Origin of the sequence: Bacillus sp. CECT 9360, from assembly GCF_918741275.1 — a bacterium.
Lineage (GTDB): Bacteria > Bacillota > Bacilli > Bacillales > DSM-1321 > Peribacillus.
Window position 1 is genome coordinate 173,014 of the sequence record NZ_CAKKNA010000009.1, and the last position, 42,810, is coordinate 215,823.

At 44.2% G+C, this 42,810-nt stretch carries 39 protein-coding genes, 1 other RNA gene and 1 other annotated feature (1 of these 41 only partly in view); of the genes, 33 read left to right on the plus strand and 7 right to left on the minus strand.

Features of this window, described 5'->3' with window-relative positions; genetic code table 11:
* The 3 genes from obgE to pheA all read left to right on the plus strand — a co-directional run.
* Positions 1 to 612 carry the end of a GTPase ObgE gene (gene obgE, locus LQ216_RS12960; protein WP_230129889.1) on the plus strand. It extends 681 nt beyond the left edge of the window, so only the last 612 of its 1,293 coding nucleotides appear in the window; its start codon lies off the left edge, out of view; the stop codon is at positions 610 to 612.
* A gap of 52 nt (positions 613 to 664) precedes the next feature.
* Entirely contained in the window at positions 665 to 1,114 is a 450-nt protein-coding gene (locus tag LQ216_RS12965) for an ACT domain-containing protein (protein WP_290369269.1), read from the plus strand.
* Between the two features lie 214 nt (positions 1,115 to 1,328).
* Positions 1,329 to 2,216, plus strand: coding sequence for a prephenate dehydratase (pheA, locus tag LQ216_RS12970; protein ID WP_230129891.1), 888 nt, complete (start codon positions 1,329 to 1,331; stop codon positions 2,214 to 2,216).
* Between the two features lie 110 nt (positions 2,217 to 2,326).
* Here pheA and LQ216_RS12975 read toward each other — a convergent pair whose 3' ends face one another.
* Positions 2,327 to 2,857: a transcription repressor NadR gene (locus LQ216_RS12975; RefSeq protein ID WP_230129892.1), complete on the minus strand. Its 531-nt coding sequence runs from the start codon at positions 2,855 to 2,857 to the stop codon at positions 2,327 to 2,329.
* Between the two features lie 75 nt (positions 2,858 to 2,932).
* A complete protein-coding gene (locus tag LQ216_RS12980) occupies positions 2,933 to 4,042 on the minus strand; it encodes an IscS subfamily cysteine desulfurase (RefSeq protein WP_230129893.1) in 1,110 nt (369 codons plus the stop codon).
* A gap of 92 nt (positions 4,043 to 4,134) precedes the next feature.
* Here LQ216_RS12980 and nadB point away from each other — a divergent pair, with 92 nt between their 5' ends.
* From nadB to LQ216_RS13010, 6 genes are all read left to right on the plus strand, one after another.
* The gene (gene nadB / locus LQ216_RS12985; protein WP_230129894.1) at positions 4,135 to 5,727 is read left to right on the plus strand and encodes an L-aspartate oxidase; all 1,593 of its coding nucleotides are present in this window, start codon (positions 4,135 to 4,137) and stop codon (positions 5,725 to 5,727) included.
* Positions 5,696 to 6,565: a carboxylating nicotinate-nucleotide diphosphorylase gene (gene nadC / locus LQ216_RS12990; RefSeq protein WP_230129895.1), complete on the plus strand. Its 870-nt coding sequence runs from the start codon at positions 5,696 to 5,698 to the stop codon at positions 6,563 to 6,565. Before nadB ends, nadC begins: the two co-directional genes overlap by 32 nt.
* Positions 6,562 to 7,659 carry a quinolinate synthase NadA gene (gene nadA / locus LQ216_RS12995; protein ID WP_230129896.1) on the plus strand — a complete coding sequence of 366 codons (1,098 nt, stop codon included), beginning with the start codon at positions 6,562 to 6,564 and terminating at the stop codon, positions 7,657 to 7,659. The genes nadC and nadA overlap by 4 nt, the downstream gene beginning before the upstream one ends.
* 255 nt (positions 7,660 to 7,914) lie before the next feature.
* Positions 7,915 to 9,633, plus strand: coding sequence for a SafA/ExsA family spore coat assembly protein (gene safA / locus LQ216_RS13000; RefSeq protein ID WP_230129898.1), 1,719 nt, complete (start codon positions 7,915 to 7,917; stop codon positions 9,631 to 9,633).
* 99 nt (positions 9,634 to 9,732) lie between these two features.
* On the plus strand, positions 9,733 to 10,590 hold the full coding sequence (locus LQ216_RS13005) for a phosphotransferase (RefSeq protein ID WP_230129900.1): 858 nt from the start codon (positions 9,733 to 9,735) through the stop codon (positions 10,588 to 10,590).
* A 108-nt stretch (positions 10,591 to 10,698) separates the two neighbouring features.
* Positions 10,699 to 11,373, plus strand: coding sequence for a YhcN/YlaJ family sporulation lipoprotein (locus LQ216_RS13010; protein WP_230129901.1), 675 nt, complete (start codon positions 10,699 to 10,701; stop codon positions 11,371 to 11,373).
* A 73-nt stretch (positions 11,374 to 11,446) separates the two neighbouring features.
* Here LQ216_RS13010 and LQ216_RS13015 read toward each other — a convergent pair whose 3' ends face one another.
* Complete coding sequence (locus LQ216_RS13015) at positions 11,447 to 12,163, minus strand: hypothetical protein (RefSeq protein WP_230129902.1); 717 nt, start codon at positions 12,161 to 12,163, stop codon at positions 11,447 to 11,449.
* A 155-nt stretch (positions 12,164 to 12,318) separates the two neighbouring features.
* Between LQ216_RS13015 and LQ216_RS13020 the strand changes: the two genes are divergently transcribed.
* Positions 12,319 to 12,837 carry an intercompartmental signaling factor BofC gene (locus LQ216_RS13020; protein ID WP_230129903.1) on the plus strand — a complete coding sequence of 173 codons (519 nt, stop codon included), beginning with the start codon at positions 12,319 to 12,321 and terminating at the stop codon, positions 12,835 to 12,837.
* 33 nt (positions 12,838 to 12,870) lie between these two features.
* Here the strand turns inward: LQ216_RS13020 and LQ216_RS13025 are convergent, their stop codons facing one another.
* Positions 12,871 to 13,836, minus strand: coding sequence for a nuclease-related domain-containing protein (locus LQ216_RS13025; protein WP_230129904.1), 966 nt, complete (start codon positions 13,834 to 13,836; stop codon positions 12,871 to 12,873).
* Between the two features lie 708 nt (positions 13,837 to 14,544).
* Here LQ216_RS13025 and ruvA point away from each other — a divergent pair.
* From ruvA to yajC, 6 genes are all read left to right on the plus strand, one after another.
* Positions 14,545 to 15,144 (plus strand): Holliday junction branch migration protein RuvA, encoded by a 600-nt coding sequence (gene ruvA / locus LQ216_RS13030; protein ID WP_230129905.1) that lies wholly within the window; start codon positions 14,545 to 14,547, stop codon positions 15,142 to 15,144.
* 12 nt (positions 15,145 to 15,156) lie between these two features.
* Positions 15,157 to 16,158, plus strand: a complete 1,002-nt coding sequence (ruvB, locus tag LQ216_RS13035; RefSeq protein ID WP_230129907.1) for a Holliday junction branch migration DNA helicase RuvB — start codon at positions 15,157 to 15,159, stop codon at positions 16,156 to 16,158.
* Positions 16,155 to 16,361, plus strand: a complete 207-nt coding sequence (locus LQ216_RS13040; protein ID WP_230129908.1) for a DUF2905 domain-containing protein — start codon at positions 16,155 to 16,157, stop codon at positions 16,359 to 16,361. Before ruvB ends, LQ216_RS13040 begins: the two co-directional genes overlap by 4 nt.
* A gap of 42 nt (positions 16,362 to 16,403) precedes the next feature.
* On the plus strand, positions 16,404 to 17,432 hold the full coding sequence (gene queA / locus LQ216_RS13045) for a tRNA preQ1(34) S-adenosylmethionine ribosyltransferase-isomerase QueA (protein WP_230129909.1): 1,029 nt from the start codon (positions 16,404 to 16,406) through the stop codon (positions 17,430 to 17,432).
* Positions 17,433 to 17,773: 341 nt separating this feature from the next.
* Complete coding sequence (tgt, locus tag LQ216_RS13050; RefSeq protein ID WP_230129911.1) at positions 17,774 to 18,913, plus strand: tRNA guanosine(34) transglycosylase Tgt; 1,140 nt, start codon at positions 17,774 to 17,776, stop codon at positions 18,911 to 18,913.
* Between the two features lie 27 nt (positions 18,914 to 18,940).
* Positions 18,941 to 19,222, plus strand: a complete 282-nt coding sequence (yajC, locus tag LQ216_RS13055) for a preprotein translocase subunit YajC (RefSeq protein ID WP_230129913.1) — start codon at positions 18,941 to 18,943, stop codon at positions 19,220 to 19,222.
* 47 nt (positions 19,223 to 19,269) lie between these two features.
* Here the strand turns inward: yajC and LQ216_RS13060 are convergent, their stop codons facing one another.
* Positions 19,270 to 19,662: a TIGR04086 family membrane protein gene (locus LQ216_RS13060; protein ID WP_230129915.1), complete on the minus strand. Its 393-nt coding sequence runs from the start codon at positions 19,660 to 19,662 to the stop codon at positions 19,270 to 19,272.
* Between the two features lie 146 nt (positions 19,663 to 19,808).
* Here LQ216_RS13060 and LQ216_RS13065 point away from each other — a divergent pair, with 146 nt between their 5' ends.
* Positions 19,809 to 20,453 carry a DUF421 domain-containing protein gene (locus LQ216_RS13065; protein WP_230129916.1) on the plus strand — a complete coding sequence of 215 codons (645 nt, stop codon included), beginning with the start codon at positions 19,809 to 19,811 and terminating at the stop codon, positions 20,451 to 20,453.
* A gap of 20 nt (positions 20,454 to 20,473) precedes the next feature.
* Here LQ216_RS13065 and spoVB read toward each other — a convergent pair whose 3' ends face one another.
* Positions 20,474 to 22,018 carry a stage V sporulation protein B gene (spoVB, locus tag LQ216_RS13070; protein ID WP_230129917.1) on the minus strand — a complete coding sequence of 515 codons (1,545 nt, stop codon included), beginning with the start codon at positions 22,016 to 22,018 and terminating at the stop codon, positions 20,474 to 20,476.
* A 116-nt stretch (positions 22,019 to 22,134) separates the two neighbouring features.
* Between spoVB and LQ216_RS13075 the strand changes: the two genes are divergently transcribed.
* From LQ216_RS13075 to dtd, 9 genes are all read left to right on the plus strand, one after another.
* Positions 22,135 to 22,437: a post-transcriptional regulator gene (locus LQ216_RS13075; protein WP_230129919.1), complete on the plus strand. Its 303-nt coding sequence runs from the start codon at positions 22,135 to 22,137 to the stop codon at positions 22,435 to 22,437.
* Positions 22,438 to 22,563: 126 nt separating this feature from the next.
* A complete protein-coding gene (secDF, locus tag LQ216_RS13080) occupies positions 22,564 to 24,822 on the plus strand; it encodes a protein translocase subunit SecDF (RefSeq protein ID WP_230129920.1) in 2,259 nt (752 codons plus the stop codon).
* Between the two features lie 146 nt (positions 24,823 to 24,968).
* The gene (locus LQ216_RS13085; RefSeq protein ID WP_230129921.1) at positions 24,969 to 25,310 is read left to right on the plus strand and encodes a hypothetical protein; all 342 of its coding nucleotides are present in this window, start codon (positions 24,969 to 24,971) and stop codon (positions 25,308 to 25,310) included.
* 789 nt (positions 25,311 to 26,099) lie between these two features.
* On the plus strand, positions 26,100 to 26,402 hold the full coding sequence (locus tag LQ216_RS13090; protein WP_230129922.1) for a lipopolysaccharide assembly protein LapA domain-containing protein: 303 nt from the start codon (positions 26,100 to 26,102) through the stop codon (positions 26,400 to 26,402).
* Between the two features lie 52 nt (positions 26,403 to 26,454).
* On the plus strand, positions 26,455 to 28,803 hold the full coding sequence (gene recJ / locus LQ216_RS13095) for a single-stranded-DNA-specific exonuclease RecJ (RefSeq protein ID WP_230129923.1): 2,349 nt from the start codon (positions 26,455 to 26,457) through the stop codon (positions 28,801 to 28,803).
* Complete coding sequence (locus LQ216_RS13100; protein WP_230129926.1) at positions 28,794 to 29,306, plus strand: adenine phosphoribosyltransferase; 513 nt, start codon at positions 28,794 to 28,796, stop codon at positions 29,304 to 29,306. The genes recJ and LQ216_RS13100 overlap by 10 nt, the downstream gene beginning before the upstream one ends.
* Before the next feature lie 224 nt (positions 29,307 to 29,530).
* Positions 29,531 to 30,493 carry an aspartate carbamoyltransferase gene (gene pyrB, locus LQ216_RS13105; protein ID WP_230129927.1) on the plus strand — a complete coding sequence of 321 codons (963 nt, stop codon included), beginning with the start codon at positions 29,531 to 29,533 and terminating at the stop codon, positions 30,491 to 30,493.
* Positions 30,494 to 30,721: 228 nt separating this feature from the next.
* Complete coding sequence (locus LQ216_RS13110) at positions 30,722 to 32,917, plus strand: bifunctional (p)ppGpp synthetase/guanosine-3',5'-bis(diphosphate) 3'-pyrophosphohydrolase (protein WP_230129928.1); 2,196 nt, start codon at positions 30,722 to 30,724, stop codon at positions 32,915 to 32,917.
* Between the two features lie 12 nt (positions 32,918 to 32,929).
* A complete protein-coding gene (dtd, locus tag LQ216_RS13115; RefSeq protein ID WP_230129929.1) occupies positions 32,930 to 33,379 on the plus strand; it encodes a D-aminoacyl-tRNA deacylase in 450 nt (149 codons plus the stop codon).
* Between the two features lie 1,396 nt (positions 33,380 to 34,775).
* Here dtd and LQ216_RS13120 read toward each other — a convergent pair.
* Positions 34,776 to 36,116, minus strand: a complete 1,341-nt coding sequence (locus LQ216_RS13120) for an N-acetylmuramoyl-L-alanine amidase (protein ID WP_230129930.1) — start codon at positions 36,114 to 36,116, stop codon at positions 34,776 to 34,778.
* A 171-nt stretch (positions 36,117 to 36,287) separates the two neighbouring features.
* Between LQ216_RS13120 and LQ216_RS13125 the strand changes: the two genes are divergently transcribed.
* The 7 genes from LQ216_RS13125 (at position 36,288) to LQ216_RS13155 (ending at position 42,569) form a co-directional block, all read left to right on the plus strand.
* Positions 36,288 to 36,464 (plus strand): hypothetical protein, encoded by a 177-nt coding sequence (locus LQ216_RS13125; protein ID WP_230129931.1) that lies wholly within the window; start codon positions 36,288 to 36,290, stop codon positions 36,462 to 36,464.
* Positions 36,465 to 36,546: 82 nt separating this feature from the next.
* Positions 36,547 to 36,787, plus strand: a binding site (T-box leader).
* 196 nt (positions 36,788 to 36,983) lie between these two features.
* On the plus strand, positions 36,984 to 38,255 hold the full coding sequence (gene hisS / locus LQ216_RS13130; RefSeq protein ID WP_230129932.1) for a histidine--tRNA ligase: 1,272 nt from the start codon (positions 36,984 to 36,986) through the stop codon (positions 38,253 to 38,255).
* A gap of 13 nt (positions 38,256 to 38,268) precedes the next feature.
* The gene (gene aspS, locus LQ216_RS13135) at positions 38,269 to 40,044 is read left to right on the plus strand and encodes an aspartate--tRNA ligase (RefSeq protein ID WP_230129933.1); all 1,776 of its coding nucleotides are present in this window, start codon (positions 38,269 to 38,271) and stop codon (positions 40,042 to 40,044) included.
* Positions 40,045 to 40,096: 52 nt separating this feature from the next.
* Positions 40,097 to 40,282: non-coding RNA, 6S RNA (ssrS, locus tag LQ216_RS13140), on the plus strand.
* Between the two features lie 341 nt (positions 40,283 to 40,623).
* Positions 40,624 to 41,466 (plus strand): manganese catalase family protein, encoded by an 843-nt coding sequence (locus LQ216_RS13145; RefSeq protein ID WP_230129934.1) that lies wholly within the window; start codon positions 40,624 to 40,626, stop codon positions 41,464 to 41,466.
* A 212-nt stretch (positions 41,467 to 41,678) separates the two neighbouring features.
* Positions 41,679 to 41,837 carry a hypothetical protein gene (locus LQ216_RS13150; RefSeq protein WP_160118427.1) on the plus strand — a complete coding sequence of 53 codons (159 nt, stop codon included), beginning with the start codon at positions 41,679 to 41,681 and terminating at the stop codon, positions 41,835 to 41,837.
* Between the two features lie 123 nt (positions 41,838 to 41,960).
* Positions 41,961 to 42,569: a hypothetical protein gene (locus LQ216_RS13155; protein WP_230129935.1), complete on the plus strand. Its 609-nt coding sequence runs from the start codon at positions 41,961 to 41,963 to the stop codon at positions 42,567 to 42,569.
* Positions 42,570 to 42,810 lie beyond the last annotated feature (241 nt).

Sequence of the window (42,810 nt, forward strand, 5' to 3'; positions counted from 1 at the left end):
CATCAATTTTTACGCCATATTGAAAGAACGCGCGTCATTGTCCATGTGATTGATATGTCAAGCCTGGAAGGGCGTGACCCGTATGAGGATTACCAAACCATTAATAAAGAGCTTAAGGAATACAATTTACGATTAATGGAGCGTCCTCAGATTATTGTCGCCAATAAAATGGACATGCCTGGCGCGGAAGAAAACTTACAAACATTTAAAGAAAAACTGACCGGCGATTATCCTGTATTTTCTATTTCTGCGGTTACGAGAGAGGGAATTCGCGACCTGTTATACGCGATTGCTGATAAGCTGGAAAATACATCTGAATTTCTGCTCGAGCATCAGGAGGAAGCAGAAACAGGCATACATCGGGTTCTCTATAAGCATGAATCGTCCAAGGACCAGTTCACGATTACCCGCGATCCTGATGGAGCCTTTGTCGTCTCCGGATACAAGGTGGAAAGATTGTTCAAAATGACTGATTTCACCCGTGAAGAATCAATACGCCGTTTCGCGAGACAGCTCCGGTCGTTTGGAGTGGATGAAGTGCTCAGAGAAAGAGGCGCAAAAGATGGAGACACGGTCAGACTGCTTGAATATGAATTCGAATTTGTAGATTGATGAATTGATTTTTGACTGCTGAATACTACCGCCGGAAAGAGGTGCATGGATAGTGAACAAAACCGATAAGAAATTTTATTTAGTTCGAGAAGATGTCCTCCCTGAAGCAATGAAAAAAACGCTGGACGCAAAAGAGCTGATTGAACGGGGAAAGGCAGAATCGGTTTGGGAAGCTGTCCAGAGGGTGGATTTAAGCAGGAGCGCTTTTTATAAATACAGAGATACCGTTTTTCCTTTTCACACGGTAGTCAAGGAAAAGCTGATCACATTATTCTTTTATCTCGAAGACCGTTCCGGTACATTATCCCAGCTTTTAAGCACTGTCGCTTCATCAGGTTGCAATGTCCTGACGATTCACCAGACCATTCCTCTGCAGGGAAGAGCCAACGTGACATTGTCGCTGAATACAAGCGGCATTACAATGGAGATAGAGGAACTGCTTTCCGGGTTAAGAAAAATGGAATTTGTCGAAAAAGTAGAGGTGCTGGGCTCGGGAGCCTAGCAGTTGTTGCCGTACAGAGATTGTACGGTTTTTTTGGCAGAAAGGAAAGTATAGACTTTCCTTTCTGCATAAGTGCAACTACGTCTAATCTCCGCCTTACGGCTCGTCAATTGACGAGTTTTCTTTATATGAATAATGTGTGCCTGACTATTGTAATAAATCAAAAAATAGCATAAGATAGACAGTAAATTTTCATAAAAAGAGGGAGTATAGAATGTCATATAGTATCGCTTTTCTAGGACCGAAAGCAACGTTCACGGATTTGGCGGTTTCACGGCTCTTTCCGGATGATGTAAAAATAGCAATGTCGACCATCCCTGAATGCCTTGACGCGGTCAATGAAGGGCAAACTGATCTGGCCCTTGTGCCGATCGAAAATGCATTGGAAGGCTCTGTGAATATTACCCTGGATTACCTGGTCCATGAAGTCAACCTTCCGATCAGAGGAGAAATCATCACGCCGATCCAGCAGCATTTCATGGTGCATCCGGATAATGATGTTCCATCCTTTGTACCGGAAACCATTTATTCACATTCCCACGCCATCGCCCAATGCCATAAATTTTTACATAAAGAACTTAAAGGGATTGCCTGTGAAAATACAACGTCCACAGCGGCAGCCGCAAAATTGGTCAAAGAAAACCCGGAGAAAAAAATGGCGGCAATTGCCAATGAATTGGCTGCCGAGGAGTACGGCTTGAACATCATAAAGCACAATATTCATGACTTCAACCACAATCATACGAAGTTTGTCGTGCTCTCCAAATCCGAAGTACAGTATAAGAAAATGTTCGCCGCTCCTCGCGGATACAAGACGACGTTGATGATCATGCTTCCGGCGGATCATTCTGGACAACTGCATCAGGTGCTGTCCGCTTTTGCGTGGAGAAAGCTTAATTTATCAAAAATTGAGTCGCGTCCGATGAAAACGGGATTGGGCCATTACTTTTTTATCATTGACCTGGATATGAAAATGGATGATGTCCTGGTGCCGGGTGCAATTTCTGAACTGGAAGCGCTCGGATGTACGGTTTCCCTGCTCGGCAGCTACCCAAGCTTTATGGTCGAAAAATCGACTAGTATACATTCAAAAACGGTTTAAAAAAAGCAGAAGCTCTTTCTTTGGAGCTTCTGCTTTTTGTTATGAACTAGTTTTTAAGTTTCTGTTTGGACGGCAAAAGTCGCTTAAATATGAATATGGTCGCCAATATGCTACTGCACAAGCAAACCAGCATTACTTAAAGCTTCCTCAGCTTCATCCAATAAGTCTTCGGAAGGGGCAATCAATGTATGGAGATGGATCCCGTCGGTAAGTTCTGATAAAAAAGCGGCATTCGTTGTTACGATTTTGTCCAGGAATTGCTTGACTTCTTTTCGGCTGCTTACTCTGATGGAAGCAGTCAGGTCGCCATATACCGGATGTTCGATGGTCACATCCTTGACTGTGATGCCTAAGTCAACGAGTAAATTCAATTCTTCTTCAGCCCGTTTGGGACCGTGAAGGCAGGCAACGATTCGCTCAGAGTTTTGCTGCGTTGAAGAAGTGTGGAAGTACATATACCCCTGGGCCGTGGCGACAATGGGCTCATGCTTTGCTTTTAGCAGTGTGATATCGCCGACAATCACCTGGCGGCTTACATTGGCAATCCGGGCCAGTTCTGCTCCGGTAACTGGCTTTCCGCTTGTTTTCAAAATATGTAAAAGCTGTGCCCTTCTATCATCACCGAGTAATTTTTTCTTCATGGTTGTGTGCATCTCCTTATTACGCTGAACGTACACCCATTTTACCACAAGTTTCAGCAACGTTCATGAGCAGAGTCATCTAGTGACGTGAGCCAGAGCCTGTGTAAGTCCGATAATATCGGCTCCTGAAGTAGTTTTACCAAGTGAAATACGGATCAAGCCCCGGCTCTGGTCATCGCTCTTTCCAATTGCCTTCATCGTTCGGGATGGAGATTGCTTACCAACCGTGCAGGCACTTCCAGTTGAAACCGCATATCCGGCACGATTTAATTCGAGCATGAGAAATTGTCCTTGAAATCCGGGGACAATCATGCTGATAATATGGGGCAACTGAGCTGATTTTGACTGAATCAGCTCAAAAGAAACCTCCATTCTCTGTAGTTCCAGTATGAATAAGGATCTTAAAGCCTTCATCTTCTCCCATTGGGCTTCTTTGTTTTGATGCATTTTTTTACAAGCGGTAACAAATGAAGCGATTGCGGGCACATTAACTGTGCCCGCACGGAAGCCATTTTCATGAGAGGTTCCAGGGACTGGCGGCTTTAAACGATGGACATTCGGAAAGATCACGGCGCCCACACCTTTTGGTCCATACACCTTGTGGCTGGAAATCGAAAGGCTGTCGACCTCGACTAAATCAAGCTTTCCGAATGACTGAACGCAATCAGCATGCAGGAATATCTCTCTATCCGCAATTAATTCCTTGATTTCAGACAGCGGCTGAATACAACCGATTTCTGAATTTGCTTGGGTGACAACAATCATGCAGGTTGAAGGCTTAATGGCGTTTTTCAAATTTGTTAAATCAATGATCCCATCGGCTTGATGGTTTAGATAAGTAATTTCATATCCATCGTGCTCAAGCTTCAATAAATAATTGACAATCGAAGAATGCTCCGTTTTCGAGGCGATGATATGGTTTTTCTTTTTGTCGCTTGATGAAAGAAGTGTCTCGAGTGCCAAAATATTGCTTTCCGTACCGCCGCTTGTAAAAATAACCCCCTCTTTTTCCACATCCAAAAGTGCAGCCAGCGTCTGCCGCGAATGCTCGAGCAGTTGTTTTGCCGCAGACCCGGTATCATGAAGGCTGTTTGAATTGCCAAAAAATCTTTTGGAAGCTTCGATGAATACTTCCAACGCTTCCTCATCCATCGGTGTAGTAGCTGCATAATCAAAATAAATCATTGTCCCACGTCCTAACTAAAAAACTCTTGTAAATAGTTTAATAGTATGTAAACATAAGTGTCAAGACACCTGTTAAAACAGGAGGGCGGAAAATGAATTTTTCAGAAGTAATTGTGGTTGGAAGCGGGATCGCCGCACTCCAGACTGCATTAGAAGCAGCCAAAGGTAAAAATGTGATGATTTTCACAAAGTCTGGATTGAGAACTAGCAATTCCTATTTGGCACAAGGCGGGATTGCGGTGGCAATGTCCCCAAGCGACAGCATAATCAAACATGAACAGGACACACTGCTTGCCGGCAGGAATTATAACAATGCGGAAGCCGTCATGAAATTAGTGCAAGAAGCGCCTTCTGCCATGAACTCATTAATGATAGCCGGTATGGAATTCGACCGGGATCAGTTTGGGAATGTGTCTCTTGGAATGGAAGGAGCACACAGTGAAAGAAGGATATTACACAGTCATGGCGACGCGACGGGGAAATTTTTGATTGAACATTATCTTTTCCAAATCCAGCATTCTCCGGTAAAGGTGATGGAAGGATTCGAGGTTACCGGGCTTATCATGAGTGAAAACAATTCCTGCATCGGTGTTAAAACGGTGAGTCCGGAAGGCCGGATTGAATCTTATTTGGCAGAGCATGTCGTTCTCTCGACTGGGGGCTGCGGCGCACTGTACCGTTTTACCTCGAATTCTCCTGCGGCCACAGGGGAAGGCCTAGCGATGGCACTGAAAGCAGGAGCGAGAATCAAAGATATGGAATTCATCCAGTTTCACCCGACCTTGCTTTACACACATGGAAAAACAAATGGACTCGTCTCGGAAGCGGTTCGGGGCGAAGGGGCAAAGCTGGTCACGGAAACAGGCAACAAAATCATGGACGGCATACATCCGTTAAAGGATCTTGCGCCGCGGCATATCGTTGCACAGACAATCTTTTCTTATCTTCGACGAGGCGAAATGGTCTATCTTGATATTTCCATGATTCCAAATTTCCCGGCTCGCTTCCCTTCAGTTGCCTCTTTATGTGAAGAAAATGGGATTGATATCAACGGAAAGATACCGATTGCCCCAGGTAATCACTTTTTGATGGGCGGCATTGAAACGGATGACGTTGGCAGAACCTCTGTTCAAGGACTGTATGCTGTCGGCGAGGCCGCTTGTACGGGTGTCCATGGGGCAAACAGGCTCGCGAGCAATTCCTTGCTCGAAGGGATTGTGTTTGGTCAAAGCACTGGTCGATTCATTGCCAGGCAGCCGGTCAGGGAACTGCCAAAACATTCAATAGAAGTAACTGGACAAAAGTATGTTCATCAGTTGCCTTCCTTAACCAAGCTTAGTGATAAGTTAATGGAATATGCGGGCATTGTCAGAAACGAGACTGGTCTTCGAACGCTGCTCAATTGGCTCGAAAGCTTCGATTTGCTAGGCCTGTTGAAACAAGACGTCAGCTCTTTCCCTATCGAGCAGCGGCTTGTTGTTAATGGGATGTTGGTGGCATGGATGATTGCAGAATCGGCCCTATGCCGAACGGAAAGCCGTGGCGGTCATTTTCGGAGTGACTTCCCGATGGAAAATGACAAAAGCTGGCTCCATCAATCCATTGTCATCGATAAAAATGTGATGAAAAACCGATTGAAAGGACGGGCATTCGATGAACAAGTTAAAGCTAAGGCAACTACTTGAACAGTTTTTCATGGAAGATATCGGCGACCGGGACGTAACAAGCGACCTGTTATTTACAGAACAAGAGCAGGGAACGCTGACCTTCATCGCAAAGGAGGACGGAATTTTTTCTGGACGGGACGTGGTTCAGACCGGATTTGCCCTATTGGATGAGAAAGCAAACGTCCAACTAATGGTACAAGATGGAGATTCCTTTTTTAGCGGTGACGAGCTAGCCTTGATCACTGGAAATATGGCTGCGCTTCTCAAAGCGGAAAGGGTTGTCCTCAATTTGGTTCAAAGAATGAGCGCGATAGCCACTCAAGCTGGGAAAGCCGTGAGAATTCTTGAAGGAACGAAAACAAAGCCGTGTGACACAAGAAAAACGACACCGGGGCTAAGAATGCTCGAAAAATATGCCGTCCGATGCGGCGGGGCTTTCAACCACCGATACGGCCTCTACGACACGGTGATGATAAAAGACAATCATATTTCATTTGCGGGCTCCATAGCGAAAGCGGTCCAACTGGCAAAATCAAAGATCGGCCACACGGTCAAGATTGAAGTGGAGACAGAATCCGCAGAGCAAGTGATAGAGGCAACCGAGGCGGGAATCGATATCATCATGTTTGACAATCAGACACCCGAACAGATTAAGCAACTCATTTCACTCGTGCCGCCACACATTATCACTGAAGCATCAGGCGGAATCAATCTTGAGAATCTGCACGTATACCGTGATTGCGGTGTCGACTATATTTCGCTTGGCAGCCTTACCCACAGCGTAAGAGCGCTGGATATTAGTGCAAAAGTAAAATTGAATATACTTCAGAAACTTAAGGAGGGAGATTTTTTATGAGTATATTGGAAATGGCGGTTGGGATGCTTCCTGATAAATATAAAAGCATGAACACGGAGGAGATGGAAAACAGGGTCAGCGAAATTAAGCACAAACTCGGTTCCTCCTTGTTTATTCCAGGGCATCATTATCAGCGCGAAGAAGTTATCCAATTTGCAGATGTAACGGGGGATTCACTGCAGCTCGCCCAGCTTTCGGCCAGTAATCGTGATGCCAGGCATATTGTGTTTTGCGGGGTCCATTTTATGGCCGAGACGGCGGATATCCTCACCTCAGAAAATCAAATCGTTGTGCTGCCTGATATGCGCGCCGGTTGTTCGATGGCAGATATGGCGGACATCCATCAGACCGAAAGAGCATGGGAGAAGCTACAGCATATATTTGGTGACACGATCCTGCCTCTAACATATGTCAACTCGACAGCAAGCATCAAGGCTTTTGTCGGCAGAAATGGAGGAGCAACCGTGACATCCTCCAACGCTAAGAAAATGCTACAATGGGCATTTACCCAAAAAGAACGGATCCTTTTCTTGCCTGACCAGCACCTTGGCCGCAATACGGCTTTTGATATAGGGATTGCTCTCGACAAAATGGCTGTCTGGGATCCGCACCGGGATGAACTGCTTTATGACGGGGATGAACAAGAAATAAAAGTACTGCTCTGGAAAGGGCACTGTTCTGTTCATGAAAACTTCACCGTTGCCAACATTGAAGCAGTAAGAGCAGAGCATCCAAAAATGAAGGTTCTCGTTCATCCGGAATGCAGAAGAGAAGTCGTTGAGCTATCCGACTATAACGGATCCACATCCTACATCATCAAGATGCTCGAAAAAGCAGAACCGGGCAGCGAGTGGGCGATCGGAACGGAAAGCAATCTTGTAAAACGATTAATGATGACCCATCCCGATAAAAAGATTATCTCACTTAATCCCAATATGTGTCCGTGCCTGACCATGAACCGAATTGATTTACCACATTTATTATGGTCACTGGAGTCAATTGAAAAAGGCAATATCGTGGGTCCGATTAAGGTCGAAAAGGAAATTGCCAATGATGCCGCTCGCGCCTTGGAGAGAATGCTGCAAAGGGCATAATTAATAAAATCAATACGGAGGGCCTAACCAGGTCCTTTTTTTGGCAGAAGGGAAAATATAAACTTTCCTTTCTGCATATGGCAACTACGTCTAATCTCCGCCTTACGGCTCGTCAATCGACGAGTTTTCTTTATGGAGATAATCATCAGGAATCATAAATAATTTCTTTTGCGCATAAGTTTTGATGAAAATGATAGCAATTTGCCCAGGGCTTCATAGTATGTAAGGACATATGCATAGGAGGGATTTAGCAACGTGAAAATTCATATTGTCCAAAAAGGGGATACACTTTGGAAGCTCTCGAAGAAGTACGGCGTCAGTTTCGAAGAGCTGAAGAAAGCAAATACCCAGCTTAGCAACCCGGATATGATAATGCCGGGCATGAAAATTAAAGTGCCAGGTTCTTCAGGCAGTGTAAAAAAAGAAACAGTGAAACCGAGTGTGAAAGAAGCTCCGACACAGTATACACAACCGGTAAAAGAGCAGCCGATGGTAGCACAACCGCCTATACCTCAGCCGTTTGTACAACAACCAATTGTAAAAGAACAGCCAAAACCCCAGCCTTATATACAACAACCGATGGTAAAAGAACAGCCAAAACCCCAGCCTTATATACAACAACCGATGGTAAAAGAACAGCCAAAACCTCAACCTTTTATACAACCGAAAGAAGAACCATTTCCAAAGCAAATCGTTAAAGAACAGCCCGTCATGCCTGAAATTGACATGGAAATAGATATCAATAATTATTATATGGTCAACATGGTAAAGCCACCAGTACCCAAAATGGTGGAACCGAAAGTTATGAAAGAGGAAAGTCCAGAAGTGGAATATGCTCCTGCACCTGATTGCGTCCCAGTCACACCGATCATGCCGGGAACGGGATTTTGCCTTCCTTATCAACCGTGGGCCATTCCGCAAATGCAGCAGTCCTTCCCACAAGTTCAGGAGTGGGAAAGCTGTTCCGATACATCAGAAATGCAATACATGCAACAACAAGGCTACGGCACAGGCTTCAACCCGTATCGCCAGGAAAGAATGGCAAATCATCAGTATGACTCCTCATCTTTTGATCAGGCGGGGTACGGGCAATTATATGGAAACAGTCCTGCAATGGGCGGGTCATATGCTCCCGAGGTCCCTTCTTATGAATCGTCCATGGAATCACCGGCAAACCTTATGAGTACGTATAATCAGCACCATCAGTATCCGAAGTTTCAACCACAATATCAGCAACCGGAATATCAGCAATACCCAGAGATTCAACCACAATATCAGCAGTACCCGGAATCTAAGGAGTACCCAAAGTTTCAACCACAATACCAACAGCCGGAGTATGAGCAGTACCCGGAATCTAAGGAATACCCAAAGTTTCAACCACAATATCAACAGCCGGAATCTGAGCAGTATCCGAAGTTTCAACCACAATACCAACAGCCGGAGTATGAGCAGTACCCGGAGGTTCAGCCACAATATCAGCAGTACCCGGAATCTAAGGAGTACCCAAAGTTTCAACCACAATACCAACAGCTGGAATCTGAGCAGTATCCGAAGTTTCAACCACAATACCAGCAGCCGGAATATCAGCAGTACCCAGAGGTTCAACCACAATACCAGCAGCCGGAATATGAGCAGTACCCAGGGGTTCAGCTACAATATCAGCAGTACCCGGAGAGTCAGCAGTACCCAGAGGTTCAGCTACAATATCAGCAGTATCAACAGATGCAACCACTATACTCTTATCCACAGCAGGTTCCGCTGCCAGGCATGCCGGGAAGCAAGGACTGCGGCTGTGGCGGAGGTTCACGATCTGACATACACCAACTTTACCAATATCAACAACCAATGCCGATGAGATTTCCGCAGCCTGAACCGGAACATAATCAAGGGAGCGAGTTCCACTCTGTAATTGATCCATACAAACCGGATGTTTTCAAAATGCCGGAATTCGCTGATGAAAGCAGCGGATTATAAAACATGGGAGACAGTGATTTTATCAACTGTCTCTTCTCTTATTTAGAAAATCACGGGCTTAAAGCAAAAGACATCAAAAAAATTCGGGGTACTGTTTATTTGCTTAAATTAAAAAATCGTAAGCTTCTTATACTGAAAGGATTTGCCGACCGGGAAACCCTACATCGGCAACAGAGATTGACATCCCTTTTAAATCGGAATGGATTTACGCACACCTATAAATTTTTTTCGCAAATCCCGCCGTTTTCATATAATAATCGATTGTTTTCGCTCATCGAGTACATCCAGCCACACGAGGATACGTTTCATTTTTTTCATGATGGAAACCGGAAGGAAGGACTCAGGCTTCTCTCACAGTTTCATCATGCTTCCAAAAAGATTCTCGCTGAGCTTTCAGGTAAAGTGCCGACATTTAATCAAATCCAGAGATGGGAAGAAAGGCAGGAAAAATTCAAAAGCATTCTGCCGGTCGTCAGTTTTTATGTATCAGACTTCATTTTAACTGAATATCATGCATGGGCGTCATGGTCTTTGAATGGCATGAAACTTTTTGAGGATTCACTGCTTCACGAAGAAACCACGATTATTCACGGAGATGTCGCGCATCATAATTTCCTGCGGAGATCTGATGGTACGCTTTGCTTAATTGATTTTGATTTAATGGCTATAGGGCCCGCGGCTATTGACTATCTGCAATTTGCAAACAGAATATTGCCATCCTTGAATTATGATGCTGACGCTTTATGGAGTTATCCCGAGTTAAAGCAATACCAAACAAACCCTGCCTTTTTATATGCGCTCACTTATCCGACTGATATTTTCAGAGAATGGAACAGACTTGTTAAAGAGAACGATATTGAAAAACATGCCGTCTGGAAGTTGACGGTTCAAGATTTCAATGCCCGGATGGCTTTTAATAGGAAAATCGCCCGAACAATTGGGATGCCATTATTTTAGATTATTGGCCTGATTTTACAGGTTAAACCTCCCCCTTGGTTAGTATGCTAATACATGAGCAGGTTCTGTACAATCTGCTTATCCAATTCAGCAAAGGGGGTTTTGTTGTTGAGGAAGTTTTTTATGGTACTGCCGTTCTGCGTGATATTGTGTGGCTGCGGGTTTGATGATAATGAAGCGGTGAGGCCTGCAGGGTATTATTCCACTGACGAGGATGATTTAGTGAGGCGGATCAATTATCAGGCACCAATCACGCATATGTATCAAGACATGAATGCGGTAGAAAGAAGGCAGGAAGCGACTGAGCGGCAGGGAGGCAATCCAACGATCCCGCTGTCCACTTATGGGGACGGGTATTTTTACCACGATAGTAGCTTCAGTACAAGGGATACCAACTATCATGGACATATAAGTAAACCGCAAACTCCGCGTTCATCCTACTACACGGCATATGATGGACGGCTGGTTGATCAAATAAGGGCAAGAGCCAACCGGGTAAATAACGTTAACGACTCCCGGGCAGTCATCTACAAAGGAGATATTCTCGTTACGGCTTTACTTGAAGATATCAGTGACCCTCAAGCTGTAAGGAATGCCATAGAGAAGAGCGTCCGTCCCCTTGTCGGGAAACATAAACTACATGTAACCACCGATCAAGGGGTCTATTATCGATCCATCGCACTCGATAATAGAATGAGGAAAGGCGATCGCAGGGACATGTTTGACCAGGATGCGGCGGATATGTTCGAAAACATCGAGATTCATGAAAATCATTTGCAGTAATGTAAGCAGAGCTCAGGCTTTGCTTTTTTTATGGATATTTTAAAAGCCCCTCCATTAGGAGAGGCTGGCTTGCTTATTCTGCAGGAGTTCCAGGAGGATTCGCTTGTTTGTTTTTTCTTCTCACGAAAAGAAACACGAATATAATGACAAGTAAAGCACCTATCGCCAGTAAGGCAATATTCACGTAGTTTATTTTCTTGAATTCAAAATCAACATCGTTCTTGACATTTGGCGTGAAATTCCAGACTAGTTCTTTCCCTTCATTTTTAACCTCAGTCGCATTATTCTCCCCTGCTTCTACAGGCAATTCTAAATTGAATGTCAGTTCCATTTGGCTAATCATGGACTCAACCATCTGCTGATCGAATTCTTCACTTTCAGCATCGTCCGTCATGCCGGTGAAATCAAAAACACCATCGACTTTATATGTATCTGTAAAGAAGCCCTTCGTTTCCTTCACTTTGAAGTCGAATAATTGCTGTTCATCACTGGGGCTTTTCATATCCTCAAAGGACTCGAAATGCTTTTTGAGCGTTAACCCGATATATTTTTCACTGTTATAATCGGTTGCTTTAAAGCCTTCCTTTTCGGCCTCCTGTTTAGTGTCTTCGAGATCATTTGTGATATCGGTTCCACCAAAAGTAGCGATTTGCTTGTCGATTCCATATACCAATGTTAAATCACTGCTGCCATCAGAATTTATCTTTAAAGAAGTATCAACCTTTACGCAACCAGTAAGGATCAGTACAAAGGTTAACAAACAAATAAGAACGCCGAGATGTTTTTTCATAATCACCATACCCTTTATTTAATATCTACTTTTCATTTATCGGAAATGTTCACAAAAAGTTAATAGCTCGGGATATTGATAAAATAAACGGTTAAAATTCCAAAAGCCGTCTAAACTATAAATAGAATTACACTTCTTACAGAGAGGTGATGGAAATGAAAGGCTGGATCGTGTTTCTAACAGTATTGATGAGTGTTGGTTTAACCGTTTCGGGTGAGGTGGAGGCGGCCCATCCTGAAAAGGAAAGGCAAATAACCGAACCGCTTGAGCGGAAGGTGGTTCTGCAGAGGATCTATGTTGATGGTGAGATGAGCGAAGAAATATATTTCGAGAAGATATTGGCGATGGAGGACTTCTGGGCCAACTACCAGGACTGGCAGCTCATCGACCAAAATGAGGAACGAATCATCTTTCAAAGAAAAGAAAATGACATATCTCCATTGCTGAAGGCCAATGGCTTTTTCGGCGTGTCAGAGGATGGCACCCTGTCCATCTTTAACGGCAAACCGCGAGATTCACAAATCATCCAATCCTTTTTTCAAATAGATGTGAAAAAGCTGGAATCGTATAAACAACAGGAACTGCGCAAAGGCATACCGATCTTGAGCAAGAGTCGGTATGAACAAATGATAGAGGCCTATAAGCCGTATTCATTTCCTAAGATTGAAAAGTAGCAAGCGGGACACTTTAGCGGTGGTCCCGCTTTGTTATGGGGGTGACTGAAGATAGCGTTTGTTTTTAGGTGCTCCTTCTGAAGGTAAATTCATGGATTTGAGAATTCTTTTAGCAATATGCCGGGAGGGGATATGGAGAAAATCTCGAGATTCAGTATTTTTAATATAAGGCTTAATAAGGTGGAAATAATCGTTAAGAGCTTGAATGTGGGCATGTTTAGATGGAGAGTTGCATGAGGGACAAAGCCAGAATCCTATTTTTCTGATCATTGGAAGATGGGAACATATCGGACAAATAGTTCCGGTAAGCAAGTGTTCGCGAGGAATAGTATAGGTTTCGAGAACGTTGGGGTTGTGTGGCGAATGTTCGCGTATTAATAGACGGCTTATTTTTTTGAGCTCTTTTTGAGATATAGCTTCTTTACTATATTTGTTTTCTAATTCTTTTATTTTATTTTCCAAATCTGCTGAGTGGCATATTTTTTCATATTCCCGGGAGTACCCTGATTTTAGCTTGATGACGGTGGATGGATTGCTTATGATAACCAGATATTCTACAGGAAGAGGTGTGAATTTTTCAACCTCCATCCAAGATACTAGTTCCCGCTGCTGCCGCTTTACTTGTAAAATGGGATCGGGGAATCCCTCCTCTTTGTCGTTGATGGTTCTTATAAGTTGATTAAAAGTACGGTCAAAATATAAAGCACCCGAAATATTTTTTATCTCAATGATTAAGGCAAAATATTTCGAAATAATGAGGCTGTCCATTTGAAAGTTATAGGTTCCGTTGTTTAAACATAGGTCGTGAAAGATGAGATACTCTTTTTCGGGAAGAGAATTGAAATGAATATCTACTGACTCCTCGCCATTGAAACCTGCTTGCCTTTTGGCGAGATCTCTTTCAATTTTAGGCCGCTTTGGATAAGTGGCAGGAAGCCGCCTCAGCAATGCCTCCAATTTTACTATTGTTAATGGAAGTTCTCGATTTTTGGCAATCATTATGATTACTCCTTTCTGTTTTTTGATAAAATTCTTTATTTACTTGAATAATCCTGCTTGGGAGATGAAGATTTTTTAATCGATAACTAGCATCTTGTTTTTGTGAGCGATTATTGGGATGCATGAGCGGTTATTGAGATTTATGAGCGGTGATCCGAATTTACGAGCGGTAATCCGAATTTACGAGCGGTGATCCGAATTTACGAGCGGTGATCCGAATTTACGAGCGGTAATCCGAATTTACGAGCGTTGATCCAAATTTACGAGCGGTAATCCGAATTTACGAGCGGTGATCCGAATTTACGAGCGGTGATCCGGATTTACGAGCGCTGATCCGAATTTACGGGCGCTGATCCGAATTTACGGGCGCTGATCCGGATTTGCGAGCGGTGATCCGAATTTACGAGCGGTAATCCAAATTTACGAGCGCTAATCCGGATTTACGAGCGCTAATCCAGATTTACGAGCGGTGATCCAAATTTACGAGCGCTAATCCGAATTTACGAGCGCTGATCCGAATTTACGAGCGGTAATCCGAATTTACGAGCGGTGATCCAGATTTACGAGCGCAAAACCCAATTTACGAGTGCTACCCAATTTGACACGAATCCGAACTTTGTAACGGCATAATCTGGTTCATGTTTTTTTCTCCTTCCGCCGTTTATATGATAAAATGAATGGTAAAGCAAAATTGGGGAGCGAAGAGATTTGTATGATTATATAAAAGGGGTCATTGAGTATGTCGGGCCTGAATACATAGTAGTAGACAATGGGGGAATCGGGTATCAGGTGATGACGCCGAATCCTTTTATTTTTTCTGCTAAAATAAGCGAACAGGTTCAGATATTTCTGTATCATCATGTTCGGGAAGATATTTTTGCATTATATGGTTTTGAGACAAGGGAAGAAAAAGCGCTGTTCACGAAGCTGTTGAATGTGACGGGTATCGGTCCTAAAGGGGCGCTTGCGATACTTGCTTCCGGCCAGGTTGATCAGGTTGTAAAAGCCATTGAAAGTGAAGATGAAACATTCCTTGTCAAATTTCCGGGTGTCGGGAAAAAGACGGCCCGTCAAATGATTCTGGACTTGAAAGGGAAGTTAGAGAACATTGTTCCGGACTATTTCCCTAACCTTTTTAACGATGGCAAAAGCAGCGCGAGAACAGATGAGCTTGATGAAGCGGCCCAGGCGTTGAAGGCGCTTGGATATTCTGATAAAGAAGTCCAAAAGGTTGCCAAAGTGCTTCAGCAAGAAGAACTGACGACTGAGCAATATATTAAAAAAGCGTTACAATTGATGTTAAAGTAAGGGGTGGCGGATGTGGAGGAGAGAATATTAAATCAGGAAGCTGACCTGACCGAACTGTCCTTTGAGCAAAGCCTAAGACCGCAAAACTTAAAACAATACATTGGCCAGGATAAGGTAAAGGATAATCTCCAGGTTTTCATTGAAGCTGCGAGGATGCGCGAGGAGACTCTCGATCATGTGTTGTTGTACGGGCCTCCCGGGCTTGGGAAAACGACATTGGCAGTGATCATCGCGAATGAGATGGGCGTGAATGTAAGGACAACCTCGGGACCTGCCATTGAACGTCCTGGAGACCTCGCTGCAATATTAAGTGCGTTGGAGCCGGGAGATGTGCTGTTCATTGATGAAATTCACAGGCTGCCTCGCACTGTTGAAGAAGTGCTGTATCCTGCGATGGAAGATTTTTGCTTGGACATTGTGATTGGCAAGGGTCCGTCCGCGCGTTCGGTCCGGATCGATTTGCCCCCATTTACGCTTGTCGGGGCAACGACCAGGGCAGGCTCTTTGTCTGCACCGCTCAGAGATCGCTTTGGCGTCTTGAGCCGTCTTGAATACTATACAGTTGAGCAGCTGCAGCAAATTGCTGTGCGTACTGCTGAAATCATGGAAACAGAAATGGACAGCCAAGCGGCCTCGGAGCTTGCGAGAAGATCGAGAGGGACACCAAGGATTGCCAACCGCCTGCTGCGTAGGGTGCGGGATTTCGCCCAGGTACGGGGAGACGGCACGATTACGACCGAGCTTGCGGACTATGCACTTGAATTAATGCAGGTCGACCGTTTAGGACTTGATCATATTGACCATAAATTACTTAAAGGCATTATGGAAAAGTACCGCGGCGGCCCGGTCGGATTAGAGACGATCGCGGCAACAATTGGCGAGGAAGCCCATACAATTGAAGATGTGTATGAGCCTTATCTGCTGCAAATCGGCTTTTTGCAACGCACGCCGAGGGGGAGAATGGTGACCGATTTGGTGTACCGTCACTTTAATTTGGAGGTGCCTGGCAAATGACAGGTCTGCCGAAGTTATTGATGATAATCGGGGTGGTTATTTTCATCATTGGATTTGCGATGAAATTTATTAACCTTGGCAAGCTTCCAGGTGATATTTTTATTAAAAAAGGAAACACGACGTTTTATTTTCCGATCGTTACTTCGATTTTAATCAGTATTGTTTTATCGGCTGTGCTTTATTTAATCAGCCGATTTCGTTAAAAAAGTGATGTACTCCATCCCTGACAAAAGGAAGTGGATAAATTGAAGGTGGAGTTGTTTGATTTTGATTTGCCTGAGGAATTGATTGCCCAGGTACCATTGGAGAACAGGGAACAAAGCAGGCTGATGGTGCTGGATAAGGAAACAGGTGGGATTCGGCACGAAGTCTTTAAAGATATTACGAAATATTTCCAGCCCGGCGATTGCCTTGTTTTGAACGATACACGTGTGTTGCCAGCGCGGCTTTACGGCAGCAAAGAGGATACCGGGGCGAATGTAGAAGTTCTGTTATTGAAGCAGGAAGACGGAGATGCATGGGAAACGCTAGTTAAACCGGCAAAGAGAGTAAAAGTGGGTACGAAAATTGTTTTCGGTGATGGACAACTGACGGCTACTTGTACAGGTGTACTTGAGCATGGCGGGCGGATTTTGGATTTCATGTTTGAAGGCATCTTTTACGAGATTCTAGAAGAGCTTGGTAGTATGCCGCTTCCGCCTTACATAAAAGAGCAGCTTGATGACAAGGACCGCTACCAGACTGTTTATGCGAAAGAGCGGGGTTCAGCTGCTGCGCCGACAGCGGGCCTGCATTTTACAGAGCAGCTGTTGCAGGAAATCAGGGATATGGGCGTGCACATCGCTTTCATCACGCTGCATGTCGGCTTGGGCACCTTCCGTCCTGTAAGTGCAGACGATGTGGATGAACATGAAATGCATGCGGAATTCTATCAAATGACCGAGGGAACGGCCCGGTTGCTGAATGAGGTCAAAGCAAACGGCGGCCGGATTATCACTGTCGGCACGACGTCAACTCGTACACTTGAAACGATCGCTTCCAAACATGATGGTCTTTTTAAGGAAGAAAGCGGCTGGACAAGCATTTTTATTTTTCCCGGCTATCAGTTCAAAGGCATTGATGCCATGATTACAAACTTTCATTTGCCAAAATCAACATTGATTATGTTGATAAGTGCGTTAGCAGGACGAGAGCACGTGCTCCAGGCCTATGAAACCGCAGTGAAAGAAAAATACCGCTTTTTCAGCTTTGGCGATGCCATGCTGATTAAGTAACCCCGTGACATATTCCTGATTGAGGGGTGTCATCGAATTAGGATATATCACTGAAATTGGGGATATATGATCGAAACTTTGAGATATATGCCCGGAATCTGAGATATATGACCGAAATTTGAGGTATATGCCCAGAATCTGAGATATATGCTCGAAATGTAAGATATATGCCCGAAATGGGATATATCATCGAAAATCAGGATATATCACCGAAATTGGGGATATCACCGAAATTGAGGATATATCATCGAAAATCGAAGGATATCACCGGAATTCAGGATAAATCACCGAAAATAGAAGTATATCACCGAAATTGCGCTGCTTGAAAGGAGCTATCTTAGTTGACCGCAATACGTTATGAACATATAAAAACTTGTAAGCAGACCGGGGCAAGACTGGGTATCGTGCATACACCTCATGGATCGTTTGAAACGCCGGCGTTTATGCCGGTGGGGACGCTTGCGACGGTTAAAACGATGTCCCCGGAAGAGTTAAAGACGATAGGAGCGGGGATTATCCTTAGTAATACCTACCATCTTTGGCTCCGCCCTGGACATGAAATCATCAGGGAGGCGGGCGGTCTCCATAAATTCATGAACTGGGATCGAGCGATTTTGACTGATTCCGGCGGGTTCCAGGTTTTCTCTTTAAGTGAATTCCGTAAGATTGAAGAAGAAGGGGTTCATTTCAGAAACCATCTGAATGGGGACAAGCTGTTTTTATCACCGGAAAAAGCAATGGACATCCAAAATGCGCTTGGTTCGGACATTATGATGGCATTTGATGAATGTCCGCCTTTCCCGGCAACATTTGAATATATGAAAAAGTCAGTCGAACGGACATCTCGATGGGCGGAAAGATGTTTAACCGCGCACAGCCGTCCAGAAGACCAGGGACTTTTCGGCATCATCCAGGGTGGAGAATATGAAGAGCTACGAAAACAAAGTGCGAAGGATCTGGTATCCCTTGATTTTCCTGGCTATGCGGTCGGCGGATTATCGGTCGGCGAGCCTAAGGATGTCATGAACAGGGTGCTTGAATTCACGACACCGCTGCTACCGTCTGACAAACCGCGTTATCTCATGGGAGTGGGTTCTCCGGATTCATTGATTGACGGAGCCATCCGCGGAATCGATATGTTTGACTGTGTGCTTCCGACGAGGATTGCCCGTAATGGGACGCTGATGACTTCAAATGGCCGTTTAGTGGTGAAAAATGCTAAATATGCGAGGGATTTTGGTCCATTGGATGAAAATTGTGATTGCTATGTTTGTAAAAATTACAGCCGTGCGTACATCCGTCACTTGGTCCGCAGTGATGAAACGTTCGGAATCAGACTTACGACTTACCATAACCTGCATTTTCTGTTAAACTTAATGGAGCAAGTCAGACAAGCGATTCGTGAAGACCGTCTTGGAGACTTCAGGGAAGAATTTTTTGAACAGTACGGCTTTAATAAGCCGGACGCGAAGAACTTCTAATTGACTATTAAGAAAGGAGTGATATAGATGGGAAATTTAACTAGTATCTTACCATTAATACTGATGTTCGTGCTGTTCTATTTTTTATTGATCCGTCCTCAACAAAAGCGTCAAAAAGCGGTTTCAACGATGCAAACTGGATTGAAGAAGGGTGATAAGATCGTAACGATCGGCGGCCTTCACGGAATCATTGATTCTCTTGATGATTCAAAAATCGTGGTCAAATGCGGTGATGGCAGCAGGCTTACATATGATAGGTCAGCAATCCGTGAAGTAACGGAAAGCGCACCGGAACTGTCAGAGCAATAGTACGAGGAAAAACGGTATTCCACTTGGAATACCGTTTTTTTTCATGGTTATGCATTCCGGGAACTAGAACTTAGGTTCACACCCAGAATGCCACCCATCATCGCCGTGAGCACATAACAGCCTTGGTAAATCCATTGCTTTAGCGAAAACAATGAATCATGCCCGAGATATTGAAATAATAAGACGATCAGCATGAAGATAAGCCCTGTCCCGCCGCCCAGCATCCAGCCCTGCTTTTTTCCTTTTCCACCGGAAATGAAGCCTCCGATAAAAAGCGAAAGGAAGGTCACAGCCATAATGACATATGTGAGCGAGGATTCATTTATGCTGGTAAACCGGAGCAAGAGGGAAAAGATAAAGCTTCCCACAATCGCTATAATAAAAATCGCACATACTCCGTATAAAATCGCCATACCTAAATTTTTTGTTTCGATGGTCATTCTCTCCCTCCACAGTCTTTGTACAAGCATATTCCACCACTTTTTCTTTTAGACCAATGTTTTTCAAAATGGAAATTAAAAACAGACTAATTACCGGTTTGAAGGTCAAGATAAAAATATCTGCACTAAGGTGGGGGGGCCTCTCAATGAATGATATATATGTAATTTTGCTAAGGTCCATCTTTTTTTATTTTTTGCTTTTAATGCTATTTCGGCTAATGGGAAAAAGGGAAATTGGGGAGTTAAGTATTGTTGATTTAATTGTGTTTATCATAATAGGCGATATAGCCGTATTGGCGATTGAGGATCCGAACAAACCGCTTATTTATTCACTTGTTCCTATTTTTGTTATTGTATTGATTCAAATAATTCTTTCCGTGCTTGCACTTAAAAGCCAAAAATTAAGGGAAGTGATCGAGGGAAAACCAACCATTGTTATCAATAAAGGGAAAATTGATGAAAGAGTCATGAAAAAGCAGCGATATAATTTCGATGATTTGCTTTCACAGCTGCGGGAAAAAAACATCCTCAATATCGATGAAGTAGAATATGCGATATTGGAGCCTACCGGGCAGCTCTCGGTCATTGAGAGACGGGATGTACGGAACGGTGAAGACAATGTTCCGTTTCCACTGATAATCGACGGGGTCGTGCAGGAAGAAAGCTTGTCACGGATCGGCAAAAACAGCTCTTGGCTCAAGACGCAACTCAAAAACGATGGATATGAAGATATGAGCAGGATATCCATATGTACTTATGATGACGGTGTTTTTTTTGTTGATGTAAAATAACCGGGCATACTTGAGCCCGGTTATCGAAAGGACAGACTAGACAGGATTCGTTTGATCTCGGTTTTCTTTATGACGCCTGTTAAGACTGAAATTACAACAAAAACGATACTGATGACCGCCAAGGAAAGCAGAAGCCGGCTTATAGAAGCTAGTCCCGAAAATAGAGAGTGAAAAGCATAATGCCCGGCCCAGCCGGATATAACCCCGATAATGACAGGGGAAGCGTAGGATCTGATTTTCAATGAAATCGGGATGGCTTTTAAAATCGTTGAAAAGTGGAGGAACGTTACAAGTATCGTGCCTGCTGCGATCCCGATGGCTGCTCCCATGATTCCGAAACTTTCTTTAGAGGTAAGCAGCCAAATAATCACGATTTTCACGACCGATCCGATTATGCTGTTAATCATTGCGGATTTAGCTAAATTCAGTGCCTGAAGCATCGATTGCAAGGGAAGCTGACAGTAAAATAAAATGAAAAATGGCGCCAGGAACTTGATGAAGATAGCTGCGTTGGAGGAACCGTACATAGCCTCCAAAATCGGATCTGCCAGTACAAACAAGCTAACCATGGCAAGTGAGCCGGTTATAAACGTTAGCCTCAACGATTGCTCCAGCCTTCGCTCAATCAGTTTGTAATTTCCTAATGATTTAGCTTCGCTGACTGAAGGTACCAGGGATGTTGCCAATGACGCGGTTACAAAAGACGGCATCATTAAAAGCGGGAGGGCATACCCTGTCAGCTCGCCGTACTGTTTAGTAGCCACGGTGGCTGCTACACCCGCAATCGCCAGGCTCTGAGCAACCACAATTGGTTCCAAAAACCAGTATAAATTCCCGATTAACCGGCTCCCGGTTGTCGGCAAACCAATGCTCATCAACTCCATGAATGTCCCTTTTCCTGACTTCGCCATTGTAAAAAAATTCTTCCTGACTTTAAAATGCTTCTTCAATTTAAAGGTAGTTAGCAGATAAGCTAACGAAACAAGCTCGCCAATGATCGAAGCGAGCATCGCCCCGGCGGCCGCATATTCTATCCCGTATGGCAGGAAGGCTTTGGTCAATACGGCAATGAAGGCAATGCGGGCAATCTGCTCGATAACCTGTGAAAAGGCTAGCGGCTTCATATTTTGCCTTCCTTGAAAATATCCCCTCAACACGGAAGAAACAGCGACGACAGGAACGATTGGGGCGATGGCCAGCAGCGGCCAGACCGTTCGGGAATCGGTGAACAATGTCTCGGACAGCACCGGAGCCAGCATCAGCATGACCGGCGTGAAAATCAGCGATAAACCGAATGTACATGACAGAGATACGACAAGGATCCGTTTAACTTTTTTCTCGTCACCCTTTGCATCCGCCTCCGCGACAAACTTAGAAATCGCAACGGGCAGCCCGAGCTGGGTGATGGTGATGACAAGAAACAAAGTGGGCAAAGCCATCATAAATAACCCTACGCCTTCTTCCCCGATAAAACGAGCGACCACAATCCGATTTATAAATCCCAGGCTACGTGTAATAAAGCTGGCTATAAGAAGAATGAACGTTCCTTTCAGAAATTTGGACATGACCGCTAATCCCTGCCTTCTCAAATGTGCTGATATCATATACAATTATCTATATGCAGAGACTTGGACAAAGCATGCAAATTAATAAAAATAGAAATATAGTGGAGGACAGATCCATGATCAATCAGCACCCGTATCAACGTTTTTACCAGACATTACAGCCTGCGTTGAAAAACAAAACGGAAGAGTTGAACCTGCTCGGCCTTAAGAACGCAAAGGAAAATGAGGTATGGTCATATCTGACTCAAAAGAAATGGAAGCGTCCGCAGGAAGAAATCCATATATATGAACTAGTAAATGACATTATGACAATCAGCAGCAGCCAGTTTATGTCCTTCATGACGGTCGAGGCATACAAGGCACCAAATTTATTTAAGGAACTCTCATCGGAAGAGATGAAAGAATTATTGAAGGGCTGACAAATAATCTTAAATTGACACTCGTTTTTATTTCAATCATAATAATAATGTTGCTTTTTTGATGACTGGAATTAGACAAAGACTTATAGGATATGGTGTAAAGAAAGAAAGGGGCCTTATACAATAATGGTAAAAAGAAGCAGGATCGTTGCGTTTTTCATAATTATAATGGCTGTATTCGCGACGATTGGCACAACTTCATCAGGAATTTTGAACAATATTAAACTTGGCCTCGATTTACAAGGTGGCTTCGAGGTTTTATATCAAGTGAAGCCCGAAGACGGCGAAAAGGTTACACCGGAAACGCTTAGTAGCACCGCCCAGGCACTGGGCAAGCGAGTCGATGTCCTTGGCGTCAACGAGCCGAACATACAAGTTGAAGGAAATGACAGAATCCGTGTCCAGCTCGCGGGAGTAACAGATCAGAACAATGCCCGGGAAATCCTTTCGACTCAGGCAAATTTAAGCTTCCGTGATTTCAATGACAAAGAAATGATGACAGGGGCCGACTTGGCGGAGAACGGCGCCAAGCAAACCTTCGATGAAAATAACAGTCCGGTTGTCGAAGTCACCTTGAAGGACCCGCAAAAATTCAAACAAATCACCGAGCAAATTTCTGCCATGCCACAATCAACCAACGTCCTGGCAATCTGGCTTGATTTTGAAGAAGGAAAAGACAGCATCCAAAAGCCGGAAACCACGGATAATATGATTTCTGATCCTCAAGTCTCGCAGGTATTTGACCAGACTAAAGTAATGATTACCGGCCAATTTACGTTAGAGGAAGCAAAGGAACTGGCTGACATGTTAAATGCAGGGGCACTGCCAGTAGAACTAGAAGAGGTATACTCTACTTCTGTCGGAGCTAAATTTGGAGAGCAAGCGTTAAATGAAACGATCTATGCCGGCATTATCGGGATTGCCCTTGTGTTTGCATTCATGCTTTTCTATTACCGTTTCCCTGGATTTATTGCTGTTCTCACTTTAGCGATATATATCTATCTAACTTTATTGGTATTCGACTGGATGAATGCCGTTTTGACACTCCCAGGGGTTGCGGCCCTGATTCTCGGGGTCGGTATGGCCGTCGATGCGAATATCATAACGTACGAGCGGATCAAAGATGAACTGAAGCTCGGCCGCACTGTCCGTGCCGCCTATAAAGAAGGAAATAAAAACTCGCTCGCAACAATTACGGATGCCAATTTGACTACACTTTTGGCTGCTGCCGTATTGTTCTTTTATGGGACAAGTTCTGTAAAAGGCTTTGCGACAACGTTAATCATCAGTATTTTGATGAGTTTCATTACGGCTGTTTATGGAACCCGTTTATTCATGAGCCTTTGGATCAACAGCAGAGCCTTTGATAAACACCCATCATGGCTAGGTGTAAGGAAGAAGGATATCCATGATCTTGCAGAAGCGAAAGATGTCACCGAGCTTCCTACCCGGTTTGATAGATTCGATTTTGTAAAGAAAAGAAAATGGTTTTATACCATTTCTGCTGCGATAACGGTTATCGGGATCATCTTCCTGTTCGTCTTTAAGATGAATCTTGGTATTGATTTTACAAGCGGAACAAGAATCGATTTCAAGTCTAATGAACCGTTGACTCATGCGAAAGTACAAGAGCATTTGGATGCATTGGACTTAAGTAGTGAAGATATTGTTATCTCTGGAGATAATCAAGAAACTGGGATAGTCCGTTTTAAAGGCGTTCTGGATAAAAATGAAATTGCCGAAGTCAAGGACTACTTTCATGATGAGGTAGGAGCTGATGAGACGAATATCAGCACCGTATCTCCTACGATTGGAGAAGAATTGGCTAAAAACGCAATTTATGCCGTACTGATTTCTTCTCTCGGTATCATTTTGTACGCAACGATCCGATTTGAATGGAGAATGGCCGTGCCGGCAGTCATTTCACTGCTGCATGATGCATTCTTCATTATCACGATATTCAGCGTGCTGCGGTTGGAAGTAGATCTGACCTTCATCGCGGCGATATTGACGATTGTCGGATATTCCATCAATGACTCGATCGTTACTTTTGACCGGGTCAGAGAAAATATGCGTAAAAAGAAGAAAATCAAGACAAATGAAGAACTTGAAGAGATTGTCAACGTAAGTATCAGACAAACCTTGACCCGTTCGATCAATACGGTGTTGATGGTGATCATCACGGTTGCCGCCTTGATGATTTTCGGAAGCCCGTCCATCGGCAACTTCTCAATCGCTTTACTTGTCGGCTTACTTTGCGGCGTATACTCTTCCCTATACATCGCTACCCAATTATGGCTTGACCTCAAGCGAAGGGAACTGAAGAAAAAGGGAGTCCTCATCACCTACAAAGAAAAAAAACAGAGCCAAGAAGCTCAGGTATAAGTATGATAAAGACCAATCCGCGATTTGGATTGGTCTTTTTTTGACGGGAAAGTTAAACTTTCCTTTCTGGATAAGGGCAACTACGTAGGCAACAAAACGAAAATTCCGACAACGAAAGTCCCAGTTCCGGCAACAAAGCTAGTCAAATGGGCAACAAAAATCGAGATTTAGGCAACAAAAACAAGTCCAGGCAACAAAATGAAAATTCCGGCAACGAAAGTCCCAGTTCCGGCAACAAAGCTAGTCAGATCGGCAACAAAATCGAAATTTCGGCAACAAAAAACAAGTCCAGGCAACAAAACGAAAATTTCGGCAACGAAAGTCCCAGTTCCGGCAACGAAACTAGTCAAATCGGCAACAAAATCGAAATTTCGGCAACAAAAATAAGTCCAGGCAACAAAACGAAAATTCCGGCAACGAAAGTCCCAGTTCCGGCAACGAAACTAGTCAGATCGGCAACAAAGTCGGAATTTCGGCAACAAAAATAAGTCCAGGCAACAAAACGAAAATTCCGGCAACGAAAGTCCCAGTTCCGGCAACGAAACTAGTCAAATCGGCAACAAAGTCGGAATTTCGGCAACAAAAATAAGTCCAGGCAACAAAACGAAAATTCCGGCAACGAAAGTCCCAGTTCCGGCAACAAAGCTAGTCAGATCGGCAACAAAATTGAAATTTCGGCAACAAAAACAAGGCCAGGCAACAAAACAAAAATTCCGGCAACGAAAGTCCCAGTTCCGGCAACCAAACTAGTCAAATCGGCAACAAAGTCGGAATTTAGGCAACAAAAACAAGGCCAGGCAACAAAACAAAAATTCCGGCAACAAAACTAGTCAAATCGGCAACAAAGTCGGAATTTAGGCAACAAAAACAAGTCCAGGCAACAAAACGAAAATTCCGGCAACGAAAGTCCCAGTTCCGGCAACGAAACTAGTCAAATCGGCAACAAAATCGAAATTTCGGCAACAAAAACAAGGCCAGGCAACAAAACGAAAATTCCGGCAACGAAAGTCCCAGTTCCGGCAACGAAACTAGTCAAATCGGCAACAAAATCGAAATTTAGGCAACAAAAACAAGGCCAGGCAACAAAATGAAAATTCCGGCAACGAAAGTCCCAGTTCCGGCAACCAAACTAGTCAAATCGGCAACAAAACCGGAATTCCCGCAACAACAAATCCCCGCAAAAAATCCGTAACCGACCAAATGTTTGATAACTGCTAATAAAAGGGAATAATCATAAAAAATCAACGTAACGAGATTAAGAAGAGAGGAGATGAATCATGAAATTCCAATGGATATTCCTGCTGGGAATCTTATTTGCAATCATTGTTTCAATTTTTGCTGTCATTAATGTCGATTCGGTGACGGTTAATTACTTGTTTGGTACCGCGGAGTGGCCGTTAATCCTGGTGATTCTTGGGTCTGTTTTAATGGGCGGCTTTATCGTTTTCTCCATTAATATCGTCAAGATCTACACATTAAGGAGAAAAATAAAGCAGCTGCAAAGCATCAATGATGATTTTGAATCAAGGGAAATCACTGATGAACCCGCCGTCGTAGAAAAAAATACGGAAAATAATTAAATTGAAACCCCTCTGCTCCTTTTGTATAATAGTTGAGTTGAGGGGTGATTTCATGTTAAAGGCAAAAACCCGGTGGCACGTTCAGGCGGCCGATGAAAAAGTGGTAGAAATGTTGGAGAAAGAACTTCAGATAACACCTCTGGTTGCAAGGTTATTAGTAAATCGTGGGATTCATACAGTTGAAGCAGCGCGATCTTTTTTATTTATAAATGAACAGGCTTTTCATGATCCATTCTTGATGAAGGATATGGATAAAGCCGTAGCACGAATAAATCAAGCCATTGATGCAGGCGAGAAAATTCGCATTTTTGGCGACTATGACGCGGATGGTGTCAGCAGTACGACGGTCATGATCGAAACTCTTACGCTTATGGGTGCGAATGTTGATTTTTATATCCCGAACCGTTTCACGGAAGGGTATGGGCCGAATGAAAAAGCATTCCGGCTTGCCGCGGAAGATGGAGTGAAGTTACTGATTACAGTCGACACAGGCATTTCAGCGCTCGATGAGGCCGCGCTCACAAAAGAGCTCGGCATCGATTATATCATCACCGACCACCATGAGCCTGGTCCTGAGCTGCCGCAAGCTCTGGCGATCATCCATCCGAAGCTTGAAGAAAGTACATATCCGTTTAGGGAGCTTGCCGGGGTAGGAGTGGCCTTCAAAGTAGCGCATGCCCTGCTTGGGGACCTGCCCGAACAGTTATTGGAGATTGCCGCGATTGGGACGATTGCCGATCTTGTGCCGTTATATGGAGAAAACCGGCTTATTGCGGCTAGGGGCATTCAGCAGCTACGGCATACTAAACGTCCGGGACTGCTCGCGTTATTTAAAAAAGCGGGCATCGATCAGGATACATTGAATGAGGAGTCGATTGGTTTCGGAATGGCTCCGAGGATTAACGCCGCGGGAAGGCTCGGCGCCGCAGACCCAGCAGTGGATCTACTGATGGCTGCAGATAGCGCAACAGCTGAAGAACTTGCGGCTGATATTGATTTAATGAATAAGGAACGGCAGGCTCTCGTGGCAGAAACTGCGGAAGAAGCGATTCGTGAAGTAGAGGAAAACTTTCCGCCGGATGAAAACGGCGTTCTTGTAGTCGGTAAGGAAGGCTGGAATCCTGGTATTATCGGAATTGTGGCCTCCAAGCTCGTTGATCGGTTCTACAGGCCGACCATAGTATTAAGCTATGATACCGAAAAAGGCTTGGCAAAAGGTTCGGCCCGCAGTATCGAAGGCTATGATATGTTTAAGAATCTCTCGACATGCCGGGATATCCTGCCTCATTTTGGCGGACACCCGATGGCCGCGGGGATGACGCTCAAGTTAGAAGACGTTGAAGATCTACGGAACCGCCTAAACAGTCTTGCCCAAGAGCAGCTGAGTGCTGAGGATTTCATGCCCGTAACCAAGCTTGACGGAGCGACAGCGATTGAAGACGTCTCCATTCAATCCATCGAGGAAATGAGTCGGCTTGCGCCTTTTGGAATGAGCAATCCGAAGCCGAAAGTTTTAATTGAATCGGCTCGACTATCCGGAATCAAAAAGATTGGCACCAACCAAAATCATCTAAAAGTACAACTTGGAGACAGCAGTGTTTCTCTCGATGGTGTCGGCTTTGGGTTGGGATATTTATATGAGGAGATTTCTCCACTTTCCAAAGTATCGGTGATCGGTGAGCTGGCCATCAATGAATGGAATAATATCAGAAAGCCGCAAATTTTTCTGAATGATATGGCCGTCAACAGCTGGCAGTTATTTGACTATCGAGGCATAGACCGAGTCGATAAATGGATGCCGCAGACAAATCATAAGATCATCATTTTTTCAGAAGAAACGAAAAAACGTTTTCCATTTCTAGAGGAAAAAGATACATTGGTGCATATAAAAAATGAAGAAGATGCCCAAAATGCAAATATAGACGGCTGCCATGTTGTTTTACTAGATATACCGCCATCAAAAGGCTTGCTCGAGCATACATTAAGAGATAAGCAGCCTGCCCGAATTTATGCCCATTTCCATCACGAGCAGGATCATTTTTTCAGTACGATGCCAACGCGGGAACACTTTAAATGGTTTTACGCATTTCTGTCGAAAAGAGGGTCTCTTGATTTAGCCAAGAATGGGGATGAACTCGCTAAATATCGGGGATGGTCGCGGGATACCATCAATTTCATCTCACTGGTGTTTTCTGAGCTTGAGTTTGTTACAATAGACAATGGACTGATTTCGCTCAGGCGACAAGCAAACAAACGTGATTTGAGCGATGCCCCGTCTTATCAGAGAAAACAAGAACAGTATGAGCTTGAAAAAGAGCTTCTTTATTCTTCTTACCAGCAATTATTTAACTGGTTTAATACATTAGTAGCTCTCAAGGAGGAAACAAAGCAATGGACTTAAAGCAATATATTACAATTGTGCCCGATTGGCCGAAGCCCGGCATTAGATTTAAAGATATTTCTACATTGATGAATAACGGGGAAGCATACCGCTATGCTACCGACCAAATCGTATTGTATGCCCGAGAAAGACAAATTGATCTTATCGTAGGTCCGGAAGCCCGCGGCTTTATTATCGGATGTCCTGTCGCATACTCCTTGGGTATTGGTTTCGCACCGGTTAGAAAAGAAGGAAAACTTCCTAGGGAAACGATAAAAATGGACTACGGTCTCGAATATGGCAAGGACGTATTGACAATCCATAAAGATGCCATTAAACCGGGACAGCGTGTGTTGATCACCGACGACTTACTAGCAACAGGCGGAACAATCGAAGCCACCATTAAGCTTGTGGAAGAGCTCGGCGGAATCGTTGCCGGGATTGCTTTCCTAATCGAACTTACATATCTGGACGGCAAAAGCAAACTGGATGGATATGATGTATTATCTTTAATAAATTTTTAATTTTAAAAAATCATTGCAATTAAAACTTGACTGTGTGATAATTTCAGTAATTATATACGGAACTACCTTTAATTTAGTCCAGAGAGACTGACAAGGTAAGTAACTTATTTCCTTGGGGATTGTTTGTCAACCGTTCCTTTAAGTTACCCTTACTGTAAAAGCTTCTTGTCTTCTCTAAGGCAAGGGGCTTTTTTGTTTAAAAACTTATCAACCAGGGGGAATTTATGATGGAAACGTATCATGTATTAGGAGCCAAGCAATATAACCGCGACTCACTGAATCAACTATTTCAGGCAGCCGATAAAATGGAGCAAGTCGTAAAAAACGGTGGCAACGATCAATATGCAAATAAAATTATGACTAGCCTTTTTTTTGAGCCAAGCACGCGCACGCGTCTTTCCTTTGAATCAGCGATCAGCCGTTTGGGTGGTAAAGTGATTGGCACTGAAAATGCCTCCCAGTTTTCCTCTGCGACCAAAGGGGAGACACTCGAAGATACGATTCGCGTTGTCTCTGAATACTGTGATGTCATTGTCATTCGCCATACGGATATTGGAGCAGCGGAAAGGGCGGCTGCCGTGGCAACGGTACCCATCATAAACGCAGGAGACGGCGGGGGAGAGCACCCTACCCAAGCATTGCTTGATGTCTATACGATTCAAAAAGAACTGGGCCGGCTGGATAACTTGAATGTTGTCATGGTCGGGGATCTCGCAAACGGCCGTACCGTGCACTCCCTTTCCTATATGCTGGCAAATTATCATAATGTCCATATATGCTTTACAGCTCCTAAAAATGTCCAGATTCCCCCCTATGTAAAAGAGTTTTTAGATAAACAGGGTGTATCCTACTCAGAGGAATACGACTTGAAAAAAGCGGTAGGGTCAGCAGACGTTGTCTATCAAACACGTATTCAAAAAGAACGTTTCTCCTCAATGGAAGAATACGAATTGGCTTATGGAAAGTACATCATTGATGATGAACTTCTAACTCATATGAATAAAGATTGCGTGATCCTTCACCCGCTGCCGCGTGCAGGAGAGATCGAGGCCAGCGTAGACAAAGATCCCCGCGCCGCCTATTTCCGCCAGGCAGAGAACGGGCTATATATCCGGATGGCCTTGCTTGACAAGTGCTTTCAATCAGTGGTCCGGGAAGAGCAATTAGACTTATTGACTGTATTATAATAACGAAAATGGCCAGTCTACAAAAAGACCGGCCATTTTCTATTCCAACAAAAAATATTCTTCGACAAAGTTAGCAAACTCAGGGTATCGGAACAAATAAGCTCTTTATCCTTTACATCTCACCCTTTTTTCCCGATAATAGAAACAATAATCGTTTTTTTAATAAAATATTTTTAAATAGATTGGCACGTGCCAATCGGACTCTGATCAGGATAAAAAGGTGATTGAATGGCTAACGATCAAATAATGACCGCCGAAGAGGTTGTTGATAGGGCAAAGGTATATCTTCAGCAGAATGATGCTGAATTTATTTATAAAGCGTATAAATTTGCTGAGCATGCCCACCGTGAACAGTTCCGTAAATCCGGCGAACCATATATAATCCATCCCATTCAGGTCGCGGGTATTCTGGCAGATCTGGAAATGGACCCTTCGACAATCGCTGCCGGTTTCCTTCATGATGTAGTAGAGGATACCGAGGTGACCCTGGAGGACATTGAACAAAGCTTCAGTCCGGAAGTTGCGATGCTTGTTGACGGTGTTACAAAGCTCGGGAAAATTAAATATAAGTCACAGGAAGAACAGCAGGCCGAAAACCATCGAAAAATGTTTGTGGCAATGGCCCAGGATATCCGGGTTATTTTGATAAAACTTGCGGATAGGCTTCATAATATGAGGACACTCAAGCACCTCCCGCACGAAAAGCAACGGAGAATTTCCAATGAAACGCTAGAGATCTTTGCCCCGCTTGCCCACCGTCTTGGTATCAGCAAGATCAGATGGGAGCTTGAGGATACGGCTCTCCGTTATCTAAATCCCCAGCAATATTACCGTATTGTCAACCTTATGAAGAAAAAACGCGCCGAGCGTGAGCAGTATCTTGATGATGTCATTGAAGGGGTACGGAATGGTGTTGCGGAAGTGAACATAAAGGCCGAAATCTCCGGGCGCCCGAAGCACATCTATAGCATTTACCGTAAAATGGCGCTCCAAAATAAGCAATTCAGTGAAATCTATGATTTGCTCGCCGTGCGTATCGTTGTTAACAGCATTAAGGATTGCTATGCGATTTTGGGAATCATCCATACTTGCTGGAAGCCGATGCCTGGCCGCTTTAAAGATTATATCGCGATGCCAAAACCAAATATGTATCAATCCCTGCATACAACGGTGATCGGCCCGAAAGGCGACCCGCTTGAAGTGCAGATTCGAACAGCGGAAATGCATCATATCGCTGAATTCGGGATTGCCGCGCACTGGGCTTATAAGGAAGGCAAAGAAATAAATGAGACGGCATCACTAGAAAATAAATTAACCTGGTTCAGGGAAATTCTTGAATTCCAGGATGATACGATAAATGCAGAAGAATTTATGGAATCCCTTAAAATTGATTTATTCTCGGACATGGTGTTTATTTTTACGCCAAAAGGAGAAGTGATCGAGCTTCCAGCCGGATCGAACCCGATCGACTTTGCTTACCGGATTCACTCGGAAATCGGCAATAAAACAATCGGTGCCAAGGTTAACGGCAAAATGGTCCCGCTTGACTATAAGCTGAAAACCGGTGACATCATTGAAATCCTGACATCGAAGCACTCATACGGACCAAGCCAGGACTGGCTCAAGATGACCCAAACTTCCCAGGCGAAAAATAAAATCCGCCAATTCTTCAAGAAACAGCGCCGTGAAGAAAATATCGAAAAGGGCAAGGAAATGGTCGAAAAAGAAATCAAAAACATGGATTTTGATTTGAAAGAAATCTTGACCTCCGAAAATCTGAAACGGATCAGCGAAAAATTCAACTTTTCCAATGATGAAGATATGTATGCCGCTGTCGGATACAACGGCATAACCGCGCTCCAAATCGCCAATCGTTTAACGGAAAAGCAGCGAAAGCAAAAAGAAATGGAACAAGAACCTACCATCTCAGAGGCCGTTTCAGAAAAAAGGTCACTCCACGCTGTTAAAAGAAGAGAATCTGGCGTACGGGTCCAGGGAATTGATAATCTGTTAATCCGTCTATCGAGATGCTGCAACCCGGTGCCTGGTGATGAAATTGTCGGTTTTATCACGAAAGGCCGAGGTGTTTCCGTCCACCGAGTCGATTGTACGAATGTGGAAGGCAACGAAACCGAAAACCGGTTGATCCCTGTTGAATGGGAAAGCAGCTTTAATGACCGAAAAGAGTACAACGTTGACATCGAAATTAACGGCTACGACCGCCGCGGTTTGTTGAATGAAGTATTGCAGGCTGTCAATGAAACGAAAACAAACATTTCTGCCGTATCGGGCAAATCCGACCGAAACAAAATGGCAACCATCAATATGTCGATTTCCATTAATAACATCAGCCACCTGCAGAAGGTAGTGGAGAGAATTAAACAAATTTCGGACGTCTATGCAGTAAGAAGGATCATGAATTAAGGAGTTATATCCATGCGAGTTGTAGTGCAACGTTCTAAAGAAGCCAGAGTCCTTGTAAATGGCGAAACCGTCGGCGAAATCGACCATGGATTGGTTCTGCTTGTAGGCATCACACACGGAGACAATGCCGAGGACGCGGCATATGTCGCAGATAAAATCGCCAACTTACGGATTTTTGAAGACGAAGATGAGAGAATGAATCTTTCCCTGCTCGATAAAGGAGGCTCGATTCTCTCCATTTCTCAATTTACTTTGTACGGCGACGTCCGCAAAGGCAGACGCCCCAACTTCATGGAAGCTGCCCGACCGGAAGAAGCCAACCCGGTATACGAGATGCTGAACGAAGAATTCCGAAAAAAAGAAATCAACGTCCAAACCGGCATCTTCGGGGCGATGATGCAGGTGCAGCTAACCAATGACGGCCCAGTAACGCTGATTGTCGAAAGCAAAAATAAAGTTTAGTGAGTCCTTGCCCGCTTGGAAGCGGCAAGGGTTTTTTATTGGGAAAGAAAGCATGAATTTTGATGGATCGCTCGTAAATCTGGATTACCGCTCGTAAATTTGGATTGGCGCTCGTAAATTTGGATTACCGCTCGTAAATTCGGATTGGCGCTCGTAAATCTGGATTAGCGCTCGTAAATTCGGATCAGCGCTCGTAAATTTGGATCAGCGCTCGTAAATTTGGATTAGCGCTCGTAAATTCGGATTAGCGCTCGTAAATTTGGATTAGCGCTCGTAAATTTGGGTTACCGCTCGTAAATCTGGATTAGCGCTCGTAAATTCGGATCAGCGCTCGTAAATTCGGATCACCACTCGTAAATTCGGATCACCGCTCGTAATCCGGATCAGCGCTCGTAAATTTGGGTTACCGCTCGTAAATATGGATTAGCGCTCGTAAATATGGATTAGCGCTCGTAAATATGGATTAGCGCTCGTAAATTCGGATTGGCGCTCGTAAATTTGGATTAGCGCTCGTAAATATGGATTAGCGCTCGTAAATCTGGATTAGCGCCCGTAAATCTGGATTACCGCTCGTAAATCTGGATTAGCGCTCGTAAATTCGGGTTACCGCTCGTAAATCTGGGTTACCGCTCGTAAATTTGGATTAGCGCTCGTAAATTTGGATTAGCGCTCGTAAATTTGGGTTACCGCTCGTAAATTTGGATTAGCGCTCGTAAATTCGGATTGGCGCTCGTAAATTTGGATTAGCGCTCGTAAATTCGGATTGGCGCTCGTAAATTTGGATTAGCGCTCGTAAATTTGGATTAGCGCTCGTAAATCTGGATTAGCGCTCGTAAATCTGGATTAGCGCTCGTAAATTCGGATTGGCGCTCGTAAATTTGGATTAGCGCTCGTAAATCTGGATTAGCGCTCGTAAATTTGGGTTACCGCTCGTAAATTTGGATATCCGCTCATAAAATACGTATTCGTTGTTTTGATCCATAAATGACTATCAAACTCATAACAGAATGGACACAAGACCTTCCTATCAAAAAAGTTGATCAAAATTAGTGTTCAATGATTAGAAATTGGCTCGAAATCCATATTTGAGCTCGAAATCGAAATTTCTGCTCGATAATCGGAATTTCTGCTCGATAATCCGAATTTGTGCTCGATAATCGAAATTTCTGCTCGATAATCCGAATTTGTGCTCGATAATCGAAATTTCTGCTCGATAATCCGAATTTGTGCTCGATGCTCGAAATTTCTGCTCGATAATCCGAATTTGTGCTCGATGCTCGAAATTTCTGCTCGATAATCCGAATTTCTGCTCGATGCTCGAAATTTCTGCTCGATAATCCGAATTTCTGCTCGATAATCGGAATTTGTACTCGATGAACTAAATTTATGCTCGATTTTATTTGAAATAACTCTCAAGCCCCGCAAAAATAGCATCTGATACGTCTTCCTGATACCGTTCAGAACTTACGGTCGCCTCTTCCCCGGAGTTACTCAAATACCCTAACTCAATGAGAGCCGCCGCGCGCTGATTTTCTCTGATTACATAATAGTCGCCAAATCTGTAGCCCCTGTTGACGACCTGTAAAGAGGAGTTGAGCGATTTATTGATGCTCGAGGCGAGCGATTTTTGATAGGAATGATAATAATAGGTTGTGACACCGCTCACTAGTTGGTTTTTTGCGTGGTCATAGTGCAGGCTTATATAGGCATCAGCGTTATGCCGGTGAGAAACTCCGACGCGTGTCTGCAGCGATAAATAGTAATCGGCATTCCTTGTTAGGATTACGGTTGATCCTGCTGCTTCCAGCTTGTCCTGCAACAACAAAGCCGTGTGAAGCGTGAGATTTTTCTCCAATGTGCCCTTTACACCTTTTGTGCCTTGATCCCTTCCGCCGTGTCCCGGATCGATAACAATTAATTTATCGGAAAGGTATTGCTCTGCGCCCTGCTTTTTCATTTGCGACGTTTTTCCTGTAACCGAAACGACCCAGCCTGCTACATATGCCATTCCGCCGCTTTCAAGTTGAATCTTAAACCAACCATTGCTGGCGGCTGCGATAATGGAAAATTTCTCTCCAACATCAGTCCTCGAAACAATCCGGGAGTGGACATCGGGGCTGCTTCTTAAATAAGTCCCGTTTTGACTAATGACGATTTCACCATTTAAAGGTGTCTCTTTAATTTGTTTTTGTTGCTCCGAAATCTCCCCTGAAAAACTGATATACTCTTTATTTATCCAGCCGTATGTGGAGTTATAGGAAACTTTCAGCCAATCGCCTTCCGCGGTCACGATCTTAATCTTGCTGCCCCTGGCGATTTTCCCAAGCACTTCTCCTTCCAGCGAAGCATGCGAACGGACATTGATCGTGTCAGTAACTATTCCATCTGCGGGAATTTCCTTGTTTTGATTTATAAAAATGGACTGTTGACTGATAAAGTCTTCAGAAATCCAGCCTGTTAGTTCATCGTTTTTTATGTGAGTCCATTTCCCTTGGCGCTCGAGAATTTCAACACTGCTGCCTTTTTTTACAGAACCCGCGAGGTTATATTTCGTAGCGGGTCCGGTTCGTACCCGTACATCATCGGTTATAATGCTGCCCCGCCCGATAGCCTGTTTGCTCAAGACCTCCTGTTTTACAATCACGTCGTTATTGCCCTTTGCCTCGGCTAATGGATAAATCGTGGAAGCAAGAAGGAGGGAACAGAGGGACAAGCTGCCTTTCTTCAAAAAACTCAAGACCATCTCCCCTTATAAACTGTCTATGCGGTTATACATTTTCTATTTCTTTTATAAAAACCCTTCCGTTTTATGAAAATAAATCGGCGATTAGGAAAGAATAGTTAATAAGACGCATGTTCCTGTTTACAAGAAGGAACTGATCGGAGACATTTATAGGGGGATTGGCAAATGAGATATAGTGAAAAAGGCGAGACGAGCCTGAACGGAGAAAATCAGCTGCACGGTGTTGATTTTCATGATTTTATTCAAAAAGAGCAAGGGGCGAACTTAGTTGAACTGGCTTCGGAATTCGGCCTGAATGTGAGGGATGCGAAAAAACTGAAAAAGAAATTGGGCAGATCGTAATGGATGACGGAAATTAGAGAAATCTTCTTGACAATTTAAATAACCGTCCGTATTATAGTAAAGATATAATACATACTGATTCTTAGAACCGATGATGGGGAATAGTAATTAAGATTACACATGAAAAGAGAGGAAATGCCGCTGGCTGAAAACATTTCCGCATGTGCCTTAATGAAAGAACACTCCGTAGGCTTCGCTCTGAAAAGGAGGAATCCCCCTTAGTAGGAGATGAACGTAAGCAGGCGTTAACTGTACTTGAGCGGAAGCATGCTAGCATGCTTCAATTAGGGTGGCACCACGGGAATACAACTCTCGTCCCTTGTAACTATTTAGTTACAGGGGACCGGGAGTTTTTTTATTTTTAGCGAAAATAGCGTTTCGTTTAATTGAACTGACTTTTCGTTTAAATGGCCCGGATTTTCGTTTAAATGAATTCACTTTTCATTTAAATGGTCCCGACTTTCGTTTAAATCACTATATTTTTCGTTCAAATCAAATGCAAAGAGGAGGAACAACATAATGTCGATTCAAATGCCGCGCGGAACCCAGGACATTCTTCCGGGGCAGTCCGAAATTTGGCAGTACATCGAAAATGCTGCCCGAGATTTATGCAATAGATATCAATACAAAGAAATCCGTACACCGATCTTCGAACATACTGATCTATTCCTTCGGGGTGTCGGTGATACGACCGACATCGTCCAGAAGGAAATGTATTCGTTCCAGGACAGGGGCGGACGTGATATCACGCTTCGACCGGAGGGAACAGCGGCGGTTGTAAGGTCATATATTGAGCACAAAATGTTTGGCTGGGCTAATCAGCCTGTAAAACTATTCTATTTCGGCCCGATGTTCCGTTATGAGCGCCCGCAGGCAGGCCGCTTCCGCCAATTCGTGCAATTTGGAGTCGAGGCCCTGGGCAGCGCCGATCCTGCTATCGACGCAGAGGTGCTTTCATTAGTCATGAGTTTATACCGGGAGTTGGGATTAAAGAAGCTCAAGCTTGTTATCAACAGCTTGGGGGATAAGGAAAGCAGAACCAACCACCGAAATGCATTGATCGACCACTTCGAACCGCGTATCGGCGAGTTTTGCAGCGATTGCCAAAATCGACTTCAGAAAAATCCGCTACGAATCCTGGATTGTAAAAAAGACAGAGACCACGAGCTTATGAAAACAGCACCATCAATCATTGACTATTTAAATGATGAATCAAAAGCTTACTTCGAAAAGCTGCAGAAACATCTAACAGATCTAAATATCGAGTTTGTCGTAGACCCGGCCCTTGTACGCGGCCTGGACTATTACAACCACACGGCATTTGAAGTCATGAGCGAAGCGGAAGGCTTTGGTGCGATTACGACACTTTGCGGCGGCGGCCGCTACAACGGCCTTGCCGAAGAAATCGGCGGCCCGGAGACTCCGGGAATTGGCTTTGCATTGAGCGTAGAGAGATTGATCGCTGCCCTCGAGGCCGAAAAAGTAGAGCTTCCAATTGCAACAAAAATCGATTGCTACCTCGTTTCTTTAGGGGAAGCGGCAAAAGATTACACCGTAAAACTTGCGTATGAACTAAGGAACGCCGGATTTACCGTTGAAAAAGACTATCTGGACAGAAAGGCAAAAGCCCAATTCAAATCGGCGGACCGCCACAAAGCAAGATATGTCGCCATTCTCGGTGATGACGAACTAGAGCAGGAGAAAATTAATGTAAAAAATATGGAGACAGGCAACCAAACAGAAGTTGATCTTGCTTCATTTGTTGATGAATTTAAAAAGCTGCAGGCTTAAGGAGGAATACGGAATGTTTGGTAGATCATATTTCTGTGGAGAAGTGACCGAAACAGCAATTGGGGAAAAAGTGACCTTAAAAGGGTGGGTCCAAAAACGAAGGGATCTCGGTGGTTTAATTTTTATTGACCTAAGAGATCGTTCAGGCATCGTCCAGGTTGTATTCAATCCGGATATATCAAAGGAAGCGCTCGAAACAGCGGAAACCATCCGCAGTGAGTATGTTCTGGAGATTGAAGGAACGGTCATTCTCCGAGAAGAAGCCAATATAAACAAAAATATCTCCACGGGAAAAATCGAAATACTGGCAGAGTCCGTTAACATCGTAAATGAAGCGAAAACCCCTCCATTTGCTATCGCTGATAGGACCGAAGTATCAGAAGATATCCGTTTGAAATACCGGTATATGGACTTAAGACGACCGGTGATGTTTGAAACACTGAAAATGCGCCACCAGACGACAAAGGCCGTCCGAGACTACCTCGATGGCGAAGGCTTTCTCGATATCGAGACTCCGATTTTGACGAAAAGCACACCCGAGGGGGCGCGGGATTACTTAGTGCCAAGCCGTGTGCACGATGGGGAATTCTACGCGCTGCCGCAGTCGCCGCAACTCTTCAAACAGCTATTGATGGTTTCCGGAGTCGAGCGTTATTATCAAATCGCCCGCTGTTTCCGTGATGAAGATTTACGTGCGGACAGACAGCCGGAATTTACCCAGATCGATATTGAAACTAGCTTTATGAGCCAGGAAGATATTATGTTCCTAGCAGAAGAAATGATGGAAAAAGTCATGAAAGACGTCAAAGGTTTGGAGGTTACCCTTCCATTTCCAAGGATGACCTATGACGAAGCAATGGGCCGTTATGGTTCGGATAAGCCTGATACACGCTTTGAGATGGAGCTTATCAATGTGTCTGAACAGGTGGCAGCGTGCGGTTTTAAGGTATTCTCCGGGGCGGTTGAAAGCGGCGGGGCGGTAAAAGCGCTAAACGTGAAGGGCGGCGCCGCAGATTACTCCCGAAAGGACATTGATGCATTAGGTGAGTTCGCGGCGGTGTACGGCGCAAAGGGCTTGGCATGGGTGAAAGTGGAAGCGGACGGCTTCAAAGGACCGATTGCAAAATTCTTTGACGAACAAGCCCAGCAAAATCTGATGCAAGTGACTGAGGCATCTGTTGGGGATCTGTTATTGTTTGTGGCTGATAAGAAAAGTGTTGTCGCCGATTCCCTTGGCGCTCTCCGCTTAAAGCTTGGAAAGGAAAGAGGGCTTATCGATTCAAGCAAGTTCAACTTTTTATGGGTCGTTGACTGGCCGCTATTGGAATATGATGAAGAAGCCGGCCGCTACTTTGCCGCGCATCATCCGTTCACAATGCCTGCAAGAGAAGACCTTGGAAAACTTGAAACGGATCCTGGCAGCGTCCAGGCGCAAGCCTATGACCTCGTACTAAATGGCTATGAGCTTGGCGGCGGATCTCTGCGTATTTATGAACGCGAGATCCAGGAGAAAATTTTTGAAGTGCTTGGCTTTTCCGCTGAAGAAGCGAATGAGCAGTTTGGCTTTTTGATGGAAGCCTTTGAATATGGCACTCCACCGCATGGGGGAATCGCACTCGGATTGGATCGCCTTGTCATGCTGCTGACAGGACGCACCAACCTCCGGGATACGATCGCCTTCCCGAAAACAGCAAGCGCAAGCGACTTGCTCACGGAGGCACCGGGAGTAGTAAGTGAGACCCAGCTGGACGAGCTTCATCTCAAATTAGCAACAAAAAAACAAGCATAAATTCCCATTTAGGTTCGCTGGAATTTGTGATATGATATTCCCAAGTTATATAAGAGTCCTGATGTGTACGTTCTTTAACCTATAAGTTTTGACCGAACACTTATAGTTACGGGAGCCCACGTTTCCGGGCTACGTAAATGCCTTTAAAGATTGAGGACTTACAGATGTACGGAACAGAGCACCCACCTGCGGAGAGCGGGTTCAAAACAAAGGAACAAACGGCACAATTGGGACTCTTACATTTTTAAAAAACCCAAATTTTGAACACTTTGAACAAGTGCTTGAAATTTGGGTTTTTTTGTATTTTAGAAAATGTGAATTTTCGCTACAAAAACGGACATTGTTCTACAAAATGCAAATTTCCGCTACAAAAGAACAAATATCGGCTACAAACCTGATGAAGTCGGCTACAAAACTGCTTATTTACACGGGTAACGTGGCGAAATGATCAGGTGCTTAAAAAGGTTTTTAGTATTCTAATTTACTAAAATAGGCATTTGCCTGTGGGCAATTATCATTCATCTTCATACCATGACTTTGTGAGAGTATGCTAAAAAACTTGGGAAAGAAGTGTATAAGATGTTTTATCATATTAAAGAGCTTCAATACGATGCGGTTCCAAGCCGTCCTGATCCGGCATTCGCAAGAAAACTCCAGGAAATTCTCGGCGGGCAGTTTGGCGAAATGACGGTAATGATGCAATATCTTATGCAAGGCTGGAATTGCCGGGCGGAACAAAAATACCGTGATTTGTTGCTGGATACAGGGACAGAAGAAATTTCCCATGTTGAAATCGTGTCGACTTTGATTGCCCGGCTTTTGGATGGCGCTTCTGCAAAGGAACAGGAAATGGCTGCCGCAGATCCTCTGTTGCACGCTGCTATGGGAGGAATGAGCCCGCGGCAGTTAATTGTTTCCGGTCTGGGCGCATTGCCTGAAGACAGCGAAGGGGTTCCGTGGAATGGCCGCTATACGGCAGCAAGTGGAAATTTACTTGCCGATTTCCGCGCCAACCTGGCCGCTGAATCGCAAAGCAGGCTTCAAACGGTAAGGTTATACGAAATGTCAGACGATCCCGGCGTGAAGGATACACTAGCATTTCTGATTGCCAGGGATACGATGCACCAAAACCAGTGGATGGCGGCGATCGCGGAGATAGAGGCAAAAGAAGGCAAAGTCGCACCGGGTACCTTCCCTAAGGAAAGAGAAAGACGGGAGTTCTCCTATAAATTCTTTAACCTTTCCCGTGGCGAAGAAAGCAGTAAAGGCCGCTGGGCTTGCGGACCGTCAATGGATGGCTGCAGTGAGTTTCAATATGTCCAACAGCCACAACCTTACGGAGAACCCGCGTTTCTCAAACCGGCGCCTTATTCTGTGCATGACACACCGCCAAGCCCGCTGCCCAACCCGAATAAGTGCTAAGGCAGTTAGGTATCATCGCACATCAATTAAATACTTGCCCTAAAATGTCACGCCGGCAGCTATCCTACAAAAAGATAGCTGCCTTTTGTTTTGTGCAATAGTTTTTATTTCCTAAATGTCCACTTTTCATAAGCACATATCGTATATTAAGTAGAAATTACCAGAAATGATCTGTTTATTTTTACCCAATCTATAGAAAAGGGGTGAAATGCATGCGAGACAGAAACCAGAATAACTACGGAAACCAAACTGAATATGGAAATGTGGATCAAAGAAACGACCTGACCGGGCCAAATGATCCGGGGAAGCCCAACTATCCCGTGCGGCCAAAACATCGTGTAGAGATCGAGCCCGAAAAACACCGCAAATAAAAGCCCCGCGCATAATTAGAAGAGATAAAATCAATGCCTTTTCTTAGGCAGATAATGGCTCCTGCTCGTTTAACCTTGGTGGCGGCGGGTATATATGGAGAAAACCATAAGGAGGATATTATCATGAAAAGAAATACGGTATTAGGTACAGTGCTTTTAGGAACAGCGGCTTACTTTTTTCGAAACAAGGAAACGCGTGACAATACAATGAGCAAATTACAGACTCTTGCAAAACCGGAGAGCCGTGAAAAGATAATGAACCATCTTAAAGATTTTGCAAACTCTAAAATGAACGGGTCTACTAACGAAGAGCACAATTCATCTCCTGAAAATCAAAACAGCACATCTTCTGATACTCAAAGTAGCACATCTGCTGATGCTCAAGGCAACGCATCTTCAGGACGCCAAAGCAATGGATCTTCAGCTAGTGAGAGTAACACATCTTCGGTAAGCAAAAGCAATGGATCTACAGGTAGTCAAAGCAACGCATCTTCAGAAACCCAAAGCAATGGACCTACAGGTAGTCAAAGCAACGGATATTCCGCGAACCAGAACAATACAGCGAAACAAAATCAGAGCAACAGTTCCACTAAAAACCAGAAAAATACCGTATCAAAAACAAACTCCACAAATAAAACGACTGGCAAGGAACATACCATGTTAAACACTGACTTTGCCCAAAAAGAGGAAGATGACACTCATTCATTAGCGGAAGCACCTAAATATCTGTAAGCAGCAAGGACTTGGATTAAACATCCAAGTTCTTTTTTTTATGCTAAAGATGAGCTAATCAATATTCCGGCAACGAAAATTGGAACTGGCAACAAAACAGAATTTTTGGCAACAAAAGTGCGAGTACTGGCAACGAAACAGGAAAGTTGGCAACAAAATCAATATTCCTGCAACGAAAATTGGGACTGGCAACAAAACAGAATTTTCGGCAACAAAAGTGCGAGTACTGGCAACGAAACAG

What these genes read in the sequence shown, in the direction of transcription:
- spoVB (WP_230129917.1), bottom strand. Translation starts at nt 22,018, where the DNA reads ATGTCCAAATTTCTGAAAGGAACGTTCATTCTTCTTATAGCCAGCTTT.
- LQ216_RS13025 (WP_230129904.1), bottom strand. Translation starts at nt 13,836, where the DNA reads ATGATTGCCAAAAATCGAGAACTTCCATTAACAATAGTAAAATTGGAG.
- LQ216_RS13100 (WP_230129926.1), top strand. Translation starts at nt 28,794, where the DNA reads ATGGACTTAAAGCAATATATTACAATTGTGCCCGATTGGCCGAAGCCC.
- LQ216_RS13110 (WP_230129928.1), top strand. Translation starts at nt 30,722, where the DNA reads ATGGCTAACGATCAAATAATGACCGCCGAAGAGGTTGTTGATAGGGCA.
- LQ216_RS13020 (WP_230129903.1), top strand. Translation starts at nt 12,319, where the DNA reads ATGAAAGGCTGGATCGTGTTTCTAACAGTATTGATGAGTGTTGGTTTA.
- LQ216_RS13065 (WP_230129916.1), top strand. Translation starts at nt 19,809, where the DNA reads ATGAATGATATATATGTAATTTTGCTAAGGTCCATCTTTTTTTATTTT.
- LQ216_RS13145 (WP_230129934.1), top strand. Translation starts at nt 40,624, where the DNA reads ATGTTTTATCATATTAAAGAGCTTCAATACGATGCGGTTCCAAGCCGT.
- secDF (WP_230129920.1), top strand. Translation starts at nt 22,564, where the DNA reads ATGGTAAAAAGAAGCAGGATCGTTGCGTTTTTCATAATTATAATGGCT.
- LQ216_RS13090 (WP_230129922.1), top strand. Translation starts at nt 26,100, where the DNA reads ATGAAATTCCAATGGATATTCCTGCTGGGAATCTTATTTGCAATCATT.
- yajC (WP_230129913.1), top strand. Translation starts at nt 18,941, where the DNA reads ATGGGAAATTTAACTAGTATCTTACCATTAATACTGATGTTCGTGCTG.
- hisS (WP_230129932.1), top strand. Translation starts at nt 36,984, where the DNA reads ATGTCGATTCAAATGCCGCGCGGAACCCAGGACATTCTTCCGGGGCAG.
- LQ216_RS13125 (WP_230129931.1), top strand. Translation starts at nt 36,288, where the DNA reads ATGAGATATAGTGAAAAAGGCGAGACGAGCCTGAACGGAGAAAATCAG.
- LQ216_RS13150 (WP_160118427.1), top strand. Translation starts at nt 41,679, where the DNA reads ATGCGAGACAGAAACCAGAATAACTACGGAAACCAAACTGAATATGGA.
- pyrB (WP_230129927.1), top strand. Translation starts at nt 29,531, where the DNA reads ATGATGGAAACGTATCATGTATTAGGAGCCAAGCAATATAACCGCGAC.
- LQ216_RS12980 (WP_230129893.1), bottom strand. Translation starts at nt 4,042, where the DNA reads ATGATTTATTTTGATTATGCAGCTACTACACCGATGGATGAGGAAGCG.
- aspS (WP_230129933.1), top strand. Translation starts at nt 38,269, where the DNA reads ATGTTTGGTAGATCATATTTCTGTGGAGAAGTGACCGAAACAGCAATT.
- LQ216_RS12975 (WP_230129892.1), bottom strand. Translation starts at nt 2,857, where the DNA reads ATGAAGAAAAAATTACTCGGTGATGATAGAAGGGCACAGCTTTTACAT.
- nadC (WP_230129895.1), top strand. Translation starts at nt 5,696, where the DNA reads ATGAACAAGTTAAAGCTAAGGCAACTACTTGAACAGTTTTTCATGGAA.
- pheA (WP_230129891.1), top strand. Translation starts at nt 1,329, where the DNA reads ATGTCATATAGTATCGCTTTTCTAGGACCGAAAGCAACGTTCACGGAT.
- LQ216_RS13155 (WP_230129935.1), top strand. Translation starts at nt 41,961, where the DNA reads ATGAAAAGAAATACGGTATTAGGTACAGTGCTTTTAGGAACAGCGGCT.
- LQ216_RS13015 (WP_230129902.1), bottom strand. Translation starts at nt 12,163, where the DNA reads ATGAAAAAACATCTCGGCGTTCTTATTTGTTTGTTAACCTTTGTACTG.
- LQ216_RS13040 (WP_230129908.1), top strand. Translation starts at nt 16,155, where the DNA reads ATGACAGGTCTGCCGAAGTTATTGATGATAATCGGGGTGGTTATTTTC.
- nadB (WP_230129894.1), top strand. Translation starts at nt 4,135, where the DNA reads ATGAATTTTTCAGAAGTAATTGTGGTTGGAAGCGGGATCGCCGCACTC.
- LQ216_RS13060 (WP_230129915.1), bottom strand. Translation starts at nt 19,662, where the DNA reads ATGACCATCGAAACAAAAAATTTAGGTATGGCGATTTTATACGGAGTA.
- LQ216_RS13085 (WP_230129921.1), top strand. Translation starts at nt 24,969, where the DNA reads ATGGGCAACAAAAATCGAGATTTAGGCAACAAAAACAAGTCCAGGCAA.
- nadA (WP_230129896.1), top strand. Translation starts at nt 6,562, where the DNA reads ATGAGTATATTGGAAATGGCGGTTGGGATGCTTCCTGATAAATATAAA.
- dtd (WP_230129929.1), top strand. Translation starts at nt 32,930, where the DNA reads ATGCGAGTTGTAGTGCAACGTTCTAAAGAAGCCAGAGTCCTTGTAAAT.
- LQ216_RS13075 (WP_230129919.1), top strand. Translation starts at nt 22,135, where the DNA reads ATGATCAATCAGCACCCGTATCAACGTTTTTACCAGACATTACAGCCT.
- recJ (WP_230129923.1), top strand. Translation starts at nt 26,455, where the DNA reads ATGTTAAAGGCAAAAACCCGGTGGCACGTTCAGGCGGCCGATGAAAAA.